The following is a 57671-nucleotide window of genomic DNA, read 5'->3' on the forward strand; positions in this document are numbered from 1 at the left end:
CACGCAATTGCTGACGCTGTTGCTCAGTTAAAGTGATACCATTAAACATATGGTCGCTATCACCGATGTCATTATTACGGTAATGATGGTTTCCCTCGCTTTTATAACCACAAGGTGCACAATTACCGGGTATCGTAGCAGCGTGCACTATACTTGCTGTTTCAGCTAAAGATACTGTTGAGCCAAGAACAAATATTGACGCTAAAACTAACGCTGCTATGTTACGCATTAAACAACTCCTCGTTTCCCCGAACGATGCTATTCGCTTCAAATTGTGGACAACTATACCTACGCGGCTGCAAACTAGCGTCAGAGCTTGTAAAAGAACGTAAAGTCGTGGAATAGCAAAGTTTGTTATCGTATTTTTGCTCTTGGAGGAAGTAATCGATGCATAAAATCCTATTAGTTGATGATGACCGAGAACTGACATCACTATTAAAAGAATTACTTGAAATGGAAGGATTTAACGTTGTTATCGCTCATGATGGAGAGCAGGCATTAAAATTCCTTGACGATTCAATTGATCTGCTATTACTCGACATTATGATGCCGCGTAAAAATGGCATTGTAACACTGAAAGAACTCAGGCTAGGCCATCAAACCCCGGTTATTATGCTGACAGCACGTGGAAGCGATTTAGATCGCGTGCTGGGGCTGGAATTAGGTGCAGATGACTATCTCGCCAAACCATTTAACGATCGTGAGTTGGTAGCACGTATACGCGCTATCCTTCGCCGTTCAAACTGGAGTGAACAGCAACAGGCAGAAAATGGCCCTCCCTCTCTTCAGATTGATAAACTACACTTGAACCCTGGCCGGCAGGAAGCCAGCTTCGCAAACCAAATACTGGATTTAACCGGGACTGAATTCACCTTACTCTATTTATTGACTCAACACTTAGGTCAAGTTGTTTCCCGCGAACTCCTGAGCCAGGAAGTATTAGGTAAACGACTGACCCCGTTTGACCGGGCAATTGATATGCATATTTCCAACCTGCGCCGTAAATTACCTGAACGGGAAGATGGCCTGCAATGGTTTAAGACATTACGTGGTCGCGGATATTTAATGATTTCCGCAACATGATAAACAGTCTAACAGCACGCATCTTCGCCATTTTCTGGTTTACCCTGGCATTAGTCCTGATGTTGGTCTTAATGGTGCCGAAACTGGATTCCAGGCAACTAACCTCCCTGCTGGAAAATGAATACCGGCAGGGCGTCATGCTGGAACAACATATTGAAGCAGAATTAGCTCAAGACCCGGCTAATGATTTACTTTGGTGGCGCCGTTTATTTCGCGCAATTGAAAAATGGGCACCACCAGGACAGCGCCTGATATTGGTGACCAGTGAAGGGCGGGTTATTGGCGCCCAAAGAAGCGAAATGCAAGTTGTCCGCAACTTTATCGGACAATCAGATAATGCGGATCATCCGAAAAAGAAAAAATATGGCCGTTCTGAGATGTTAGGGCCATTTTCTATTCGGGATGGGGAAGATCATTATCAACTTTATTTAGTTCGCCCGGCGAACAGCCCGCAATCAGACTTTATTAACCTGATGTTTGACCGGCCACTATTATTATTAACGGCTACCATGTTAATCAGTGCGCCATTACTATTATGGCTGGCATGGAGTTTAGCCAAACCTGCCCGTAAATTAAAAAATGCCGCCGACGATGTTGCGAAAGGTAATTTACGTCAACATCCCGAACTGGAAGCTGGGCCACAAGAGTTTCTGGCTGCGGGTAACAGCTTCAACCAAATGATCAGCGTATTGAAGAGAATGGTCACAGCACAACAACGGCTCATCTCCGACATCTCCCATGAACTGCGCACGCCTCTTACCCGTCTGCAACTCGCAACGGCATTACTTCGCCGCCGTCATGGTGAAAGCAAAGAATTGGAAAGAATCGAGACAGAAGCCCAACGGCTGGACAGCATGATTAACGATCTGTTAGTGCTCTCCCGCAGCCAGCATAAAAACGAACTCCTGCGGGAAAATATCAAAATAACCGATTTATGGAACGATATTCTTGATAACGCCATCTTCGAAGCTGAACAAATGGATAAAACCCTTGAAGCAACCTTACCACCGGGTTCCTGGACCATTTACTGCAACCCATTAGCACTTGGCAGTGCTTTTGAAAATATCGTGCGTAATGCCTTACGCTACTCCCACCACCATATTGCGGTCACATTCCATGCGGATCATCAAGGGATCACCATTACCGTTGATGATGATGGCCCAGGAGTCAACCCGGAAGACCGCGAACATATATTCCGTCCTTTCTACCGTACAGACGAAGCCCGCGACCGGGAATCAGGCGGCACAGGCCTTGGTCTGGCGATTGTTGAAACCGCCGTTAGCCAGCACCGCGGCTGGGTACGTGCTGAAGACAGCCCATTAGGCGGCTTACGTCTGGTCATCTGGCTGCCGCTTCATGGGCGGTAATACAAATATCAAGATCACCTAACCTTATTCTATCAATTCATCAAACAAGTATTCTGTCAGGCTTGACCCGGAAGGGCTGACAGTTTACTCTTTTCATTAATCATTAAAAAATCTTATATTTTGTTTCTTTTTATTGCGACAGGTAACTAAAAAAAGCATTTTAAAATCAAAATATTAAATGAATTTATAGAACTATATGGATTTCTGGGAACCAATAACCTAGTGCGGTAGCTTTATTATTATTTCACTATTTATTATTTCAACAATAGACCTTACACAAACTATTTAAAAATAGCCTGTTAAAGTTTCATCTGCCAAATAGCACTTATGAAAATAAATAGCACCCTAATTAAAAACTGCGAAATGTTATTTATTTTCACAAGTACATTTTCAGGTCATAATATTAAAGGCAAAATATGTCATCACTAAACATTCTCACCGATAAATTTGATAATAAAACAGCCATTATTGCCATTGTTGGTCTTGGCTATGTTGGCTTACCGCTAATGCTGAGATATAACGATATTGGCTTTAAAGTGATTGGGTTTGATATTGATAAAGAAAAAACAGATAAATTAAATCAAGGCCAAAGTTATATCGAACATATTCCCGCAACCAAAATTAATCAGGCCATCCATTCCGGTTTCGAAGCCACAACAGATTTCGCCAAAATAGCCGAATGTGATGCGATTATTCTTTGTGTTCCCACACCGTTAAATAAATACCGTGAACCTGATATCAGTTTCGTGATTAACACCACGGAGATGATAAAACCCCATTTAAGAGCCGGCCAACTCCTCTCCTTAGAAAGCACCACTTACCCCGGCACCACCGAAGAAGAGTTATTACCCCGGGTGGAAGAAAACGGGTTAAAAGTAGGGGAAGACTTCTTCCTGGTCTATTCACCCGAACGCGAAGATCCCGGCAACCCTGATTTCGAAACCCGAACCATCCCTAAAGTCATTGGCGGCCATACTGAAAACTGTTTAAAAGCCGGGCTTGCCGTTTACCAACCTGCGATTGACCAGGTCGTCCCCGTCAGTTCAACCAAAGCGGCCGAGATGACTAAACTGCTGGAGAATATACACCGGGCGGTCAACATTGGTTTAGTCAACGAAATGAAACTGGTTGCCGACAAAATGGGCATTGATATCCATGAAGTGATTAAAGCCGCTGCAACCAAACCTTTCGGCTTTGTCCCCTATTACCCCGGCCCGGGATTAGGCGGTCACTGCATCCCGATTGACCCCTTCTATTTAACCTGGAAAGCCAGAGAATACGGTATCAATACCCGTTTTATTGAACTCTCCGGTGAAGTCAACTCATCCATGCCCGATTATGTTGTCAACAAAACCGTCTTAGCCCTGAATAAAGCGAATAAATCCATTAATAATAGCCGCATCCTAATCTTAGGTATCGCCTATAAAAAGAATGTTGATGACATGCGAGAAAGTCCCTCGGTACATATCATGGAAAAACTCCAAAATTTAGGCGCCAATATTGAATATTCTGATCCTCACGTCCCGGTATTTCCTAAAATGCGTGAACACCATTTTAACTTAATCAGCCAGCCTATCACTGAAAAGAATCTCAAAGAATTTGACTGCGTTATTTTAGCCACCGATCACGACAAATTTAATTATGAATTCATCATCAATAACGCAAAATTAGTCGTTGATACCCGCGGTAAATATTCTCCAAATCACCAAAACGTTATCAAAGCTTAATCCAGGACAAACCATGCTTAACATAATTAAAGACAGAAAAATAAAATTCGCTTTAGTGGGTTGTGGAAGAATTGCTAAAAATCATTTTAATGCTCTGGAAACACATCAGGAAAACGCTGAATTAGTGGCAATCTGTGATAACGATCAAGCGGTATTAACAGCGACGATAGAAAAAACCGGCGTCCCGGGTTTTAACGACCTCAATACCATGCTGGATAATATCACCGCCGATATCATTATCCTGACCACCCCCTCCGGCCTGCATCCCGAACAAGCCATTGCCTGCTTTAATAAAGGCTTTCATGTCGTCACCGAAAAGCCGATGGCGACGCGACTGGCCGATGGCGAAAACATGGTCAAAGCTGCCGATAAAGCCGGAAAACGCCTGTTTGTCGTCAAACAAAATCGCTTAAACGCCACATTACAATTACTGAAACGCGCGGTCAGTGAAAAACGGTTTGGCAAAATCCATCTGGTTCACCTCAATGTTTTCTGGACCCGTCCGCAAGAATATTACGATCAAGCCGCCTGGCGGGGCACATGGGAATTTGATGGCGGCGCCTTCATGAATCAGGCGAGCCACTATGTTGACTTAATTGAATGGCTGATCGGCCCGGTCAAAGATGTGCAGGCCATGACATCAACACACCTGGATATCGAAACGGAAGATACCGGGGTACTGAACATCCGCTGGCGAGACGGGACCTTAGGCTCGATGGCCGTCACCCTGTGCACTTACCCTCAAAACCTTGAAGGCTCTATCACCATTCTGGGTGAAAAAGGCACCGTCCGGGTGGGGGGGTTGGCCGTCAATGAAATCCAGGAATGGCATTTTTCCGACGAAAAAGAGTATGACCGGCAAATCAAAGAAGCAAATTATGAAACCACTTCCGTTTATGGCTTTGGTCACCCACTTTATTATAAAAATGTCATTGATGTCATGAAAGGCGAAGCTAATCCCATCACGGATGGCCGGGAAGGATTAAAATCATTAGAACTGCTTATCGCTGCCTATCTCTCAGCCCGAGATAATAAAACCATTTCTTTACCTTTAACGTATTAAATAAAGGGAAAAGATATCATGTCAACCGAACACGTAATGATACATCCCAGTGCCATCGTTGATGAAGGGGCCCAAATCGGGAAAAACAGCCGCATTTGGCATTTTACGCATGTCTGTTCCGGCGCCCAAATTGGTGAAGGCTGCTCTTTAGGACAAAATGTCTTTATTGGTAACCAAGTCACCATCGGCAATCACTGCAAAATACAAAATAACGTCTCTGTTTATGACAACGTTCATTTAGAAGAGGGGGTATTTTGTGGCCCGAGCATGGTATTTACCAATGTTTATAATCCACGTTCATTGATTGAAAGAAAAAGTGAATATAAAACGACCCGGGTGAAAACAGGCGCCACGCTAGGCGCCAACTGCACAATTATCTGTGGTACCACCATTGGCGCCTATGCCTTTATTGGCGCCGGCGCGGTCGTGAATAAAGATGTGCCGGATTATGCCCTGATGGTCGGCGTGCCGGCCAAACATATTGGCTGGATGAGTGAATTTGGTGAACAATTAGATTTACCGCTGCACGGACAAGCCATAACAACCTGCCCGCACACTCAACATATTTATCAACTCAACCATCATACCGTGACCCGAATTAAAGTATAAAAGGTAAAGAAAAATGCAATTCACCGACCTCGCGGCACAACAAAGCAGAATTAAAGATAAAATTGACGCGAATATCCAGAAAGTCCTCACCCACGGAAAATATATTTTAGGGCCCGAAGTAGCAGAATTAGAAGAAAAGCTGATGGCCTACACGGGGGCCAAATATTGTATTACCTGTGCGAACGGCACCGATGCCCTGCAAATTGCCTTAATGGCGATTGGCCTCAAACCCGGCGACGAAGTTATCACCCCCGGATTTACCTATATCGCCACCGCTGAAACCGTTGCGCTGCTGGGTGGCATTCCGGTCTATGTTGACGTCAAGCCCACAACCTATAATTTAGATCCGGCCCTGCTGGAAGCCGCTATTACGTCGAAAACCAAAGCGATTATTCCAGTTTCTTTATTCGGCCAATGTGCCGATTTTGACGAAATTAATGCCATCGCCGAAAAACATAACCTGATCGTAATAGAAGACGCGGCCCAAAGTTTTGGCGCAATTTATAAAGAGAAGCGCTCCTGCAATTTAACGACTATCTCGTGCACCAGCTTCTTCCCCAGCAAGCCCTTAGGTTGCTACGGTGATGGCGGGGCTATTTTCACCCACGATGAAGAACTGGCGAAAATTATCCGTCAAATTGCCCGTCATGGCCAAGACAGACGATACCATCATATCAGAATAGGTATTAATAGCCGTTTAGATACCCTGCAAGCGGCCATTCTGCTGCCCAAACTGGACATCTTTGAGGAAGAAATGGCAATGCGTCAGCGTGTTGCTGCAAACTATAATCAGGCGTTGAATGCCATCGGCATCATAACCACGCCATATATAGAGCCACACAATCTTTCTGCTTATGCTCAATATACTATCCGGGTTAAAAACCGCGATGAATTGCAACGCAGACTAAAAGAACAGGGCATTCCAACCGCAGTGCATTACCCCATTCCCTTGAATAAACAACCCGCGGTTGCCAGCAATATTGCTCTACCTGTCGGTGACGAAATAGCCCAGGAAGTGATTAGTTTGCCTATGCATCCTTATTTATCCATAGATTTAATTAACAAAATCTCCAGCTCAATTTAACTCTATGAATAATAAGTTTATAAAGAATTTATCTGGCTTATTACTCTCGTCATTATTAAGCCAGATATTATTACTGCTATCAACACCTGTACTAACAAGATTATTCTCACCTGAAGAATTAGGAATTTATGCTTCACTTTCATCCATTTTAAGTATTTTGGCAGTAGGTGCTTGCCTCCGTTATGAATTTTCAATAAGCGCATCAGAAAAAGAACGTGAAATTAATTCATTAGTCACATTATCTTGCATAATTTCAATCATCATTAGCTTTATAATAATCACTATTTTTGCAATATTTCATATCCCAGAAAAAATAATTATAGGAAACCACATATACTATATACCTCTAGGTATTATTACTTACGGGTTTTATAGAGCAATGAGCTTCAACAGCATAAGAAAAAGACAATACCGTGAATTCTCTATTACTAAAATAGCTCAAACAGTCACTATGATTAGTATTCAAATAATTGGGGGCATAGCTAGTTTGGGAGCAAGCAGTCTTATCTTAGGGCAGATATTAGGCCAATCATTAGGCGTCCTATTTTTACGTAAAAAATCCCAATATCGCCTGGTAATAAGGAAAAACGAGTTTAGAAAAATAAAACTTCTCGCTAAGAAATATTATAAATTTCCAGTTTATGACTTCCCTGCCAGTTTAATTAACACTGTTAGTAATGAACTACCTCAATTGTTTATAATGTCTGCATACGGACTAAAACCCGCAGGATTTTATTTAATCGCATCTAAAATATCAGGTGCACCGATTACACTGCTAAACCAAACAGTTTCGTCTATATTACAAGGCTATTTAAAAGGTACGCCTGCATCATCTTTCTTAAAAATTAAAAAAACATTCTATTACCTCACGCTAATTTCTATCTTATTTGCTACAGTTACATACTTGGTTGGTATACCAATCATAACGTTTATTTTTGGTGAAGAATGGTATGAATCAGGTAAATATCTATTATGCTTAACACCTCATTTATCTGGGCAAATAATATATTCATCTTTATCGATATATTTATCCATTTATGAACACCAGAAGAGCAATTTATTTATTCAATCAACATCTATTATATTAAGATTTACAGCCCTTCTCATCGGATATTTATTAGGGGATATTTACCTCACCCTTTTATTATTTTCACTCACAAGCTTCAGTCTTTATCTAATGAGTACAGCTTATATCTTAAGATTATCTTTTATGCGGAAAAGAGGATTAGAATGAAAAAAACAAAAAATATAATGAAAATAATTCCATATATAATTATCGTAATAATCGTCAGTTATACATTCAATAAATATGCTTATGAGCTAGATGAATTCAACAGTAATGTTAGAAACCTAGTCATGAAAGGGAAATTTACCCAACGTGAATTTAATAGCAATGGTTTTCCATTATCACATTCACCACGTATCCCTAAGCCATTTCTATCCCCGTTTTATGTCGTTCACTATGGAATAATATACTCATCCTTAAGTTTAGAGAAAGACAATACCAATATATTATGGAGAACGGATTCATCCTTATCAGGATGGAATGTACCACCCCCTAAATTCAATAAAGAGGAATTAATTTCTAATTTTAAATTCTCAGCCGATTGGCTATTAAATAATATCAAGTTATTCCACGGTGAGAATCATTACCTATATAATTTTGATTGGCCATATAAAGGATATGAAAATAATAAACTCTCTGCTCCCTGGTGGTCCGGATTAACAGATGCATATGCAATTACTCTCTTATTAAGAGCTTATGACTATTTTGGTGATGATAAATATCTATTAACCGCCCATTTACTATACAAATCATCGCTAACTCCGGCCAATCAAGGAGGTAGCCTGACAATTTTAGATAATATGCCCTGGATCGAAGAATATGTTGATCCTAAAGCAAGTTCAGACAAATTAGCCTTTGTATTAAACGGAATGATTTACTCTACTTATGGTATTGAATCCTTCGAAAATTATCTCAATATAGATAAGAGTAAAAGAATATCCGAAAATTTATATAAATCAATCAGTAGCAATATATTTAAGTTCAACATAAAAAATGAATGGTCCAGCTATGATTTAGTTGGTAATCCGGCGAATATGAAATATCATAGAATACAGACCCTTCTTCTAAAAGATCTTATAGATAGAAATCAAAATTTTAAAAATAAAGAAATAATAAACTTATATAACAATTGGAATAGATCCGTCTCTAATATAGGATATTATTACATAAAGCATGGGCCTATTAGTTGGGCATACTATCAGTTTATCATTATGTACTTACTATCTATATTAGTATTATCAACCATTTATTTTTTTATTAGAAAAAATGCAAAATAAAATCAAAATAATACTAAAAATATTCCTATATCAGGTAATTATATATCTAAATTCCGTGCTTATATTAGATACATTCCAAGAGGTAAGAGGCTATAATATCAACCCACAAGGTCACTTAAGTATCTTATTCTGCTGGATATCATTATTACCATTAGCCTTACTTAATAACCAAAAAAATCCAATTATGGTTTTTTTATGGTTAATATATATAATTTACATTATACCAATATCAATTATATTCCCTCTAATTAATTCAGCTTCTATATACTCAGTGATTTTCATATCCGCAATAAATATATTATTTTTATTGTCTATATTATTCTTTCGAATAATAAATAGAATTACGTTACCAAAACTACAAATCCCCTGGGATTTATATAAAACAATTATCATAGGATGCGGTATTATTGTTTTATTCTTTGTTATTACTAACCCGGCATTCAGTTTAATACCACCTAATATATTTAAAGTTTATTCAGTAAGAGAGAACTTTAAAGAAAATACATCATTATTAACCATGTATGTTATAACAAGTGGGGGATACGTAATTTCACCATTATTATTATTAGCTTCATTTTATGTAAAAGGCTTTGTTAAATATCTGCTTATTGCAATAAGCATTATGATTTCCTATTTAATATATTGCTCTTCAGGATTAAAAAGTATAGCCTTCATGAATATCACTGTTATAACTCTATTCTTCTATATCAAAGGAAAAAGAAACATAAGTAACTCTGTGATAAATATAATCCTATACTCATTCCTTGCTGCCGGATTACTGTATTTTATTTTCGATTTCTATGACCCACTTATACACTGGTTACGCAGAATATTCTTCACACCAACATTAAATACCTTCTATTTTTATGATTATACATTCAATAATAATAGGGAATTCACTAACGATGCTCCAAAGATAATCTCTCAGGTATATTATGGCACCATAGGCTCTGCTAATACAGGCTTTATTGGGGACGGTATAGCCAGATATGGTATCGTTGGCTTAATAATAAATTTCTTTATATTTAACATGCTCATCTTAGCAATGAACCTGAGTTCAAAAAAAGTTCCATTTGAATTTTCAACAACATTATATTTACCGTTCGTATACACGGTATCAAACACGGCAATTACAGCACTACTACTGACATATGGGCTGCTGATATTAAGCGTACTATTATTCTTATTTCCTACGAAAAATAACAAGAACTCCCTATGAAAATCACACATATGACATCGGCACATCCACGTTTCGATATACGTATTTTTCTAAAAGAATGCTCTGCTTTACAAAGAGAACATGAAGTATCTCTTATTGTTGCAGATGGTAAAGGTAATGAAGTAAAGAATAACATAACTATCATTGACGTGGGTATGCTGCCAGGCCGATTAAATAGAATCTTTAAAACAACGCAGAGAGTTTATAAAAAAGCATTAGAATTAGATTCTGACCTATATCATTTCCATGATCCGGAATTAATACCTATAGGATTACGACTTAAAAAGAAAGGTAAAACAGTTATCTTTGACGCCCATGAAGATGTCCCCAAACAAATTCTTAGTAAACCTTATTTAAATAAATTAGCAAAAACGATTATTTCTAAAACATTCTCGCTCTATGAAAAGTATGCTATCCCTAAATTTAATGGAATTATTACTGCTACACCCGCAATAAGAGATAAATACTTAAAGTTAAATAAAAACACAATAGACATTAATAATTACCCGATATTAGGCGAACTAAGTAATAATAGCAATAACTGGGATAAGAAAGAAAAACAAGTATGCTATGTAGGAGGCATATCTGCCATTAGATGCATAGAAGAAATGGTTGAATCAATATCTTACCTGAAGACTGACACAAAAATTAAATTAGCGGGTAGTTTCTCTGAAAAAGATTTAGAAAATAAAATAAAAAACATGGAGAATTGGCATAAAATAGATGAGCTTGGCTTTTTAAATCGAATAGAAACAAAAGAACTTTTATCTAAATCTATTGCTGGGATTGTTCTATTTCACCCATTACCCAATCATATCGATGCCCAACCAAATAAAATGTTCGAATATATGAGTGCAGGAATTCCTGTCATCGCTTCAAATTTCAAATTATGGAAAGATATTATTGTAGAAAACAACTGTGGAATTTGTATCGATCCATTAAATCCTAAAGAATTAGCTGATGCGATAGATTATTTATCGAATAACTATGATATAGCCGAAAGAATGGGCAATAACGGTTTTTTGGCAGTAAATAAAAAATACAATTGGGATATTGAACAGAATAAACTTATTAAATTCTATCAACAATTCGGAAGTTAATAAATATGAAGAAAATAATAACAGTATTAGGAGCAAGACCACAATTCATAAAAGCAAGCCCGGTGTCTCGCGCCTTACAAAATCATAATAAACTCGAAGAAATTATCATTCATACCGGTCAGCATTTTGATACTAATATGTCTGATATATTTTTCAATCAATTAAAAATTCCTAAACCTGATTACACGCTTAATATTCATGGTGGCTCGCACGGTGAAATGACAGGGAAAATGTTAATTGAAATTGAAAAGGTACTTATCACAGAAAAACCCGATGCGGTCATGGTATATGGTGATACGAACTCTACTTTAGCTGGCGCATTATCTGCATCCAAATTACATATTCCAGTTATCCATATTGAAGCCGGTTTACGTAGCTTTAATATGAATATGCCAGAAGAGATCAATAGAATATTAACAGATAATGTTAGCTCGATTCTTTTCTGTCCCACAGAGACAGCAATTAATAACCTACAACGAGAAGGCTTCTGTTCAAAACCGGTTAATATAAAAAAAGTGGGTGATGTTATGGAAGATGCTGCTTTATATTTTAGCCGAATGGCAAAAAAACCTGATGAACTCATTCCCACACAACACTTTATATTAACAACACTACATCGTGCTGAAAATACAGATAATCAAAAACGATTAACCGAAATAGTAGACGCATTAAATTATATACATAAAACAATTTACCCTGTTGTCCTTCCTCTTCACCCAAGAACTAAAAAAATGTTGGAAAAATATCATTTACATTTAGATGTTCACTTAATCGAACCGGTTGGATATTTAGAAATGTTATGGCTACTTAAAAATACAGATCTGGTTATTACAGATAGTGGAGGACTACAAAAGGAAGCTTTTTTCTTTAGAAAACCGTGTGTAACAGTTAGAGATCAAACTGAATGGGTAGAATTAATTGAAACAGGTGTAAACAAATTATCAGATGCTGAGAATAAAAAAATAATCCAATCAGTTCATAATATGATTAATACTAATATACACTCTGTCCAATCTATATATGGTGGCGGCGTTGCTGCTATAAAAATTGCTGACGAATTAGAAAAGTCATTATGAATATAGTCTACATAAACCATTATGCCGGTTCGCCAGATCTTGGTATGGAATTTCGACCATATTATCTAGGCCAAGAGTGGCTTAAATCTGGACATAATATTACCATACTTGCAGCTTCTTACTCTCATGTTCGTACAAAACAACCCAAACTAACAGATAATAAAAAAACCACCGAAAATCTTTGTGGATTGAAGTTTATCTGGTATCCGACCCCTAATTACCACAATAATGGATTAGACCGGGTAAAAAATATATTCTCTTTCTTAAAGCAGATATGGTTCGATACAAATAATATAATAAAAGAGAATAAACCCGATATCGTTATTGCATCAAGTACTTACCCCTTGGACATTTGGGTCGCAAAACGCCTGGCAAAAAAGGCTAAAGCTAAATTAGTTTATGAAGTTCACGATTTATGGCCTCTATCTCCTATCGAAATAGGCGGCATGTCCCCAAAACATCCTTTCATAAGATTATGTCAATTTGCTGAAAATTATGCTTATCGCCACTCAGATACGGTAATTTCAATACTCCCTAATGTACATGCTCATATGAAAGAGCATGGTTTAGACCTGAAAAAATTGCATATTATACCTAATGGCATAGTCGAAAATGATTGGCAAACTGAAAATATCGATCCCATTTCACCTCATATCAGAGAGGTAGTAGACTACTGTAGAACAGAAAATAAAATCATTGTAGGTTATGCCGGATCGCTTGGAAAACCCAATGCCATGCACTACCTTATTGATGCTGCAAAATTATTAGAAAAACAAAACTTTCATTTTCTGCTGGTAGGTTCTGGGCTGGAAAAAGAAAATCTAGTAAAACAAGCTAATTTACTTAATTTGAGAAACATTACCTTTAGCGATCCAATACCGAAAACACAGATCCCTGCTCTGCTCCCATTATTCGATATTGCTTATATAGGCTGGCATAGAAAACCTATATATCGATTTGGGATTTCACCGAATAAACTAATAGATTATATGATGGCAGGATGCATAGTATTACATTCTGTTGAAACGGGTAATGACATTGTTACTGATGCAAATTGCGGATTATCTATCCCACCTGAATCTCCCCAAGCTATTGCAAATGGATTACTTAAATTAAATAAACTCTCAAAGGAAAAGAAAATTGAATTAAGAAATAACGGTAAAAAATACATATCAAAAAACCACACATATAATGCTTTATCAAATAAATTCCTAAAAGCAATGATAAATCATAAATAACAGATGCCTTCCTTTAGCGTTACCTGAAATTGGACAATCTAAAATAGAAAAAATTACTGATTGACTTAAAACTGGTTGGATAATTACCGGCCCAAAGCCAGAAGATTTGAACAAGATATAGAAATTATACTTAAATAACTATCATTACTGTCCAAATAGAGGTTATTATTCAATCATGATAAATATATCAGTAATTTGCCCTATATTAAATGAAGAGAAATATATAAAAGGATGTATCGAATCACTTCTAAAACAAGATTATCCTACCGAGCAATTAGAGATTATCTTTATAGATGGCTGTAGCTCAGACAACACTTTAAAAGTCATTCAAAGTTATATTGAGAAATATGAATTCATAAAACTACTATACAACCCTGAAAAACATGTCCCTGCTGCACTGAATATTGGTATAAAAAATTCATCAGGAGAATATATAGCCAGAATCGATGCGCATTCTAACTATCCTAGCAACTACTTATCCAAACTATATAGTTTATCAAAACAATTTGATATTGATAATATAGGTGGAGTTCTTAGTACAAAACCATGTAATCCTACAATTATTGCCCATACTATTGCATATGCCTTAAGTAGTCACTTTGGCATGGGTAATTCCCATTTTCGAATTGGTGTCAATAACATAAAAAAAGTTGATACAGTACCTTTTGGTTTTTTCAAAAGAAATATATTCGATAAAATAGGTCTATTTGATGAGGATTTAATTAGAAACCAAGATGATGAATTCAACAACAGAATTATAAAACATGGAGGTAATATATATCTTGCCCCAGATATTATTGTTGATTATTACCCCAGAGATTCAATTAAAAAAACTTGCTCTATGTTCTATCAATACGGTTTGTTTAAACCATTAGTCAATTTGAAATTAAAAACAACAACATCATTTCGACAATTAATACCACCGACTTTTGTCTTAGGGTTAATCCTGGGACTAATCCTCTCATTCATTAACCCAATATTTTCATATCTATATATAAGTTGTATTTTTATCTATTTATCCCTGGCTTTATTGGTGTCAATAAAAGCCCATATTAAAAATAAAAAAAATTATATTTTCTTACCATTAATATTTCTGTGCATACATTTATCTTATGGATCAGGGTATCTCATTGGAATAATGAAAATTATATTCAATAAGAAATTCCACGTAAAAAATAAAAGATAAGGATTATATCATGAGCTCTTTTTTTCTCCCTTTTGCACTCCCAGAACTCGGCCAAGAAGAAATTGATGAAGTCATTGATTCACTTAGAACAGGTTGGATAACTACCGGACCTAAAGCCAGAAGATTTGAACAAGATTTTGCTCTGTATTTAAATTCTGATGTTGAAGCAATCGCGGTAAGTTCAGCAACGGCTGGATTACATTTAGCGTTAGAAGCCATTGGTATCCAACCTGGTGATGAAATCATCGTCCCTACCTACACCTTTACTGCAACAGCAGAAGTTGTCCGTTATCTGGGCGCTCACCCTATTTTTGTTGATTCTTTACCTAACAGCCTGAATATTGATCCAGTAGCAATAAGAAAAGCAATCACATCCAAAACTAAAGCGATTATACCAGTACACTTTGCAGGTTTATCCTGTGATATGGATGAAATCATTGCTATAGCTAAAGAATTCAATCTACGAATAGTTGAAGATGCAGCTCATTCACTCCCAACCTTATACAAAGGAAAAAAAATTGGCACTCTGGACACCGATGTAACCGTATTTAGTTTCTACGCCAATAAAACCATGACAACGGCTGAAGGCGGGATGCTAGTAACCCGAAATCCAGACATTATAAAAAGAGCAAAAGTCATGCGTTTGCACGGCATTAGCAAAGATGCTTTTGACAGATATCAATCTAAAACACCAGCCTGGTACTACGAAGTGATTGAACCAGGCTATAAATATAATATGCCAGATATTTGTGCGGCCATTGGTATTCATCAATTACAGAAAATAGACTCTTTTCAGAAGAAAAGAGAAGAGATGGCTAAATTTTACGATAGTGAATTAAAAGACTTACCCATTATTTTACCGACTAAACCTAAAGAGCCTAATAGCCAGCACGCCTGGCATTTATATACTATCAGACTAAATGATGAAGTTAAGATATCAAGAGACGACTTTATAATAAAAATGGCAGAAAAAAATATAGGTTGTTCTGTCCATTTTATCCCACTACATAAACAACCCATATGGAAAAACACCTATTCTCTTGATAAAAATAACTTCCCAGTAGCAGAAGAAAATTTTAAAAGAATTGTATCCATTCCTTTATACACAAAAATGACCCAAGAAGACCAGATCTACGTTATCAAGACAATTAAAGGGATTCTTGAATAAATGAAAATAACTTATTCAACTATAAAAATAGTTTTTGACTTCACTGCATCTTCAATTGGGCTAATCATCCTTTCTCCTATCTTAATCGCGATTGCCATTTGGATAAAAATAGACTCGGAAGGGCCTATTTTTTTCCGGCAAAAGCGCGTAGGTCAATATAATAAAGATTTTTATATTCACAAATTTAGAAGTATGACTACCGGTTCAGAACAAAAAGGTCAACTCACTGTAGGTCATGATCTACGTATTACGAACTCTGGAAAATTTATACGCAAATACAAACTTGATGAACTAGCTCAACTCATTGATGTTATTCAAGGAAAAATGAGTTTAGTCGGGCCAAGGCCAGAAGTACCACAATTTATGGATAAATACCCAGATGACGTAAGAAACAAAATATTATCTGTCAAACCTGGAATAACAGATTTGGCTTCTATAGAAATGATTGATGAAAATCAAATATTAGATAAATATGCAAATCCTCATCAAGCCTATATTGATATTGTGATGCCTATAAAAGCCAAATACTACTTAGAATATGTTGATGACAAGTCATTTTTCCATGACCTGAAGATTATTTTTAAAACAATTTACAAATTAGTTTTTAGGTAATTTAAAATTATGAATAAAAGAATAGTTTTTGGCCCAGATAGACTAATAAAGACTCTCGTTCTTCTGATAGTAGATATATTTATAATCAGTATTTCATACTGGCTAAGTATGTGGCTACGTCTTGACAGAGAAGTACCGCTCTACAGCTTACAACATTGGATAACGATTATATTCACAGTACCTTGCACGCTATTTATTTTCTTAAGAATTGGCTTTTATAGATCGATATTGAAATACGTTAATATGAGTATATTGAAATGGGCTATTATTGGCTCATTATCATCGACTCTATTCTTAACAGCATTCTCCTTATATCAACAGGCATTCTTACCCAGAACTGTACCTATTATTTATTTTTCTTTTTTGGTTATATCACTCTGTGGCACAAGGTTCTTATATAGAACACTGCGTAATCTATTAAAATATAAAGGAACCCCAGTAATTATCTATGGCGCAGGAGAATCTGGTCGGCAACTTTTACCCATATTGACAATGCATAGAGAATTCAACCCAATTGCCTTTGTTGATGACAATACTAAATTACATAATTTATCTATTCATGGGGTTTACGTCTTCTCTCCAGAAAAAATAAATTTTCTGGTAGAGAAATATAATATCAAGAAGATATTACTCGCTATACCCAGTGCTTCAATATCCAATAGAAAAAAAATAATTGAGAGACTACAAAAAGAGCATTGTGAAATACTCACAATCCCAAGCTTCAACGATCTGGTTGAAGGAAAAGCCCAAATAAACTCACTAAAGCGGGTTTCCATTAATGATCTGCTAGGAAGAGAACAAGTTAACCCATTACAAGACTTACTCAGTAAAAACATCAGAAATAAAAACGTCCTTATTACAGGCGCTGGCGGTTCAATAGGATCTGAACTGTGCAGACAAATCATCAATCAGTCACCATCTCAGATAATATTATTTGAGCTAACAGAGTACTGCCTTTACTCAATAGAAATGGAGCTGCAAAAAATAAATCTGGAAAGAGATCTCAATATAAATATCATTCCGATTTTAGGTGATATAAAAGACTCAGATAAAATAAATAAAATAATAAACAAATTCAACATTAACACAATATACCATGCTGCTGCATATAAACACGTCCCACTGGTAGAAATGAACACACTGGAGGGTATAAATAATAATATTTTTGGCACACTCTCACTTGCACAAGCAGCAATTAAACAAAAAGTTGAAAAATTTGTATTAATCTCTACCGACAAAGCCGTTCGCCCGACAAACACAATGGGGGCAACAAAAAGATTCGCAGAACTTATACTGCAAGCCTTTGCTAAAGAAAACAGCCATACAAAATTTTCGATGGTTCGTTTCGGCAACGTTCTTGGCTCATCTGGCTCAGTAGTACCCCTTTTCGAGCAACAAATGGCAAATGGTGGACCAATAACACTAACTCACAAAGATATCACACGTTACTTCATGACCATCCCGGAAGCCGCCCAATTAGTTATCCAGGCAGGCGCGATGGGCAACAATGGCGACGTCTTTGTTCTGGACATGGGCGAGTCAGTAAAAATTTATGACCTTGCCCGAAAAATGATTAACCTCTCCGGCTTGACAGTTAAAGATAAAACCAATCCTCATGGTGATATAGAAATCAAAATTACCGGATTAAGGCCAGGCGAAAAGCTTTATGAAGAGCTACTCATTGGTGATAACGTTTCTGGCACCAACCATCCTAGAATAATGACAGCAAATGAAGTATTTTTACCTTGGGATAAATTAAACTCATTATTAAATGACTTAAAAATATCTTGTGAAAATTATGATTTCGAAAACATTAGAAAGATTCTTATCAACTCCCCTATTGAGTTTCATCCCAAAGAAGATTGTATTTACGATCTTTTAAAATAATATCTACGCTTTCTAACCGGCTAAAGAGATATGATATAACCATATTAATCACTGAAGGAAATGGCTATACCAGCTCACACACTGCATCTGTGAGGAGACTCAATGAATTCAGCTGAAAGTTATATTGGTTATCTGGATAAACAACAACCCTATGAAATTTTTAATATACGAGTCATTAAAAATCATATAATTCAAAAAATTAAAATAACAATCCAATAGAATCTCATTATTAGATATATCATATGCATTATACTTCCTTCAGTTTTTCTCTCAAAAAAGGAAAATAAAAATTATGGAATTGACCTCTTAGTACGAGCCTATAACTTTATGAAAAAGTATCAAAATAGCTATGGTTACCAACCGTAAAATAACAGCAAATGCCTATGGACTGTTCTCTGGTGTTTTTTGGGGACTCACCGGTGTTCTTTTAGCTATTTTATTAAAAAACAACACTCTTTCCTCTTACTTTATTATTCCTATCATTATTGCCTTCCTGAATGACCTAATTTCATGTGTATACATGTTTATATATCTGCTATATCAGAATAAATATCGGGTAATAATCGCCATCACTAAGAATAAAAAATATTGGATAATCGTACTGGCAGCTATGTTGGGTGGCCCAATAGGCATGTCTTGTTATATCCTGGCCATTCAACATATTGGTGTTGGCTATACAGCAATTATCGCTGCAACTTATCCTGCCATTGGTTCTCTAATATCATTCTGTCTATTTAAAGACAGAATTCACCTTATAGGAACATTAGGTTTAATATTAACCGTTGTATGCACCATAATACTAGGCTATTCAACAACAACGCAAACAATATCTAATTGGACAGGATTCCTGTTTGCCTTTATCTGTGCACTGGGCTGGGGATCTGAAGTTGTTATCAGCTCCTACGGAATGAACAACAATATACCTGCTGACATCGCCTATTTTATAAGACAACTCTCCTCTTCGGTAGGTTATATTATCCTTATCATAGCCTTCATATTCTCTCTGCCTAATGTAATAGATATCTTCTCAAGTTTCACACTATCCAGCCTGCTACTAATAACTTCACTGACAACGACCGTATCATACCTCTTCTACTATCGAGCAATCAGCATACTCCAACCTATTCGAGCGATGGCTTTAAACATCACCTACACCGTTTGGGCAATATTCTTTGCCTACTTCCTTCTAAATGAATCCATCTCCATAAAATTATTAATCCTGTGTATAGGTGTTTCTTTAGGATCATTCTTAACCGCCATCAATCCCCGTAATATCAAAAAATTAATATTGGACCTCAAGTGAGTGCAATTATAAAGAATTTCTTCACAATGTAATGGGGTTAAAGTTAACCAATATTCTAGAAAATAGGAAGTATAAATAGCGGACTATCATTGTGGACAACATTGAATGGAGGAAATGCCTTCTTAATGTACCGATCTGAATGGCTATACTCTAAAAACACAGGAGAAACATAGGTTTTATAATATATGAGAAAGAACTCAATAAAAATATTGTATTATCTAAGACCCTTCAAAATAACCCCACTGATCAGAAAAAATAACATTTTCACACCTTTATTTAATTAAACAGCTAACTGAATCCTTCTTAAGTCTACCGAACTTGACTCTCACCCAGTAAATAACCTCAAATCCAATCACAGGAACGATTCCAACAAAAAACCATCAAAACCCCTGATTAGCAGCCTTATTTTATCAATTAATTAAACAAGCAGCGTATTAAGCTTGACCCGGGGAAGCTTACAGTTTACTCTCCCCCAAAATAGTTACAAAATCTTATCCCCCATTACTTTTTGTTACGACAGACAAAAGTACTGGAAAATCAACACAATAGATAAGATTATAGAATCCTATAGGCGTTCTGGGAGCCAACAACCTAGTGCGGTAGCTTTATTTAATGGTTATTAACATACTGACTCAGGTTTTTCATCTGTATATATAAGAAAATTCCTACATGCTTAAGCAAAAATCATTAAATAACCTCATTTAATGGCTAACCATACAATTAACCTAAATCAGTAATAATATAAATAGATTGGCCAAATTAATATGAAAGGCATCATTCTAGCCGGTGGTTCCGGCACCAGATTATACCCTATAACAATAGGTGTATTTCGCCTCGACGACCTTGTTCAAGCAGGCAATACATCGCTTTTTTACGGAAATATTACCGGAACTGGCCGGGAACCTGTCGTGCCGTATTAATGACAACTTCCAGGTTATGAATACTGCATCTTCAAGTTAAGCGGGTATATATTGTTAGGCACGATTTTATTGAATTATGAAAAAACATCTTGTAGCCAATGACCAATACCTGACGAACTTTGAGCAAAAAAGTTATGAAGAAAAGCAGGGTAACGAATTTAAAGCACATCGTTGGATGTAGGAAAAGACGCATAGCTGATTAGCTGGATGAATCGCTTTCGGCGAATACTGATGCGCTGAGAGAAGAAACTAGGTGTTTAGTCCCAACATTTGATGGATAGGGTTCATAGTGAATCTTTCTGGTTCAAGAGTCTATTGTTTGCAAATATATTCATAGGGTGTTAACCCCCAAGGGTCTTTAACCGTCTTGCAAAATTGTATACCAATACAAAGTCACCCAAATGAATTTCTAATTGTTGATGTGTATCATAGTGGTAACGTTTGACAGTTGCTTCTTTGAGGGTCCGGTTCATACGTTCCCCCCACCCATTAGTCCAAGGGGATTTGATTTTTGTCAAACGGTGCTCTATCGCGTTGGGTTTACATGCCCTGTCAAAGATATTCATTTAGGCATAGATATCTTTTTCCGGGTTGGTAAATTGGCATCCGTTATCTGTCAGAATAGTATGAATGTGATAAGGGATTATTTTGAGTAAGTTCTCTAGAAATTGGGCAGCATTTAATTTTCCGGCCTTGGCTTTCAATTCAACATAAACAAACTTACTGGTTCTATCCATTGCGACAAAGAGATTCAATTTTCCCTCAACAGTTCGAACTTCAGCGATATCGATATAAAAATACCCGATAGGACAACGTTTGAATTTTTTTGTGCCACGGGTTTAGTTTATTTCCCTTCATTTCCAGCAATCTGGAAATGCCATAGCGCTGAAGGCAGCGGTGCAATGAGGAACGAGTTAAATGTTTAATTGATAGCGGCAAAGCATATAAACAATCATCTAAAGGCAGCAATGCTCACTTTCAGAATTCAACAATACTGGCTTCTTCTGCTTCAGACAGTACCGTCGATTTTGGCACAAGGGGCCTGTAGGTAAGTCATTTACTGACGCCCATTTTTCCCATTCAGCCACAGTCTTCGGACTAATATGATAGCGTTCAACAAGGACTTTTAGACTTTCTAGACTACTTTGTATTGCTCGACGCATTGCCTCAGTCGTTGTGGCACACCGGTGTAAAATCTGTCCCGTAACTGCTCCTTCGACTGAATGGAAATTATCGTACCATCAAATGTTGGAGCTAAACACCTAGAAAATTATAAAGCAATGCTACACTTGGCATGTGGATTAATTGTCTAGAATAAAATCCATTGGGATAGGAACAATATACTATCAATCTAGCTAGAATTAACATTAATAGATTATATGGAATTTAAATTATGGCTGTTGTTATCGGAAGTGCCAGTGAATTAAATATTACAATAAAAATGATTTGCGATTTCTACAAAAAGCATTGGTCAAGGCCAATTATATTGACTAATGAAGATTTTTACATTTGGCAATTCATTAATAATCCATGTAATAAGAGCATCGATAACTGTTGTGTTGCGATAGATTATGATAAAGTCGTTGGCATAATGGGATTAAATGAACGGGATTTTGTCCTTGATGGAGCTATAGAAAAAGGGGCTGAATTAACGACTTGGGTTATTGCTGAATCTCATCGTAATAAAGGGTGTGGGCCTAAAATGATTGAATATTTAAAAAATAAATATTCAGTTATGATTGGAATGGGAATATCTCAAACTGCATTGCCTGTATATATTAGAAACGGATTTAAATATATAAAATCAATTCCAAGATATGTTCATGTTATAAGCTGGGATAATATTTCCTCACTGACTACAATTGATCCTCTCGCGAAAAAATATGCAAAAGGACAATTAAAAAAAGTAAACTATAACATACTTGATTTCTCTAAAGATGATATAAATAATTTATATAAAGAATTCTCCAAAAACTATAATTCGTTTTCCAGAACTCACGATGACATATATTGGCGATATAATGAACACCCATATTTCAAATATGAATATGTTATCATAGAAGCCGAAAATAAAACAAAATGCTTTGTTGCCTATCGGATAGATCGTAATATAGATGGCCTTATTATGGCTCATTGCTTAGATATTTTTGGCGATAAACAAGCTTATTCTGCTGGCATTTCATTTATAGCTGACATAGCTAAAATCAATGCAGCAGATGCTATTGACATATATGCAACAAATTCATCTCTAGTTTCAGAATTAAAATGTAATGGGTGGTTCTCAACATTAGACGATGATTTTTTTAAATTTCCTCATTTATTCCATCCTATAGAAGTTAGAGAACCAGCAACTACGTCTTTAATTTTATGGTCTAGTAAAAACATTAATATCCTTCTTGATACTGGAAAATTACACATTACTAAACAAGATGCTGATCTTGATAGACCAACTCTTTATAAAAAGGATGTATGATGAGTGACCTAACTGTCGTTATGTACCACTATGTAAGAAGAATTCATGATTCCCGTTACCCTGGAATAAAAGGATTAGAATTTGACTTGTTTTTAGAGCAAGTTGCATATATAAAAAAGAACTATACTCCTATTACTATAGAACAAGCTATTCATTCTTTTGAAAGCGGAGAAAAACTACCAAATCACGCAATTTTACTAACCTTTGATGATGCCTATAGTGACCACTTTATTAATGTTTATCCAGTCCTTAAAAAGAATAATATTCAAGGATGCTTCTATGCTCCTGCTAAAGCTATAACTGAAAATATAATCCTTGATGTTAATAAGCTTCATTTCATTCTTTCCTCTTGTAAAGATCTTTCCAAGATTATAAATCATATAAAAATTCTATTAGAGAAAGAGAGGAAAAATCATAATATAAAAAATTTTGACGAATACTACTCCGAACTAGCTATTGCCAATAGATTCGACTCTGCAAATACTATTTTTATAAAAAGGTTATTACAAGTCGCACTACCAGAGCCTATCAGAAATAGAATTTGCGATCATCTCTTCAAATATTATGTTGAAATTGATGAAAAATCGTTCAGCAAAGAACTATACATGAATAAATTTCAATTAGAACATATGATTAATGACGGGATGCATGTAGGAGCTCACGGATATGATCACTACTGGTGGAATAAATTAACTGACAGTGAACTTAACCAAGAAATAGAATTATCTCTACATTTCCTTAACACAATAGGCGCAGATAATCAAAATTGGACTGCATGCTATCCATATGGGTCTTCTAGTGATAATGTAGTTAATAAGTTAGGAAAAATGGGATGCAAAATAGCATTTACTACACAAGTAGATATCGCCAATATTAATTCCAATCATAGATTATTAATCCCAAGGCTTGATACCAACGATCTACCTAAACATAGAGATGCAAAAAATAATAAATGGTTTAAATAAATCACGTATCTATTTAATTAAAAAATCATTTTTTAGGCATACCCTTAAATATTAATCAAATCAAAATATAGTATAATTATTTTATGATAAAGGCACAGTGGTTCAAGCACTTCATGTCGTCAACACCTATGATGCCGGTTCTGGTATCGCGTTATACCAACAGACGATAGAAAACTAAGGTAAAAGCCAAACTCATTGAATCACTTGCCCTTGATGGGGCTATCGTCACTCTGGATGTTCTGCATTGTCAGACAGAAACTCACAATAAAAGGCAATCAAAAACAGTTTCATAAGTTTGTTAAATCTCATTTTGCAAGCCATCACAATAACGATTAATCAATTGAATTTACTGCGAAAATAAGGGAATGGTCGCACAGAGCAACTTGGTATGTCAGCTCATTACCGCTGGATGCTGAAGCAGCAACAAAAACGATCAAACAGCACTGGGGGATTGAAAATAAACTTCATTGGTTGCTGGATGTCACTTTTAGGGAAGATAAATTATCCCTAAAGATCCTGATAAGGCTGCACATATGACATTATTTAATCGGATTGCATTAACGAGACTTAAAGACAGTCAGGCATCAAAACGCCGGAGAACTACGTACATGGTCAAGAGAATTTCGCAACGAACTTATCTTTGATTAAATTATGAATAAAGTGGAATCTGATAGATACAATAGATTGTCAGAGAAATATTGCTCAAGAGATTATCGATAAAGAGGCTGACTATTTGCTGCCAGTGAAATTCCCGCTTTTTTTTCATTTGAATGACCAGAGTTAAAAACCATAAGAGCTGTTGTCTCTCTCAGAGAGGGAAATTCAACATCAAGGAAGAGAGTATACTATAGCTCAGTAAAACTCAGTACAGAACAGTTTACCAGAGCTGTCAGAGAGCATTGGTATATTGAGAATAAATTGCATTGGAGACTAAATAAGATTTCATAATTATGCTCCACTTCCAACCAACCTTTGTGTACCAAGACATACAGTCTTTTCATCTAAGCGATCCGTAAAATTAGTGAGATAGGCTACAGAACCAACATTGTTCAAAAAAGAAAACAAAAGGCACAAATGTATCGGTATTATGGAAAGCTATTTAGGTGTGGAAATGTTAAAGAGGATGATTGTCGTATTCAGCGAAGAAATGCCGCAGAATTGCCATCTGGTAGTATATGCAGTTAACTTGCTAAATAACACTCAAACATTTCAAACGGGGTTGAAAAGCAGCAATGAGTGCACGTCATCTTACTAAAGTCCTTGCAGGATACGCTTCATAATATTTCCCGACCCGCTACCGGGATCTGGAAAAAGAACCATAACAGACTGGCAGTGCTATTCATTCTAGTGAGCTTAGTGTATGTCGGCCAACTGGTAGGAATAGCGTGAAAAACCGGTAAGAAAGAATGTTATCTGACCAAATATGCATGGCTTGGGGACCAAGCTAATTACTAAAAATAGTCACCAGATAAGCAAAACTCTTTTACTTGAATCCCTCACAGGACTAAATGGGCTAAAGTTGGTCATACGGTTCCACCCATCCTTCCTGCCGTTCCTTTCAGGCATTTAAAAAAAGCAGCAATGCTATAAGAATATCATCTATGATTAAAAAGAAACTAATAATAATCGGAGCTGGTGGATTTTCTAAATCAATAATAGACAGCTTAGATAGGAAAAAATACGAACTCATTGGTTTTATAGATACTTTCAAAGTTGGAAGTCATCAAGGGTACCCCATTTTAGGTAATGATATAAATAAAGTAGATGAGTCCATGAATTATAATTATTTTATAGGGATAGGAGATCCTAAAATTAGGCTCCATTTTTTTAATTTGATTATGAGTAAAGGACTAAGTCTCATAAATATCATAGATCCAACAGCGATTGTTTCTAGTAGCACAAAATTGGGGATAGGGGTATACATAGGTAAGATGTGTATTATCAATCCCGATACTTGTATTGGTGATGGTGTGGTTATTAATACTAGATCACTAATTGAGCATGGAAATAGTATTGGTTGCTGCTGTAATATTTCAACTAATGTAGTACTTAATGGTGATGTAACTGTTGGTACTAAAACATTCATAGGAAGTTGTACAGTTGTTAATGGACAAATAACTATTGGCAATAACTCAGTAATAGGATCTGGTTCTGTGGTTATAAGGCATATACCGAATAATGTCGTTGTAGCAGGTTCACCAACAAGATTAATTAGAGAAATAAATGATGAATAATATTTATATTGTTGCAGAAATTGGATGTAATCATAATGGTGACTTTTCACTTGCAAAAAAAATGGTAGATGAAGCAAAAAAAGCAGGGGTTAATGCAGTAAAGTTTCAAACATTTAAAGCAGACCAGTTAATTTCAAAATTTGCGCCGAAAGCCGAGTATCAAATAAAAGTCACCGGTAGTGATGAATCGCAATTAGAAATGACGCGAAAATTAGAACTACCATATGATGAGTTCATTAAATTAGAAGAGTACGCAAAAGAAGTAGGACTAGATGTCTTTTCTACGCCTTTCGACTTTGACTCAATTGATTTTCTACATAGCAGAAATCAGAAAATGTGGAAGATACCCTCTGGTGAACTATTAAACCTACCGTACTTGGAGAAAATAGCTAGGCTACCGATTCGTCAAAAACAAATAGTTATTTCAACCGGAATGGCAGTCATTGACGAAATCAAAATGGCATTGGCAGTTCTAACTAATAATGGAATTCATAAAGAGGATATAACTATACTTCATTGTAATACTGAATATCCAACTCCTTTTGAAGATGTAAATCTAAACGCTATCTCTGGTTTAAAGGAAACTTTTAGAGGTTATAAAATAGGGTTTTCTGATCATTCTCCTGGTTATTTTGCGGGTATAGCTGCCGTTCCATATGGAATAACATTTATAGAAAAACATTTCACATTAAATAAAAATTTTTCAGGGCCGGATCATAAAGCGTCGGTAACACCTGATGAATTGAAATTACTCTGTGACGGAATTAGAGCAGTAGAAAAAGCATTGGGTACATTTGATAAAATAGTAACAAATTCAGAAAGAAAAAATAAAATTGTCGCTAGAAAATCTATTGTTGCTAAATCAGCAATAAAGAAAGGTGAAGTATTTACAGTGGATAATATAACAACTAAGAGGCCAGGGAATGGGATTAGCCCAATGTTTTGGTACGATATCTTAGGAGAAGTTGCAGAAAAAGATTTTAGCGAAGATGAGTTAATTGAACATACAGGGTTTAGTGCACAAGAGGTATAGAAATATGCAAAAGAAAATTGCAATTATCCCTGCTCGTTCTGGTTCTAAAGGTTTACGTAACAAAAATATTTTAATGCTATTAGATAAGCCTTTGATAGCTTATACCATTGAAGCTGCAATAAATTCAGCAATATTTGATAGAGTTATCGTTTCAACTGATTCTTATGAGTATAAAGATATAGCAGAAAAATATGGTGCAGAGGTTATTATTCGCAGTGAAGAATTATCTTCTGATACAGCAACAACCTATATGGTGATAGAAGACGTTCTAAGTAAAATAAATGATTTTGATTATTTTGTACTTCTGCAACCAACGTCACCTTTTAGAAATGATACACATATAAAAGAAGCAATAAATTTTTTTGAGAATAATCAAAAAGCAAATTTCCTTGTTTCAGTTAAAGAAAGTGAAAAAAGCTCAGACTTGATTAAACCCATCGATAATGACTTAAGTTTAAAGTTTTTTGAGTCTGATTATAGTAATTATCGGCGTCAGAATAGAAAAGAATACACGCCTAACGGCGCTATCTTTATAGCAAATAAAAGTAACTATTTAGAGAAAAAACAATTTTTTGGAAAAGATAGTTTTGCTTATATTATGAGTAAGAAAGATTCAGTTGACATTGATGATAAATTAGATTTTGAATTTGCTATCGCAATAGCGACTCAATCTAAAAAAAACGAAACTCTTCAAAAAAAAATTCGTGATCGAATTGAAGAAAAGAAACACTTGATGCAGCAGCATCATTGTCCAATAACTTTTATAGGACATTCTATCTTCGATTATTGGCCTATAGAAAAACTAAGTTATCTTAAGATAAATAACCTAGGAATCGCCGGTATAAATACAAAGGAATACCTCGACTATATCATTAATAAAAAATTAATTAAAAATTTTGGTGATTATGTGTTTATATTTTCAGGAACAAATGACATTGTGCTTGATAACTGGAAATGTAGAGATACTCTTAATTGGATTCATGAAATATCAGACTATATAAAGACAAATAGTCCTATGATAAAAATATACTTAATTTCAGTACCTCCAGTCAGAGGAAGAATAGATAGAAGTAACCAGGTCATAAGAGAATTAAATGAATATCTGAAGAATAATCTTAAGGATGCTGTTTTTATTGAATTAAGTGAAGAATTTTATGATAAATATAAAAATTTAAACCAATATTATACTTATGATGGCTTGCATTTGACTCAAACAGGTTACGAACAGTTAGAAAAAGAGTTAGAGAAATATATTGTATGAAAAAAGTATTATATGTCACTGGTTCCAGAGCAGAATATGGAATAATGAAACGTCTCCTCATAAAAATGAGGGAGGACGCTGATATTGAGTTGAGTATTATCGCTACAGGAATGCATTGTGACGAAAATTATGGTTTAACTTATAAGGTTATAAAAAATGACGGCTTCGAAATAGAAAAGTTGATTGACATAAACATCAATACTGAAAATAACGCTGCTATTTTAAAAGCAATGTCAATATGTCAGGAAGAGTTTGGTAAGTATTTTCATACTCATCATTATGATGCCGTAATGTTATTAGGTGATCGATATGAAATATTTTCTGTGGCCATTGCTGCTGCAATGCATAATTTACCAATTATCCATCTACATGGTGGTGAACAAACATTAGGGAATTATGATGAATTCATTCGCCATGCTATAACAAAAATGAGCAGACTGCACCTTGCCTCAACTGAAGAGTATAGAAACAGAATCATTCAAATGGGAGAGCACCCTAGTACAGTGTTTAATATTGGAGCATTAGGAGCAGAAAATAGCTTATCAATGTCCTTACCATCGAAAGATGAATTGGAAGATAAATTTGGCAGTCTTAACAAGCCTTATTTTATGGTGGTATTTCATCCAGAGACGCTTACAACTATACCGTTAATAGACCAAGTGATGGAGTTGTTATCAGCTCTAATTGAGTTTACTGAAAGATATGGTTTCATTTTTATTGGCTCTAATTCTGATACTGGCTCAAATGAGATCTCTACTGAGATTGTTAAATTTTGTAAAATAACAAACTCTCGATATTTAAAATCCGTAGCTCCAGAAGAATATTTAGCATTGAATATTCATTCAAAAGGACTTATTGGTAATTCTTCGTCTGGATTGATAGAAGTACCGACATTAAAAATCCCTACAATAAATATTGGAGATAGACAAAAGGGGAGAGTGCGAGGGTGCTCTGTAATCGATGTTAAATGCAACAAAGATGACATTATAAATGCAATATATCAAAGTCAATCGCCCGAACTCCTAAATATTATTACGTCATCAATTAATCCATATTTGAAGAAAGATTCCTTAAGGATGGCAATTAAGATAATCAAAGAATTCCTATGGAATGATCCGAAGCATTATAAGAAATTTTATGATCTGTAATATTGCTATAAGAAAAGAATGAACATAAAAAGGTTCCAGTATATATACTCCTGTTTTTTTAATGGTTTTGAGAGCAATAGCAGCATTTATATTAGTAATTGTTTTGGTATTTATTACTGTAATAAGGAGGTTTTTAATAACAAAGGTATTTTTAATTTTGATTCTTACTCCTTTTATTTAGTAATTCATTTTATTATTCTTAATAATCTATCCCAATAGGAATTGTATATAATAGGCTATCATCAATTTTTACTTTTATTTGACCATGAAAGAAACACCTCATAATCCCTGGCTCATCTCCGACGAACTTTGGGCAAAAATAGAACCTATGCTTCCTAATTCATCAACCCTATCATTCTCTCGGACGTCACCGGTGCCGAGTCAATAACCGCGCAGCGGTGAATGTCATCTTCTTTGTATTAAGAACCAGCTGCCAGTGGAATTTGCGCAATGCCACCGTAATTCGTTCCTCAAGTTCTGCCCATCAGCGTTTTCAGAAACGAGTCGCTGCAAGGATATACGAATATTTTTGGCAAATATGGATTACTCGGCTAGTGAGAGGATCATCAATTGGTCATGCTGGTGTTAAATGGTTGCCAAATGAAAGCCCCACTAGCTGGGACAAAAAAACGGGTGAAAACCCGACAGACTGGGGTAAACATGGAGTAAAATACAGTTTACTCACGGACGGAAAAGGTTTACTGCTTGCTTTGGCGGTTGATGTGCCAATACTCATGATATCAGATTGGTAGAGGGTGTTCTGTCGCCTTACAGACTACCAGACTGGGAACCCCGGCCCTAGGGATGGCTGAAATTGTTGTTAAAGAAACATGATATATTCAATCCAGAAAGGAGGAGTGTGATTCGGCCAGGGGGAACAGTGAATTTAAAGCACATAGCTGGATAGTGGAAGGAACCCGTAGCTGGAATGAGCTCCTATTGAAAGTAGGTTGGCTTTTATCTAAGTATATTTTCACAGTAGATATAGATTAAATTATAGGTGAAAACTGAATTGTATTATATACTAAGTATATCTCTAAGAACACTAACACTTTTTAGTAAATTTTTACTGATTATATTGCTGGCAAAGTTACTATCTATTTCAGAGCTTGGTCTTTATGGATTAATTAGTGCAGTAATCGGGTATACAATATTTATTGTTGGTTCTGAATTCTATACTTATAGTACTAGAGAGATGATCACTCAGCCAAAAAGTGAATGGCTAGGAATGATACGCGATCAATTTGTGTATTACTTAATAGTATATGGTGTATCTATTCCTTTTATATTAATAATATTTTATTTTAACGTGTTGCCATATCGATACATCTGGTGGTTTTGTTCAATTCTCTTATTTGAGCACATAGCCCAGGAAATAAATCGAATCTTGATATCTGCTCAGAGTCAACTATTGGCAAGTTTTATTCTGTTTATACGGCAAGGACTATGGTGTTGGATTGTTATTGTGACTATGTGGTTTTTCCCTGATTATCGTTGTCTTGAGACAATCTTATCGATGTGGCTAGTAGGAACACTTTTGGCATGTTTGATTGGGGGAGTGTACATATATCGCTACGATAAGATTTCAGTTTTTAGAAATATCGATTGGTATTGGATTAGAAAAGGAGTATTGCTTGCATTTCCTATGTTAATTGCTTCTGTCGCAATACGGGGAATCTTCACTTTTGACCGATTCTTTATTGAATCAATAGCAGGACTGGAGTGGTTAGGGGTCTACGTATTATTTGCGAATATGGCATCTGCAGTACAATCTTTTCTTGATACTATCGTTATTACTTTCTCATTTCCTAAGCTTACATCTTTGGCTGGAGCAGGTAGAATAGATGAATTTAAAAAAGAGATGTGGGCATTTTCACTGAAAGTTATAGTGACCACCCTTATATTATCATTGTCTTGTTGGTTACTTGGTAATATTCTACTAGGATGGCTTTCTGATACAGCTTATTTAGAGCATGTGAACATGTTAGGTGCTTTGCTTCTTGCTACAATCGTGTTTTGTTTTAGTCTAATACCTCATATGGGGCTATATGCATTGAGAGAAGATAAGCATATCATATATAGTCAGGTTGTAGCATTAATTGTATTTATTTTGCTATCTTGGGCATCAATTCAAATAGGAAACGTAATGCTTATTCCTTTATCCATGACAATCAGTTTTATTTTTCTGCTTGCTTGGAAAGGTTTTTTTTATTATCATGCAATTAAGTCGATTAATTTTTAGGTTATTGAAATTTTACTCCCTAGTTTATTATATCAAGTGGTGCTTTATGAATATAAATAAAGAGAATAAGGCTATAGAATGAGAATAAACGTTAAAAATTTTCTTTATTTCATAGTATGCTCCTGGATCATTATATCTTCAGTTTATTATGTGGATGCCTTACTTACAGGAATAACAAGAACATTCGTAGAAGAAAATTTATTGCATAAGTTGGTCAAGTACATAGTATGTTTCTTAATATCTTTATTTCTTTGTTTTATATCTCGCAGTTATAAATTAATTCTTTTATCTTTACTCTTTTACTCTTTTTCTCTTTTTTCATTCATCATTTCTAATGAGCATATAACATTATTTTCGACAACAATGCTAATAATAGGGAGTATGTGCTCATTCTGTCTTTTACTTCCTCTTTTTTATGAGAGAATTGATAGCATTAATCGTATTTTCATATTTAGTGGTATTCTTATTGGTTTTTTCTCTATACTTGAAATAACAGTATTTTATGATCAGATGTCTTCTTACTGGCGTGCCACAGGAGGTATTCGTTCTATTTCTTCATTATTTAACCCAAACAATAGTGGATTGTATGCAGGTGCTATCATCTTATTAATATTCTCAATAGGAATAAATAAAAGTATAATTACACTATTATCACTTGGTCTTTCTACCTTTACCCTAGTTGCTAGTGGTTCAAGAACTGCGTGGGTATCATTATTTATTATATTTTTTCTTTCGTTATTTATGAAGGATAAGGCTAGTCAAAATATAAGAGGATATATACCATTCCTTTTCGTTTTAGGAATATTTTTCTTGTTTTTTCAGTTATTGGGATATGGGATTGTTATTAATGGTGATATTGAAAACCAACATAGAGGATTAGATATTTATACTGCAGACATTAGAGTGCAAAATTTTATCTATTACATTTCTAGTTTAGATATTGATTTACTTCTCCCGGATTTTACAGATAAAAGAATAAAATTCATACAAGATAATGTCTATCTCGTTATTTTAAACATGTTTGGTTTAGTTGGTTTTGTATTTTTATTTTTCTGTTTTATATTCTTACATGTAAAATCATACATGCACTGGAGGAAACCTTCCAAAGATATTAGTGCCTGGAAAATTGTTTTTTATTATTTAATTATTTCTGGGCTCTCTGGATCTTTTATTAATTCATTTCCTATGAATCAGATATTTTTTATTTCAATAGGTTATTTTCTTTTTAAGAAAAAAGGGAACGAGGTTAATCATATAAAATTTGGAAAGGTAGCAATAAATGTCTAGATTTAGAACCTTTATTCACGAATATATAGCAGCCACTAAAAACGAAATAGCAATAGATAATAGACTAAGACGAGCATATTATAATCGATTACCATACATTCCCAGAATTAGTAAATGGATTACAATGTGGTTAAGAAATAGAGTTTTAATGCACTTTTTTTTCTGGGTTGGATTTTTACTATGGGTATTTGGTGGTGCTTTAATATTTTATCTTTTTGATATATTACGCTGTCTACTTCTAAAGGAAAAATGTATAGTACCACAGGAATTACCAGAACAGGGAGGGATAAATGACGTTTCTAAAAAGTATTATATTGTTTTTTGTTCTAAGAGTGTTGAATCTATACAAAGTATGTATGAACCTTTTTCAAATATTACATTAGTAACATTACCTTGGATACAATTCAGGAAACTTGATAATATAAATTATGTCTCTATAAAAAAAATACTAACATTTTCTGATTACTTTAAAGCTTATATTCTGTCTGCTGCAACTTTACCGGTTTTTATTAGCAATCCATTAAACATAAAATGGATTTTACAAACTTATACTGCATCCAAATGGTTCTGTACTAGGTTAGCACTCGATAAACTTAATGGAGAATTTATTACAACGGAGCATTTTGATCGTTGGGCGGTTTTGATGGATAGATTGTGTCTTAGCAAAAAAACAAACTTGACACTGATACAGCATGGCTCTCTCAAAGGACTCTTATTACCTGAAAACGCTCATTTTAAGCTTTACACTCGCTTGCACTCAGTTTCTGAGTTGGTAACTTATGATGAGATTGAGTCAAAAATTTTTCTTAATAAAATTATTAGAAATAGAAAGGACAGAGAAATTATAAAACGCTGTATGGGAATGAAATTAAATACAACGAAAATCTATAATGATAAATTCAGCATTTTGTTTATCGGGCACTCCCATTGCGAAGATATACAAGTAAAAATTTACTATTCTTTATCAGAACTAAATATTATTGCTTATTATAAAGAGCATCCTAAGGCACCAGCTTCAAGAAACGCAAAGGGTATGGATTGGATCTTTATTAATGACTCTCAATTTTTTCCCGATGTGGATTTAGTTGTTTCTTATGCATCTACTCTAGCGTATGAATACGAAAATATAGGAACTAAGGTTTTATTTCATGATCTTTCTACGATCTCTGAAAGCGCATGTTTAAATATTGTAAATTTAATTGAGAAAGAAGTGAAAAATAATGAGCGAAAATGAATACAAAATCTGCTCCCATTGCATAATGGACACCTCTGATCCGAATATTACCTTCGATGATCACGGGTGTTGTGACTATTGCAATAACTATGAATTGACCATTCTGCCAAACTGGCATACTGATGAAAAAGGCTACTCTGAGCTAATGTCCATGGCTGAGCGTATCAAGGCTGATAGTAAAGGACATGACTTCGACTGTATTATTGGCCTTTCTGGGGGGCTTGATAGCTCTTATGCTGCCTACGTAGCCAAGGAAAAAATGGGGCTAAAACCTCTTTTATTTCATGTGGATGCAGGCTGGAATACCGATCAGGCAGTTGGTAACATTGAGAAATTGATCGATGGGCTTGGTTTGGAACTCTACACTGAAGTGGTGAACTGGGAAGAGATGAAAGATCTTCAGGTGGCATTCCTACACTCTGGCATTCCCGATCAGGATCTGGTACAGGATGCAGCCTTCTTCTCTGGATTATACAAATTTGCCCGCCAGTATGGCATTAAACACATTATTACCGGTTCTAATTTCTCTACCGAATGCTGCCGTGAGCCGGAAGAGTGGGGAGGGTACCTAGGTATTGATACCTGGTTGTTTAACGATATTCATCGTCAGTTTGGAAAAATACCACTTGAATCTTTTCCTTTAACCGACATTCTGGTTTACAAAGTGTTCTACCAGAAGATATTAGGTATGAAGGTGCATCATCCACTTAATCTTGTTCCCTTCACCAAAAAACAAGCTGAGGATGAGCTTGAACAACGTTTTGGTTGGCAGCGTTTTCAGCATAAACATCATGAATCACGTTTTACTCGTTTCTATGAGGATTATTGGTTGCCACGCCGTTTTGGTTACCATAAACGACGTGCCCACTTCTCCAGTTTGATTTTGACTGGGCAGATGACTCGGGATGAAGCTCTGGAGCGGATATCTCGTCCTGAGATGGATGAACATTTCTTGCGACAAGAGTTTGAGTTCGTTGCGCATAAACTGGATCTGACTGTTGATGAATTGCAACAGATTTTTGAATTACCTAAGAAAACCTACCGAGACTATCGCAATAAGCGTTGGCTGATTGGTTTGGGGGCTAACCTAATGCGTTGGTTAGGCTTGGAGAGAAGGTATTTTAGATGATCCGTATCGTTGACTATGGCGTGGGTAATATTCAAGCGTTTATGAATATGTTCAAACGTCTTGGTATATTAGCTGAACGAGCTCATTCTGCGGTTAATTTGCAGGATGCGACTCATTTGATTCTCCCAGGGGTGGGTGCTTTTGATCATGCCATGGAGATGTTTAATAAGTCTGGCATGCGTCCTGCTCTAGAGGAGCTTGTGTTAGGCAAAAAGCTCCCTGTTCTCGGAATATGTGTCGGTATGCAAATGCTTGCTGGACGCAGTGATGAGGGAAAACTGCAAGGCCTTAATTGGATTCCAGGACAGGTCCGTTCTTTTGCTTCTAATCCACAAGCTGCGTCTCTTCCAATGCCTCATATGGGATGGAACGATCTAATAGTCAAATCAGAAGGGCATTTGTTTAAAAACTTCGAATCGTCTCCACGGTTTTATTTTTTGCATTCTTATTATTTTGAGTGCGATAACCCCTCACATGTTGCTGCTTCAGCACGATATGGTTTTGATTTTGATTGTATAATCTCTTCTGGCAACATTCATGGTGTACAGTGCCACCCAGAAAAAAGCCATCGTTTCGGTGCTCAGTTGCTTAAGAATTTTTCGGAATTGTAGAAATGCTGCGACCAAGAATCATCCCCTGTTTGTTAGTACATAAAGGTGGTCTAGTTAAGACACTGGGTTTTAAGTCTCCCAAGTATGTCGGTGATCCGATTAATGCTGTTAAAATCTTCAACGAGAAAGAAGCCGACGAACTCATTGTGCTTGACATTGATGCAAGTGTGAACGGAGTCGAGCCTAATTATGAGCTGATTGCCAAGTTGGCTGCGGAATGTCGTATGCCTCTATGTTATGGTGGAGGAATTACGACTGCAGAGCAAGCATCAAGAATTATAGATTTAGGGGTAGAGAAAGTTTCAATTAGTTCAGCGGCTGTTTCCGATCCTTCCTTGCTTAAGAAGATTTCTGATGCGATTGGACGACAAAGTGTAGTCGCAGTACTGGATGTAAGAAAAAAATCAGGTTTCTTTCAAAAAGGCTATGAAATCTGTACTTGTAATGCCAAGAAAACTCACAAAATTGAACCCATCTCATTTGCAAAAATTTTACAGGAAGCTGGTGCTGGCGAGATTGTTATTAACTCCGTTGAGCGTGACGGTGAGATGAAGGGTTATGATTTGGAGTTTGCACAACAAATGCGTTCGTCCCTCAATGTTCCCTTGACTTTTTTGGGAGGAGCTGGGTCTCATCAGGATATCATTGAACTAGTGAAAACATGCGGAGTTGTAGGTGCTGCAGCGGGTAGCCTTTTTGTATTTAAGGGGAAGTATCGTGCTGTACTCATTAATTATCCTACAAACTTACAGAAAGATGAGATCTGTTATTCAGGATTATCTGTTTCAAAAATTTAATATCTAAGGATGTATAATGTTTTCTGGTAAGACTTTATTAATTACTGGCGGTACAGGTTCTTTTGGCAATGCTGTATTAAGGCGATTCCTGAATTCAGATCTGCGTGAAATTCGAATCTTTAGTCGAGATGAGAAGAAACAGGATGACATGCGCAAGCTCTATAATAGTCCTAAAATTAAGTTCTACATAGGCGATGTTAGGGATTATCTCAGTATTCTGAATGCGACCAGAGGTGTGGATTATATCTATCATGCTGCTGCCTTAAAACAAGTTCCGTCTTGTGAATTTTATCCAATGGAGGCGGTTAAAACTAATGTTATTGGTACAGAAAATGTTCTTGAAGCTGCCATCGCCAATAATGTTTCTAAGGTCGTATGTCTCAGTACAGATAAAGCTGTTTATCCTATCAATGCAATGGGGATTTCTAAGGCCATGATGGAAAAAGTCATGGTTGCCAAATCAAGAAATCTGGATTCGAGCAAAACAGTAATATGTGGTACGCGTTATGGCAATGTTATGGCTTCTCGAGGTTCTGTAATCCCGCTGTTTATCGATCTTATACAGTCGGAAAAACCTATCACAGTTACAGACCTTAACATGACTCGGTTTATGATGACATTAGAAGATGCTGTGGACTTAGTATTGTATGCATTTAAGCATGGTGATAATGGGGATATATTTGTTCAGAAAGCACCTGCTGCTACTATTGACGTATTAACCAAGGCTATTCTCGAATTATTACAAAAGTCAGATTATCCGGTTGATGTCATTGGTACTCGTCATGGTGAAAAATTATATGAAGTTCTATTAAGCCGTGAAGAGATGGCTGGTGCGATTGATATGGATAATTATTACAGGATTCTGCCAGATAATCGGGATTTGAATTATGGAAAATATTTTGACCAAGGAGATAAGACCATTAGCGAGCTGGAAGACTATAACTCACATAACACTCAGAGACTCGATGTTGAGGGTATGAAAAAGTTGCTACTCAAACTCGATTTTATTAAGAAAATTGTCCGTGGCGAAACTGCGATAGCTGAGGCCTGATCTATGAAGGTATTGGTTACTGGTTCTGATGGATTCATTGGAAAAAATCTATGTATCAGTTTATCAGAACTATCGGATATTGAGACCCTAAAATTTAATCGTAGTCACAATCTCGACTGTCTTGATGAATTAATTAGGCAAGCTGATTTTATTTTTCACTTGGCTGGCGAAAATCGCCCAAAAAATGAAAGTGATTTTTTTGCTGGAAACGCAGATTTAACGGAACAACTTTGCTCTTTAATAAAGAAATATAATAGAAATATACCGATAGTTTTGACTTCGTCTATTCAGGCTGAGCAACCTAACCCTTACGGTAGAAGTAAGTTACGCGCGGAAATGCATTTACTTAACCTCTATATGGATACAAGTAATACTATTTACATTTATCGGTTACCTAATGTATTTGGCAAATGGTGTAAACCTAACTACAACTCAGTTGTTGCTACATTTTGCCATAATATTTGTCGTGGTTTGCCAATTACAATAAATGACCCAGATACTGAATTGAACTTGGCTCACATAGATACAGTTGTAGCATCATTTGTAGATGTTTTGTTGAATAGACCGGTAGACCATATTCATATTGAATTGGATCCTATCTATAAGGTTACTCTTGGGGTCATTGCTGAGTATTTGTATCAGTTTCGTGATAGTCGTGAATCGTTAATAACTGAGCGGGTCGGTGGTGGATTTATTCGGGCGCTTTATGCAACCTATATCAGTTATATGTCTCCTGATAATTTCAGTTATTCTCTGGCAAAACACGAAGATGCCAGAGGATGTTTTGTTGAAATGCTAAAGACCCAAGATTCTGGTCAATTCTCTTTTTTTACTGCTTATCCAGGTGTTATTCGTGGTGGTCATTATCATCATGTGAAGAGTGAAAAATTTTTGGTGATTAGAGGTAAAGCTAGATTTGGCTTTCGTCATATCGTAACAAATGAAACTTTTGAAATATATACATCAGGTGAAAGCCCTGAGGTTGTAGAGACAGTTCCGGGTTGGTCACATGATGTTACTAATGTCGGAAATGATGAGCTTATAGTGATGCTATGGGCCAATGAGAATTTTGATAAAGAGCGTCCTGACACAGTAGCACATATGGTGTAAGTATGAAAAAGTTGAAAATAATGACAATCGTGGGAACCCGGCCAGAAATTATACGTCTTTCCCGCGTAATAGCCCGCCTGGATGAATATTGTGAACATATTTTTGTACACACAGGCCAAAATTATGATTACGAGCTTAACCAAATTTTTTTTGATGACTTGGGTATTCGCAAACCTGATTATTTCCTGAATGCTGCGGGGGTAAGTGGTGCCGAAACTATTGGTAAAGTGATCATCGCAGTGGATGGTGTGCTGGAACAAGAAAAACCCGATGCCATGTTGGTACTGGGAGACACCAACAGTTGTATGTCTGTTTTACCTGCTAAACGCCGTAAGATCCCTACATTTCATATGGAAGCTGGTAATCGTTGTTTCGACATGCGTGTGCCAGAAGAGATCAACAGACGAATAGTTGATCATACTGCTGATATTAATCTGACTTATAGCTCAATCGCACGGGAATATTTACTGCGTGAAGGATTGCCATCCGATATGGTGATCAAGACAGGAAGCCCGATGAATGAAGTTCTGATGTACTATCGAGCCGGCATTGAGTCATCAGATATATTGGAGCGTCTGAACTTACAGGTGGGACAGTTTTTTGTTGTCAGTGCGCATAGAGAAGAAAACATTGATTCTGATAAAAACTTTAGCAAGTTAGTTCGGGTGCTTAATACTATTGCCGAGACTTACGATATGCCTGTTATCGTTTCAACTCATCCTAGAACTAAAAAAAGGGTAGACGCTGCAGGGGCCAAATTTAACGAACATGTGCACTTACTCAAGCCGCTAGGGTTTACCGATTATAATAAACTTCAACTCACAGCAAAAGCAGTCCTCTCTGACAGCGGGACAATCAACGAAGAATCCTCCATTCTCAATTTTCCGGCTCTTAACTTGCGTGAAGCACATGAGCGACCAGAAGGTATGGAGGAAGCTGCGGTGATGATGGTTGGTCTTGAGGTTGAGAGAATCATGCAGGCATTGGTTATCCTCGACAGCCAGCCTAGGATAAATGAACGTTTGTTGCGTCAAGTAAGTGACTACAACATGCCAAATGTGTCTGATAAAGTGGTTAGGATAATTCACAGTTATACGGATTATGTGAAACGAGTAGTTTGGAGAGAGTATTGATGCGGCTTGCACTCATCGTTGATGATTATTTGCCACATAGCACACGAGTTGCAGCCAAGATGATGCATGAACTTGCTCTTGAGCTTGCGTGCCAGGGGCATGAACCTATCGTTATTACTTTAAAGGGGGATAACAAATCCTCTCATTTAGTGGCTGACATTATTGATGGAATTCAAGTTTTCCGGTTTCCTGGTGGAAGAATCAAAGATGTATCCAAAGTTGTTAGAGCGTTCAATGAATCGCTTTTGTCTGTTCGTGCATGGTGGTATTTGAAGGATATGCTAGCATCTAAAAGGATTGATGGGGTAATTTATTATTCTCCTTCTATTTTTTTTGGGCCACTAGTAAATAAGATAAAATCATTGTGGAATTGTCCATCGTATCTTATTTTACGTGATATATTTCCGCAGTGGGTTATAGACGAAGGCATGCTCAGAGAAAAATCTATAATAGCAAAGTACTTTAGATTTTTTGAAAATATTAATTATAAAGCTGCAGATTTTATTGGCTTAATGTCTCAAAAGAATCTGGAGTTTTTCTGTCAACATAAATGGCATAATCATGTAGACGTTCTTTATAATTGGGCAAAACCAGTTCCGGCCCAGCTTCCGTTATCTTATCAAGGTATTCGCCATCAATTAGGATTAACGGGTAAAGTGATCTTTTTTTATGGTGGTAATATTGGACGAGCTCAAGATATGGATAATCTTTTGCGTCTAGCTAAAGCACTGAAAAATAGAAAGGAAGCCCACTTTTTATTTATTGGACAGGGAGATGAGGTTGATTTAGTTAAGAATACGATTGCAAAATTTAATCTTAATAACACCACTTACTTACCATCAGTCGCACAGGAAGAATTTAAAAATATATTATGTGAAGTTGATGTGGGCCTCTTTAGTTTAGCTCGTTCTCACAAAACACATAACTTTCCAGGTAAAATTCTGGGTTATATGGTTAATAAAGTCCCTATCCTAGGGAGTATTAATCCTGATAATGATTTAGCTGATGTAATAAATGGTGCTAATGCTGGAATGGTACTAATTAATGGTGAAGACGATAAGTTAGTAAGTGCTGCTGAGTTATTGTTGTCAAATAAAGATTATCGCAGAGGATTGGGTAATAATGCATGGATGTTATTACATGACCGGTTCTCAGTTACATCGGCTACCAGTAACATATGTAAACAACTTGCAGAAGTGAAAAACTCATAGTGTTATAAATTAATCTAATGGAGTTTTTTGTCTTTTCAGACGATTATTTAGATCTCTTTGTCTCTGAAGCAATACAAAACAAGCGGTTGCATTAGTACAAGAACATTTACATGAGCCATAACGAATTGTGTCAAAGGTTATTTAATGTTGTTGATGTTGAGAGTTATATCAAAACTCATAGAACATGCTATAGGGAACCTCTAAAAACTCTCAATACAAAAAATAAGATCAATTTTGCACTCACCAATAAATGACCTTATTGTGTATGACTTTTTCTTGCTTTTTCAGGGGAAAAAATAAACTCATCGCTTTTTCATCACATACCGGAATTAAAAGGCATGAATGCCGGATTTTCCAAAATAAACCAAACGTTGTAAATTATAGCAGGTTGCCTTCAGAGTCATCGCAAAAGTGGCTCGCAGCTGGCCTATCGTTCGGATAAATTTTTCACCCATCTGAGAGAATGAGCCAAAGATATGTTCTACTCGTGCCCGGGTTTTCGCTATTTTCTTATTTCGGCCTTTCTGACAGTCTGATAAGGGCTTATTGCGTGACGCTTTCCTCTGAATATGAACACGATAGCCCTGTTCCTTCAGCTCACGTTCACGCATCTGGCTGGCATACCCTTTATCAGCATAAATGTCCCGACTTGTATTTGACCGATCCAAAACGGCTTCAAAAAACTGGCTGTCATGGACAGCTGCGGTTCCTGTCGCGATGTGGCGGATCACTTTATATTTTGTATCGACATTAATGGTCAGTTTATAGCCAAAATAACTTTTACCGTTCTTTTTCGTCCAGGTTGCCTCGGTGTCTTTCTGGCATCGTTTGTTTGCTGTCCAGTTATCCGGGGTTTTACCCTGACGGATTTGTTCATTCTCTTCCTTCTTATTGTGCTGCTTAGGAACTGGAATCAACGTGGCATCAATGATTTGACCCCCTCTAGGAATGAATCCCTGTGTCGAAAGCTGATGCTTCGCCTCTTCAAACAACGCTCTGGCACCTGCCTGGCCAATCCGTTTTTCGAAACACCAAATCGTGTTACGGTCTGGAATATTAATGACATCGGTCAAGCGACAAAAACGTTGCCAGCTCATTCGGTCAAGCAATTGATATTCCATCTTTTCATCGGAAAGATTATGGAAATGTTTCAGGATAATGATGCGAACCATCACCTCAGTCGGGAATGGCGGGCGTCCACCTTTGGGAGAAATAATACGTGGCGCGACAAGGTCTATGGTGTCAGCCAGTGCCGAGAAATCAACATACTTATCAAGAACAAGTAGCGGATCACCTAATTCATCGATTTTTCGACGGTGATATTCGGATGCCAGCTTGTCTTTTTTTAAAGCAGAACGAGGCGGTATCATGACAGCGCTACCTTGCAGAGATGTACTGTGCCTACATTTTACTCAATTTTGTGGCTGTGAAAAGTTTTTAGAGGTTCCCTATAGATAATACATCAGAAAGATGGGCTATCTTTTGATTTGAATCATAAAACAAACACATACTTATAAACACTGCTTATTTGAATAATCAAGATAATATTTTTAATAAGGATTAGCCATGCATCTCAATAAACGAATCGATTGGGTTGATTCATTAAAATTTTTAGGCATGTTTTATATATATATTGGGCACTTAGGTCAATCAGCAGGAAATATTTATCCTTTTGTTTTTTCTTTCCATGTTCCTCTATTCTTTTTTATATCAGGACTGTTTTTTTCAAGTACGGAAAATAATAGAAAATTAATGAATTCAGTTTATAAGTCTTTCAAAGGAATTTTAATTCCTTATTTTATTTTTTCTTTTATTTCTGTAATTATTATATCAATCCAAAATAGTGCCAGCCCTCATGAAGTTTTTGAGATGGTTAAATTATGTTTGCTTGGTGTCAGAAATAATATTCCTGCAGGTTCTCTTTGGTTTTTACCTTGTTTATTTTTGGTTGTTCTATATCAATCCTTTCTCTTTAGAGTATTAAAAAGTAATGTTTTAATTTTTATTATTTCTTTTTATATATATATAAATATTGGAATGTGGTGGAATGAAATACCTTCTTTATTTTTTAATATTGATAGTGCATTTTATTATTTGCCATATTACGCATTTGGTGCATTAATAGCTAAAAAATTAATAAATAACTGGCTTGATGACTCAACAGTCTTAATAAGGCTACGTAATTATATCTTGATTACCATTTCTTTTTTATTTTTTATTTACTCTTATTTTTATGGTGGATATAGTTTATTTAATTCATTTTCATCATCACAGGGAAGATATGCATGTTATTTTATTATGACAATTGTTTTATTTATTCCAAGCATAGCATTGGCTTCTAAGTTAAATATTAGGCCAATATTAATTCTTGGAAAAAATTCCATTTTACTATGTGGTACGGAACAAATATTGAAGATAACAATAGCATCTTTTTTTTCGTTGATTGGACTCACCTTCTCTGTAAAAAACCCTCTGGAGGCAATAATTTATACATGCCTTTGTTTTTTTGTTACATATTTCACCTTCTTGAAAATATATCTTTCTTTTAAAAAAGAATAGGGAAAAACGATGATGGATATTATAAAGATTAACACTAATTCAACAGCTCTATGGATAGAAAATATTTCGTTTGTCCAAACTATACTTCTTATGGAATTATTTTTTTCGAGATATATATAAGGTATTTCTATCGTGTAGTGGGTACAAGTTTATCCTTGTCATCAATACATTCACAACCTAATACAGCTTTTAGCACTACAGTATTTCTTTTTTCAATAGAAAAACCACTACTAATAGAAGAGCTTAATTCATGCGATTTCTCAGCGTCATGAGGCATTACGAAAAATGCAAATTCCTAGTTTCTACGCCTGTAGTATTATGGATATTCTCAGGGCGAAGTGTGTCTGATGAACTGAGTTTTCAGGTTGCAACTGTAAACCAAAAGAAAAAATATTCACTCCTTATTACTGTTTGCAACAAAGTATTGCAAACATTGTTAGATCAGAACTTAAAAACCAACAATAATACAATTAAGGAAGAACCAGTGCCAATCCTAATCACCGGTGGAACTGGCTATATAGGCTCCCATACAGTATTAGCCCTTTTAGAAAAAGGCTCTGATGTTGTTGTTATCGATAATCTCTGTAACTCATCATCAGAATCTCTCAGTAGAGTTGAAAAACTTACTGGTAAATCCGTGAAATTCTATCAAGGTGATGTACTTAACTTAGATTTACTGAATCAAATCTTCCAAGAAAATAAAATTGAAACCGTTATCCACTTTGCCGGATTAAAAGCCGTTGGTGAATCCACCAGAAAGCCACTTGAATATTATCAAAACAATGTTACTGGCACCCTAGTTCTGTTACAAGCGATGCGTGCCAACGGTGTACATCAACTGATTTTCAGCTCATCGGCGACAGTCTACGGTGATCCTGAATTTGTCCCGCTAATTGAAAATGCCAAAGTAGGTGGTACAACCAACCCTTATGGCACCTCCAAACTAATGGTTGAGCAGATTCTGGAAGACTTTGCCGCAGCCGAGCCAAGTTTCAAAATCACTAGCCTGAGATATTTCAACCCTGTTGGTGCTCATCAATCAGGTATGATTGGCGAAGATCCTAATGGTATTCCTAATAACCTGTTGCCTTATATCACTCAGGTCGCGATTGGTCGTCTGGAATGTTTATCCATTTATGGCAACTATTATCCAACCAAAGATGGTACCGGTGTTCGTGACTATATTCATGTGATGGATTTAGCTGAAGGCCATATTGCTGCAATTGATTTTTTGGCTAAACAACAATCTTATGAGGTATTCAACTTAGGGACTGGGACTGGTTATTCTGTACTTGAGCTACTTCATGCTTTCGAAAAAGCAGCAGGTAAAGCAATTCCATACAAGATCACAGACAGACGCCCTGGAGATATTGCTGAATGTTGGTCTGATCCATCCAGAGCTCGCAATACTCTTGGCTGGCAAGCAACACGTAATATTGACGATATGATGCGTGATAGCTGGAACTGGCAGAAGAATAATCCCAATGGTTTTTGCTCTCATTGAGGTGTATGTTTATTCTGTTTGGAACCTCAAAGGAAGTAAGATTCAGAATAAATCTGAATGACTACCTACTCGATATAGTTTCAATTCAGTATTTTTACGCTGATAAATAAGCAAAATATCAGGCGCTCCGTGGCATTCAAGGTAGCCAATATATTGGCCTGCTAATGAATGTTCACGGTAACGCTCTGGTAAAGGTTCACCAGTCTGTAAAAGCTCAATGGTTTTCAATTGAGCTTTATTTACCATCCAAGATCACGCTTTAGTTCATCTATCGTATCAACTCGGTGAACACCTACGCCATTTTCCAGATCTCGAATAGCCTGTAATGTCTCCTGATTAAGTTGCAACAACTCATCAGGTAATTCTGGCTCAACAGCCAAACGATTAACCACCATACGAATTATAGTGGAAAGATTCAGCCCCATCGCTTTCGCATTAGCCATCGCCGCCGCTTTGGATTTAGGATTAATACGGGCACGTACAACGGTATCAGCCATAAGAAACCTCCCTCAATGTTTGTCTATATAATAGCCATATTGTAGCCACAAGCAAATGAATGTGGCCAAGTGATGAGTAATTTCTGAAAGATGTTCCAACAGATAAACCAGAGATGAAATCCCCCTGCATCCCTACTCAATTTCTGCTAATCTGTGCCCCTCGTTTCTGGGGGGCATATGCTAAACATCGTCTTATTTGAACCTGAAATCCCGCCTAATACCGGTAATATTATTCGTCTTTGTGCCAATACTGGCTTTCAATTACATCTGATTCAGCCTCTGGGTTTTACTTGGGATGATAAACGGCTGCGTCGGGCCGGGCTGGATTATCATGAGTTTGCCAATATCAAACAGCATCATGATTATTACGCCTTTTTGGGGAATGAAGGGTTAACAGGAGAATCTTCTGCCCAGCTATTCGCACTCACCACGAAAGGAACTCCGGCACACAGTGCGGTAAGTTATCAGGATGGTGATTATTTGATGTTCGGGCCGGAAACCCGAGGGTTACCACCTTATGTTCTGGATAATATGCCACCCCAACAAAAAATCCGCATTCCGATGCTGGCAGACAGCCGGAGTATGAATCTTTCTAACTCAGTTGCTGTTGTGGTTTTTGAAGCCTGGCGGCAATTGGGTTATTCAGGTGCTTTATTGAAAGAGTAATTGTCATTGATTAAAGTTAATGCCGTGCATCTAATCAATTAAAAGACCACGGCATTTTTGACTATCCAGTTTTGTGAACGATATTTCTCAAACGCGGTTATTCACAAAATCAAATCCCATCACCATATTCAAAGCCATTGTTGATACCATTAAAATGCTGGTTCATATCCAATGATGGTTTTTCGCTTTCAGGTTTACCGACAATACGGGCTGGCACCCCAGCAGCGGTTGTGTGTGGTGGAACCGAACGAAGGACTACCGAACCGGCACCAATTTTTGCCCCACGACCAATTTCGATATTGCCAAGTATTGTTGAACCCGCGCCAATCATCACCCCTTCTCTGACTTTCGGATGACGATCGCCACCTGTTTTGCCTGTACCACCAAGGGTGACGGATTGCAGGATAGAAACGTCATTCTCCACCACCGCCGTTTCACCAATCACAATGCCGGTAGCGTGGTCAAGCATGATGCCACAACCAATCTTGGCCGCCGGGTGAATATCAACACTGAAAGACATTGAGATTTGGTTTTGCAGGTAAATAGCCAATGCCTTACGCCCTTCTCCCCATATCCAATGGGCAATACGATAGGCTTGCAAGGCATGGAATCCTTTGAGGTAAAGCAGAGGCGTTGAGTATTTATCTACCGCAGGATCACGTAAACGCACCGCTATGATGTCGCGGGCAGCAGAGACTATCATTTTCTGATCTGAGCTATAAGCCTCTTCTACGATCTCTCTGACGGCAATAGCCGGCATAATCGGTGTAGCCAGTTTATTCGCCAGCATATAACTTAGAGCACTACCAAGATTTTCATGCTTGAGTAATGTCGCATGAAAAAAACTGGCTAACATCGGTTCACATTCAGCCAGTGCTCTCGCTTCTGTTCTTATGTTTTTCCAAACTTCGTCCAATTCTTCTAGCGACATATTTTTTACTCTCACAGTTAGAACCTATCTTTATTATTAGATTTTTTCTGATTCAAGAGCGTATATTATCGCTCTCGTCCTTTCTGGCTCTTCCTAATAATGCTTGAGCAGCTTCTATCACATTTTTATTGCAATACAGTATTTGATAGATTTGTTCTGCAATCGGCATTTCTACACCGGCACGTTCGGCCAATGCGCGCACTTCTTTGGTATTGCGGTAACCTTCAACAACCTGCCCAATCTGGCACTGAGCTTCTTCAACGCTAATTCCCTGCCCCAGCATCATGCCAAAGCGACGGTTACGTGATTGGTTATCTGTACAAGTTAAGACCAAATCTCCCAATCCCGCCATGCCCATAAAGGTTGAAGGATCAGCGCCAAGAGCAGTACCAAGACGACTCATTTCTGTTAATCCACGGGTAATCAGCGCAGTACGGGCATTAGCGCCAAACCCCATGCCATCAGATATCCCCGCACCTATAGCAATTACGTTTTTTACGGCACCACCAAGTTGAACGCCAATAAAATCAGGATTTTTATAAACACGGAAACTTTTGCCACAGTGGAATAGTTGCTGAAGTTCATCACTAAAAGCAGATTCAGTGGCTGAAATCGCTATTGCTGTAGGTAAACCAGCCGCTAATTCTTTCGCAAAGGTTGGGCCAGAAAGCACCGCCAACGGTATTTCGTCGCCTAATATCTCACGGGCCACATCCTGCAATAATCGACCAGTATCAGCTTCCAGACCTTTAGTTGCCCAAACGATTCGCGAATCAGGCAGCAGATGGGGTTTTACCTGCTTTAACACCTCACCAAACACATGGCTGGGAACCACAACAAGAATGTTGCGGCTTGCTGTCAGTGCTTTTGTCAGGTCTGTTTCAAGCAATAAACTGTCAGGGAAGGAGACATCCGGCAGAAATTTCTGATTACAACGTGTCTGTTGCAATGCCCGGATATGCTTTGAGTCATGTCCCCAAAGCACAACATCATGACCATTACGTGCCAACGTAATGGCTAATGCGGTGCCGTATGAACCGGCACCGATAACTGTCATAGAAACAGTACTATTCATTAAGCTTCCTGTTGAGCTTGTTCATCATTTTGAGGTTGCTCTGCCTGCTGTTGCAGGTAGTTCATGAACAGAGCATCAAAGTTTACCGGAGCCAGGTTGAGTTGTGGGAAGGTACCACGGCTCACCAAGCTGGTGATGCATTCACGGGCATATGGGAACAGGATATTCGGGCAATATGCACCCAAGCAATGAGCCAGCTGAGTTCCTTCGATACCTTCAATAGAGAAAATACCGCCTTGCTGTATTTCACACAGGAATGCTGTCTCTTCGCCCAGCGCTGCCGTCACAGTTACACGCAGAACAACTTCATAAACCCCCTGTGCCAATTCACTGGAAGCCGTATCCAGATCGAGCTTTACTTCCGGCTGCCATTCCTGTTGGAACACCTGCGGTGCATTTGGTGCTTCAAAAGAGATATCTTTGGTGTAGATACGTTGGATCTGGAAAGCCATTTCTGTATTGTTTTGTTCTGACATAATAATTGTTACCTTTAGATGTCCTTATTAAGTTTTTTACGTGAATGTCGCCACTCACACCCAAAATGATTACTTTTTACCACGCGCCAATGGTAAGTTTTCGCCTGTCCAACCCGCCAGACCTTCTTTCAGGGAACATACGCGTTCAAAACCAGCACGGAGAAGGTTCTCAGCCGGAGTACGCGATTCAGTGCCATTCGCTGAAACAACAATCACTGGCTGCTTTTTATGTTTTTCCAACTCAGCCAAGTTGTTGTCTTTAATTTCAGATGGAGTCAGGTTTATTGAACCAATGATATGCCCTTTGCGGAAATCTTCACGGGAACGTAAGTCCACGACGATGGCTTCTTCTTTATTGATCAGATTAATCGCTTGTGCACGGGTTATCTCTTTGGTTTTAGAGAAGAGACTTTTCATCGTAGTCACAATAACGGCAACCAGCAGCGCAATCCAGATGAGGCTTAAGGTCATGTGCTGATTAATAAATTGCATGATTTCTTGCAGCATGGGGGGCAAAAACTCCCGTTGGTTATTAACAAATATCTAAGTCTTCAGAGTATACCTTTGTGTTGCGTCAATTACAGCCAAATAGCATAAGCTCAATGCAAATTTTGCGGAGAGTTTCGAGAAAAAATAAAAATACGCTGGAAATGGAACACGTTAAGTACACGATCAGAAGATTCTCTGCCACACTGAATGAATACAGGAATTTAAGCAATAAATAGGCTAAAGTGGCTAATGTGCCCAGTTATTATCTGATTTCAATGTTGAAACAATATTATCCGGAAGTGTAAAAAATCAGCGCAGTATCTGGTAACCAATTGTTCAACATGAAATAATCTGATGCTATACAGTCGTAAGGTATATTTATAGAAATGGCAAATAACAAGGAAATACCTGGCCGTAATTATCGGTTCAATCAGAACTCATGGCAGAATAGAATTCGTGCCTTATTGTTCTGTGCTTTCCTGTCCGCTGTTTTCAGCTTTCATACCTTTGCCAATCAGATTATCGAGAATAAAAATCAGCTTAAAAATCTTCAGCAAGACATTGCAGAGAAAGAGAAGAGCGTGCAACAACAGCAGCAAAAACGCAGTACGTTGTTAAGTCAACTGAAAGATCAGGAAAATATAATTTCTAAAGTTGGTCTCTCTCTGCACAGTACCCAAGCTCAGCTCAGTAAGCTGAATAAAGAGATTACCGCGCTTAATGCCAATATCAAGAAACTGGCAAAACAACAGACAGCACAACAGGATATGCTGGCACGTCAATTGGATGCCGCTTTTCGTCAAGGACAGCATCAAGGGCTTGAGCTCATGTTCAGAGGTGAGGAAGGCAAGAGGGGGGAGCGCATCCTCGCTTACTATAGTTACCTTAATCAAGCCCGCCAGGATACTATTGTTAAGCTTGAGCAAACTACCGTTGATTTAACTGAACAAAAAAAACTTGAGCAGCAAAAACAGGAAGAGCAGAAACAAGTTCTGACGGAACAACAACAACAAAAGCAGCAGATGGAAGTGGCCCGCAGCGCCCGGCAGAAAACCTTGACTGAACTGGAATCTTCCCTGAAGAAAGACCAGAAAAGTCTCGCTGAACTAAAACAAAATGAAACCCGCCTGCGGGATAAAATTGCTAAGGCAGAACGGGAAGCGAAAGCACGTGCTGAACGGGAAGCCAGAGAAGCTGCGCGTGTCCGTGCTCAAATTGCGGCGAAACAGAAACAAGCGCAGAAAAAAGGTTCCAGCTATAAACCCACTGAAGATGAACGCGCATTAATGGCACGGACGGGTGGCCTTGGCCGTCCGGCTGGTCAGGCGATCTGGCCTGTCCGTGGCAAGGTAATACATGAGTTTGGCGAAGCACTGCAAGGCGAATTGCGCTGGAAAGGCATGGTGATTTCTGCCACAGAAGGCACTGAGGTCAAAGCGATATCCGATGGCCGGGTACTGTTGGCTGACTGGTTGCAAGGCTATGGGCTGGTTGTCGTTATAGAGCACGGTAAAGGTGATATGAGCCTTTATGGCTATAATCAGAGCGCTCTGGTCAGTGTCGGCCAGCAAGTTCGTGCCGGGCAACCCATCGCCCTGGTCGGTAACAGTGGCGGTCAGGAACAACCCGCCCTGTATTTTGAAATCCGCCGTCAGGGTAGAGCGGTAAACCCACAACCTTGGCTTGGGAGATGATCAGGTGAGACAACACAAGTTTACAAAACTCATTGGCACTATCGTCCTGTTACTCTTGAGCCTGCAAGCCAGTGCTGCCCGTCTGGCAATTGTTATCGATGACTTTGGCTATCGTCCTCATAATGAAAACAAAATATTGCAGATGCCTGTTGCGGTTTCTATCGCCATTCTGCCGGATTCTCCCCACGGCAGGGAAATGGCTGAAAAAGCACATAAACAAGGACGGGAGATTTTAATCCACCTGCCAATGGCACCTTTAAGTAAGCAACGGTTAGAACCGGATACTCTCCAGCCAACAATGAGCAGTGAAGAGATTGATCGCATTATTCAGCGCGCAATACAGAAGGTCCCTTATGCGGTAGGAATAAATAACCATATGGGCAGCGCTATGACTTCAAGCTTGCCAGGAATGCAGAAGGTTATGCGTTCGCTGTCCCGCTATGAGCTTTATTTTCTCGATAGTGTGACGATTGGAAATACTCAAGCAACAAAGGCAGCACAAGGCACTCATGTTCGCGTTATCCGCCGCAATATTTTTCTTGATAATGTGCAATCAGAAGCGGAAACCCGCTATCAGTTAAACCGTGCGATTTCCATTGCCCGTAAGAATGGTTCAGCTATTGCTATCGGCCATCCTCATCCGACAACTATTCGCGCATTACAACAGATGCTGCCAACGCTTCCCGCTGATATTGAATTGGTCAGCCCGAGTAGGTTGTTAAGTGGCACACCTGTTGGTGACAATCACCGTAAATGGGGCAAGCAGTGTGAAATAAAAGAGGTGCCAACTACGGTTACCAGCCAAGACTATCTGGCGGTCATTAGCAATACTCTGGTTGATAATCCTGTTGTGAATACAATGAGCCAACATATCCGGAAACTGGCTGGCGATAAATCACAGGGTAGAACAGAATAAAAAGTTATCCGAAAAAATGACTAATAAAACAGGCGCCCAAAAAACTGCAAGCGCCTGTTAATCTTAGTGGTAATTTAATGATTAATCCCAGCTCAGAATAACTTTACCAGACTGCCCTGAACGCATGGTGTCAAAGCCTTGCTGGAAGTCATCAATAGAGAACCGGTGAGTGATAATCGGGGTCAGATCCAAACCAGATTGAATCAATGTCGCCATTTTGTACCAGGTTTCAAACATTTCACGGCCATAAATACCTTTAATAAACAAGCCCTTGAAAATCACCTGATTCCAGTCGATTGCCATATCTGATGGTGGAATACCCAACAGTGCAACACGGCCACCGTGATTCATGGTATTTAATAAGGTACGAAACGCCGCCGGTGCGCCGGACATTTCCAAACCAACATCAAAACCTTCAGTCATGCCTAACTCTGCCATGACATCGGTCAGATTTTCCTTGCTGACATTGACCGCACGGGTAACCCCCATTTTACGTGCCAGTTCAAGGCGATATTCGTTAACGTCGGTAATAACAACATGGCGCGCACCAACATGTTTACACACTGCCGCAGCCATAATACCAATTGGGCCTGCACCGGAAACCAGCACATCTTCACCAACCAGATCAAAGGAAAGTGCGGTATGAACAGCATTGCCAAATGGGTCAAAAATAGAAGCCAGTTCATCAGAGATGTTATCTGGGATTTTAAACGCATTAAACGCAGGGATAACCAGATATTGAGCAAAACAACCCGGGCGGTTTACCCCGACACCGATGGTATTACGGCATAAGTGAGTACGGCCACCACGACAGTTACGGCAGTGACCACAAGTGATATGCCCTTCGCCAGACACCCGGTCACCAATTTTAAAACCTTTCACTTCCTGACCAATAGCAACAACTTCACCCACATATTCATGACCAACAACCATGGGTACAGGAATTGTTTTTTGCGACCAGTCATCCCAGTTATAGATGTGCACATCCGTACCACAAATCGCCGTTTTACGGATTTTGATCATCACATCATTGTGCCCCAATTCCGGCTCGGGCACATCGGTCATCCAGATGCCTTCTTCTGCTTTTAACTTTGACAATGCTTTCATAGAGATGCCTTATGCAATTACTTTTAATTGCTTACCAATTCGCGTGAACGCCTCAACCACGCGTTCAATTTGCTCTTCCGTATGTGCCGCTGACATTTGCGTGCGGATACGGGCCTGATTTTTAGGGACTACCGGATAGAAGAAACCGGTGACGTAAATGCCTTCTTTCAGTAATTCTGCGGCAAATTCCTGTGCCAATTTTGCATCGCCTAACATGACCGGAATGATCGCGTGATCAGCACCTGCCAGAGTGAAACCTGCCGCGGTCATTTTTTCACGGAACAGGTTGGCGTTCTTCCACAAGCGATCACGTAACGCATCACCCTCTTTCAGCATATCCAGCACTTTAATGGATGCCGCGACAATCGCCGGAGCCAGTGAGTTGGAGAACAGATATGGACGTGAGCGCTGGCGCAGCCACTCAACAACTTCTTTACGCGCCGCAGTATAGCCACCGGAAGCACCACCCAGCGCTTTACCTAATGTGCCGGTAATGATGTCAATACGATCCATGACGTCACAATATTCGTGAGTACCCCGACCATGTGCACCAACAAAACCTACGGCATGGGAGTCATCCACCATCACCATTGCACCAAATTCATCCGCCAGATCACAGATAGATTTCAGGTCAGCAATGACACCATCCATTGAGAACACACCATCTGTTGCAATCACAATATGACGCGCGTTATCTGCTTTTGCTTGCTCCAATTGTGCTCTCAGTTCCTGCATATCATTATTAGCATAGCGATAACGCTTCGCTTTACATAAGCGGACACCATCAATAATAGAAGCGTGGTTAAGAGCATCCGAGATAATGGCATCTTCCGGCCCAAACAGCGTTTCAAATAAACCGCCATTGGCATCAAAACAAGAAGAATAAAGAATGACATCTTCCATGCCCAAAAATTCCGCCAGTTTTTTCTCCAGCGCTTTATGAGTATCCTGAGTCCCACAAATAAAGCGAACAGATGCCATACCAAAACCGTGGCTATCCATTCCCGTTTTAGCGGCAACAATAAGATCAGGGTGATTAGCCAAACCTAAGTAGTTATTTGCGCAGAAGTTAATAACATGGCTGCCATCGGCTACAGCAATGTCAGCATTTTGGGCAGAAGTGATGATGCGCTCATTTTTGAATAACCCTTCCGAATGGGCTTGCTCTAATTGTTCATTAATTTGCTGATAAAATGATGCTGACATTTATTTTCTCCTGATTTAAGTGAAGGGTCGTTACATATTTTACTCATTGATCAGGCAACTGACGACTCTATCAGGCAGTTAATATTAACTTTGCTGTATCCGTCACGTCATGCAATCTGAATGACCATAATATTTCAGTATATTCCCCTGCTTAAGCTGCTGTCGTCATAGATGTTAGATGTTATTATAGAAGCAATTTGCTTCATTAACCCGATTGATAGAGGTAAGTCTGATGATCATTGTCACTGGCGGTGCTGGATTTATTGGCAGCAATATTGTCAAAGCACTAAATGACGAAGGATATAAAGATATTCTGGTCGTAGATAATCTGAAAGATGGTACTAAGTTCGCCAATCTGGCTGACCTGGATATTGCTGATTACATGGACAAGGAAGAGTTTATTGTTAGTATCCTGGCCGGTGATGATTTAGGTGATATTGACGCTGTTTTCCATGAAGGCGCCTGCTCATCCACAACCGAGTGGGATGGTAAGTATATGATGGATAATAACTATCAATATTCAAAAGAATTGCTGCACTATTGCCTTGAACGTGGAATTCCTTTCTTGTACGCCTCTTCCGCAGCAACCTATGGTGGCCGCAGTGATAATTTTATTGAGGAGCGTCAATATGAAAAACCTCTCAATGTTTACGGCTACTCTAAGTTCCTGTTCGACCAGTATGTCCGGGAGCTCTTGCCTCACGCTGATTCACAGATTTGTGGTTTCCGTTATTTCAATGTGTACGGACCACGCGAAGGGCACAAAGGCAGTATGGCCAGTGTTGCATTCCATCTGAACAATCAAATCAATCAGGGGCAAAACCCCAAACTATTTGCTGGCAGTGAAGGCTTTCAACGTGATTTTATCTATGTTGGTGATGCCGCTGCGGTTAATCTGTGGTTCTGGAAAAACGGCGTTTCCGGTATTTATAACTGTGGAACAGGCCGCGCTGAATCTTTCCAGGCGGTTGCCGATGCGGTTGTTGAATTTCATAAAGATAAATCACCCACTGTTGAATACATTGATTTCCCTGAAAATTTAAAAGGTCGTTATCAGAGCTTTACTCAAGCGGATATGACTAAACTTCGTGCGGCTGGTTATGATAAACCATTCAAAACAGTCGCCGAAGGAGTAGCGGAATATATGCATTGGCTTAATCAGGATAAATAATCTACTCGCTATGAAAATATTGGTGATCGGCCCTTCGTGGGTGGGTGACATGATGATGTCGCAGAGCCTTTACCGAACATTAAAGGCCCTGCATCCTAATGCAGAAATTGATGTAATGGCTCCAGCCTGGTGCCGTCCGCTACTGGCAAAAATGCCGGAAGTCAATCAGACGCTGGCAATGCCATTAGGCCATGGAGCACTGGCATTGGGAGAGCGCCGTCGTCTTGGCGTCGTACTGCGTGAACATAAATATGACCGCGCTTATGTGCTGCCAAACTCTTTTAAATCTGCATTGGTGCCTTTCTTCGCCAATATTCCTCTGCGCACCGGCTGGCGCGGTGAAATGAGATATGGATTGCTCAATGATATTCGTATACTGAATAAAGAAGCTTTCCCATTAATGGTTCAACGTTATGTCGCATTGGCTTACGATGCAAAACTCAGTAGCGCTACGGAGCTTCCTCAACCATTACTGTGGCCTCAGTTGGCTGTCAGTGATGAAGATGTTGCTGAATCTACCGCAGCATTCAATATTTCTGATCACCGGCCGATTATCGGTTTCTGTCCCGGAGCAGAGTTCGGTCCGGCAAAACGTTGGCCGCACTATCATTATGCCGCGTTGGCTCAACAGCTTATCACTAAAAAGGGATATCAAATTCTGCTGTTTGGTTCCGCCAAAGATCATGAAGGTGGAGAAGATATCCGCAAGTCACTGACAGAAGAAACCCGTGAATACTGTATCAATCTTGCCGGACAAACATCTCTTGAGCAGGCGGTCAATATTATCGCAGCCTGTGATGCTATTGTGACCAACGATTCCGGTTTGATGCATGTCGCCGCGGCACTCAATCGCCCTCTCGTTGCACTCTACGGCCCAAGCAGCCCAGATTTTACTCCACCATTGTCTGATAAAGCAGAAGTTATCCGCCTTATCACTGGCTATCATAAGGTCAGAAAAGGTGACAGTGCACACGGCTATCATCAGAGTCTGATTGATATTAAACCAGAGCAGGTTATGGCTTCTCTGGATAAATTATTACAAGCGGAGAACCAGGATTAATGCGGGTTTTACTGGTTAAGACTTCTTCCATGGGAGATGTACTCCACTCTCTCCCCGCACTGACTGATGCAGAAAAAAACCTGCCTGGTGTCCGTTTTGACTGGGTGGTAGAAGAAGGATTCGCACAAATTCCCGGCTGGCACAGTGTAGTTGATCAAGTTATTCCTGTTGCTATTCGCCGCTGGCGTAAGAACTGGTTTGGTAAAGAGATCCGCGCAGAACGCCGTTTATTTAAAGAAAAACTAAAATTACATCATTATGATGTCATTATTGATGCTCAGGGGTTATTAAAGAGTGCATTTCTGGTCACTCGATTAGCTCATGGCCCTAAACATGGTTACGACCGTAAAAGTATCCGTGAGCCATTAGCAAGTTTTTTTTATGATTGCCGCCATGCAGTCAGTAAGCAGCAACAT

51 protein-coding genes and 5 pseudogenes (2 of these 56 only partly in view) are annotated in these 57671 nt (G+C 37.9%); 45 read left to right on the forward strand and 11 right to left on the reverse strand.

Going from position 1 to position 57671, the window contains the following annotated elements:
• Positions 1-229, reverse strand: the start of a protein-coding gene (gene cpxP / locus VY86_RS07500; RefSeq protein WP_046974491.1) for a cell-envelope stress modulator CpxP. It extends 263 nt beyond the left edge of the window; only the first 229 of its 492 coding nucleotides appear in the window; it begins with the start codon at positions 227-229; its stop codon lies off the left edge, out of view.
• Positions 230-387: 158 nt separating this feature from the next.
• On the opposite strand from cpxP, the gene cpxR reads away from it, so the two are divergent.
• From cpxR to VY86_RS24575, 19 genes and pseudogenes are all read left to right on the forward strand, one after another.
• Positions 388-1083 (forward strand): envelope stress response regulator transcription factor CpxR, encoded by a 696-nt coding sequence (cpxR, locus tag VY86_RS07505; RefSeq protein ID WP_046974492.1) that lies wholly within the window; start codon positions 388-390, stop codon positions 1081-1083.
• Positions 1080-2450, forward strand: coding sequence for an envelope stress sensor histidine kinase CpxA (gene cpxA, locus VY86_RS07510; protein ID WP_046974493.1), 1371 nt, complete (start codon positions 1080-1082; stop codon positions 2448-2450). The genes cpxR and cpxA overlap by 4 nt, the downstream gene beginning before the upstream one ends.
• Before the next feature lie 416 nt (positions 2451-2866).
• A complete protein-coding gene (locus tag VY86_RS07515) occupies positions 2867-4177 on the forward strand; it encodes a nucleotide sugar dehydrogenase (RefSeq protein WP_046974494.1) in 1311 nt (436 codons plus the stop codon).
• Between the two features lie 13 nt (positions 4178-4190).
• Complete coding sequence (locus tag VY86_RS07520) at positions 4191-5240, forward strand: Gfo/Idh/MocA family protein (RefSeq protein WP_046974495.1); 1050 nt, start codon at positions 4191-4193, stop codon at positions 5238-5240.
• An 18-nt stretch (positions 5241-5258) separates the two neighbouring features.
• Positions 5259-5849, forward strand: a complete 591-nt coding sequence (locus VY86_RS07525; protein ID WP_046974496.1) for an acyltransferase — start codon at positions 5259-5261, stop codon at positions 5847-5849.
• Positions 5850-5862: 13 nt separating this feature from the next.
• The gene (locus VY86_RS07530) at positions 5863-6933 is read left to right on the forward strand and encodes a DegT/DnrJ/EryC1/StrS family aminotransferase (RefSeq protein ID WP_046974497.1); all 1071 of its coding nucleotides are present in this window, start codon (positions 5863-5865) and stop codon (positions 6931-6933) included.
• 4 nt (positions 6934-6937) lie between these two features.
• Positions 6938-8167, forward strand: a complete 1230-nt coding sequence (locus VY86_RS07535) for a lipopolysaccharide biosynthesis protein (RefSeq protein ID WP_046974498.1) — start codon at positions 6938-6940, stop codon at positions 8165-8167.
• Positions 8164-9276, forward strand: a complete 1113-nt coding sequence (locus VY86_RS07540; protein ID WP_046974499.1) for a D-glucuronyl C5-epimerase family protein — start codon at positions 8164-8166, stop codon at positions 9274-9276. The genes VY86_RS07535 and VY86_RS07540 overlap by 4 nt, the downstream gene beginning before the upstream one ends.
• Positions 9266-10495, forward strand: a complete 1230-nt coding sequence (locus VY86_RS07545; protein WP_046974500.1) for a hypothetical protein — start codon at positions 9266-9268, stop codon at positions 10493-10495. Before VY86_RS07540 ends, VY86_RS07545 begins: the two co-directional genes overlap by 11 nt.
• Positions 10492-11595, forward strand: a complete 1104-nt coding sequence (locus tag VY86_RS07550) for a glycosyltransferase family 4 protein (protein ID WP_046974501.1) — start codon at positions 10492-10494, stop codon at positions 11593-11595. The genes VY86_RS07545 and VY86_RS07550 overlap by 4 nt, the downstream gene beginning before the upstream one ends.
• 5 nt (positions 11596-11600) lie before the next feature.
• Positions 11601-12671: a non-hydrolyzing UDP-N-acetylglucosamine 2-epimerase gene (wecB, locus tag VY86_RS07555; protein ID WP_046974502.1), complete on the forward strand. Its 1071-nt coding sequence runs from the start codon at positions 11601-11603 to the stop codon at positions 12669-12671.
• The gene (locus VY86_RS07560; protein ID WP_046974503.1) at positions 12668-13909 is read left to right on the forward strand and encodes a glycosyltransferase family 4 protein; all 1242 of its coding nucleotides are present in this window, start codon (positions 12668-12670) and stop codon (positions 13907-13909) included. The genes wecB (VY86_RS07555) and VY86_RS07560 overlap by 4 nt, the downstream gene beginning before the upstream one ends.
• A 175-nt stretch (positions 13910-14084) precedes the next feature.
• Entirely contained in the window at positions 14085-15095 is a 1011-nt protein-coding gene (locus VY86_RS07565; protein WP_052760790.1) for a glycosyltransferase family 2 protein, read from the forward strand.
• Positions 15096-15105: 10 nt separating this feature from the next.
• Positions 15106-16263, forward strand: a complete 1158-nt coding sequence (locus VY86_RS07570; protein ID WP_046974505.1) for a DegT/DnrJ/EryC1/StrS family aminotransferase — start codon at positions 15106-15108, stop codon at positions 16261-16263.
• A complete protein-coding gene (locus tag VY86_RS07575) occupies positions 16264-16875 on the forward strand; it encodes a sugar transferase (protein WP_046974506.1) in 612 nt (203 codons plus the stop codon).
• 9 nt (positions 16876-16884) lie between these two features.
• Positions 16885-18762: a polysaccharide biosynthesis protein gene (locus VY86_RS07580; RefSeq protein ID WP_046974507.1), complete on the forward strand. Its 1878-nt coding sequence runs from the start codon at positions 16885-16887 to the stop codon at positions 18760-18762.
• Positions 18763-19111: 349 nt separating this feature from the next.
• Positions 19112-20065: a DMT family transporter gene (locus tag VY86_RS07585; protein WP_228940119.1), complete on the forward strand. Its 954-nt coding sequence runs from the start codon at positions 19112-19114 to the stop codon at positions 20063-20065.
• A 764-nt stretch (positions 20066-20829) separates the two neighbouring features.
• Positions 20830-20892: pseudogene (locus VY86_RS24570) on the forward strand (sugar phosphate nucleotidyltransferase); the annotation flags it as partial.
• A pseudogene (locus VY86_RS24575) lies at positions 20891-21025 on the forward strand (IS630 family transposase); the annotation flags it as partial. The pseudogenes VY86_RS24570 and VY86_RS24575, both read left to right, overlap by 2 nt.
• A 209-nt stretch (positions 21026-21234) precedes the next feature.
• Here VY86_RS24575 and VY86_RS07590 read toward each other — a convergent pair.
• Positions 21235-22148, reverse strand: a pseudogene (locus VY86_RS07590) (IS481 family transposase).
• A 230-nt stretch (positions 22149-22378) separates the two neighbouring features.
• Here VY86_RS07590 and VY86_RS07595 point away from each other — a divergent pair.
• From VY86_RS07595 to VY86_RS07675, 18 genes and pseudogenes are all read left to right on the forward strand, one after another.
• On the forward strand, positions 22379-23458 hold the full coding sequence (locus tag VY86_RS07595; protein ID WP_046974509.1) for a GNAT family N-acetyltransferase: 1080 nt from the start codon (positions 22379-22381) through the stop codon (positions 23456-23458).
• Complete coding sequence (locus VY86_RS07600; protein WP_228940120.1) at positions 23458-24423, forward strand: polysaccharide deacetylase family protein; 966 nt, start codon at positions 23458-23460, stop codon at positions 24421-24423. Before VY86_RS07595 ends, VY86_RS07600 begins: the two co-directional genes overlap by 1 nt.
• A 139-nt stretch (positions 24424-24562) precedes the next feature.
• Positions 24563-25071 (forward strand): annotated as a pseudogene (locus tag VY86_RS25730) (ISAs1 family transposase); the annotation flags it as partial.
• Between the two features lie 956 nt (positions 25072-26027).
• The gene (locus tag VY86_RS07605; protein ID WP_193386983.1) at positions 26028-26657 is read left to right on the forward strand and encodes an acetyltransferase; all 630 of its coding nucleotides are present in this window, start codon (positions 26028-26030) and stop codon (positions 26655-26657) included.
• Positions 26650-27690, forward strand: coding sequence for an N-acetylneuraminate synthase (neuB, locus tag VY86_RS07610; RefSeq protein ID WP_046976756.1), 1041 nt, complete (start codon positions 26650-26652; stop codon positions 27688-27690). The genes VY86_RS07605 and neuB overlap by 8 nt, the downstream gene beginning before the upstream one ends.
• 4 nt (positions 27691-27694) lie before the next feature.
• The gene (locus VY86_RS07615) at positions 27695-28951 is read left to right on the forward strand and encodes a cytidylyltransferase domain-containing protein (protein ID WP_046974512.1); all 1257 of its coding nucleotides are present in this window, start codon (positions 27695-27697) and stop codon (positions 28949-28951) included.
• Positions 28948-30099, forward strand: a complete 1152-nt coding sequence (gene neuC, locus VY86_RS07620) for a UDP-N-acetylglucosamine 2-epimerase (protein ID WP_046974513.1) — start codon at positions 28948-28950, stop codon at positions 30097-30099. The genes VY86_RS07615 and neuC overlap by 4 nt, the downstream gene beginning before the upstream one ends.
• A gap of 265 nt (positions 30100-30364) precedes the next feature.
• Positions 30365-31026 (forward strand): annotated as a pseudogene (locus VY86_RS25735) (transposase); the annotation flags it as partial.
• Positions 31027-31099: 73 nt separating this feature from the next.
• Positions 31100-32341, forward strand: a complete 1242-nt coding sequence (locus VY86_RS07630; RefSeq protein WP_046974515.1) for an oligosaccharide flippase family protein — start codon at positions 31100-31102, stop codon at positions 32339-32341.
• A gap of 381 nt (positions 32342-32722) precedes the next feature.
• The gene (locus tag VY86_RS07635; protein ID WP_158019924.1) at positions 32723-33628 is read left to right on the forward strand and encodes an O-antigen polymerase; all 906 of its coding nucleotides are present in this window, start codon (positions 32723-32725) and stop codon (positions 33626-33628) included.
• Positions 33621-34862, forward strand: coding sequence for a hypothetical protein (locus VY86_RS07640; RefSeq protein ID WP_046974517.1), 1242 nt, complete (start codon positions 33621-33623; stop codon positions 34860-34862). The genes VY86_RS07635 and VY86_RS07640 overlap by 8 nt, the downstream gene beginning before the upstream one ends.
• Entirely contained in the window at positions 34849-35991 is a 1143-nt protein-coding gene (locus VY86_RS07645) for an N-acetyl sugar amidotransferase (RefSeq protein ID WP_046974518.1), read from the forward strand. The genes VY86_RS07640 and VY86_RS07645 overlap by 14 nt, the downstream gene beginning before the upstream one ends.
• The gene (gene hisH / locus VY86_RS07650; protein ID WP_046974519.1) at positions 35988-36602 is read left to right on the forward strand and encodes an imidazole glycerol phosphate synthase subunit HisH; all 615 of its coding nucleotides are present in this window, start codon (positions 35988-35990) and stop codon (positions 36600-36602) included. The genes VY86_RS07645 and hisH overlap by 4 nt, the downstream gene beginning before the upstream one ends.
• A 2-nt stretch (positions 36603-36604) precedes the next feature.
• Positions 36605-37399 (forward strand): AglZ/HisF2 family acetamidino modification protein, encoded by a 795-nt coding sequence (locus VY86_RS07655; RefSeq protein ID WP_046974520.1) that lies wholly within the window; start codon positions 36605-36607, stop codon positions 37397-37399.
• Between the two features lie 16 nt (positions 37400-37415).
• Positions 37416-38450: a polysaccharide biosynthesis protein gene (locus VY86_RS07660; RefSeq protein ID WP_046974521.1), complete on the forward strand. Its 1035-nt coding sequence runs from the start codon at positions 37416-37418 to the stop codon at positions 38448-38450.
• Between the two features lie 3 nt (positions 38451-38453).
• Positions 38454-39560 carry a UDP-2-acetamido-2,6-beta-L-arabino-hexul-4-ose reductase gene (gene wbjC, locus VY86_RS07665; protein ID WP_046974522.1) on the forward strand — a complete coding sequence of 369 codons (1107 nt, stop codon included), beginning with the start codon at positions 38454-38456 and terminating at the stop codon, positions 39558-39560.
• 2 nt (positions 39561-39562) lie between these two features.
• Positions 39563-40693 (forward strand): non-hydrolyzing UDP-N-acetylglucosamine 2-epimerase, encoded by a 1131-nt coding sequence (gene wecB / locus VY86_RS07670; RefSeq protein ID WP_046974523.1) that lies wholly within the window; start codon positions 39563-39565, stop codon positions 40691-40693.
• The gene (locus VY86_RS07675; protein ID WP_046974524.1) at positions 40693-41904 is read left to right on the forward strand and encodes a glycosyltransferase family 4 protein; all 1212 of its coding nucleotides are present in this window, start codon (positions 40693-40695) and stop codon (positions 41902-41904) included. Before wecB (VY86_RS07670) ends, VY86_RS07675 begins: the two co-directional genes overlap by 1 nt.
• 329 nt (positions 41905-42233) lie before the next feature.
• On the opposite strand, the gene VY86_RS07680 is transcribed toward VY86_RS07675, so the two are convergent.
• Positions 42234-43271 (reverse strand): IS5 family transposase, encoded by a 1038-nt coding sequence (locus VY86_RS07680; RefSeq protein WP_046976644.1) that lies wholly within the window; start codon positions 43269-43271, stop codon positions 42234-42236.
• 199 nt (positions 43272-43470) lie between these two features.
• On the opposite strand from VY86_RS07680, the gene VY86_RS07685 reads away from it, so the two are divergent.
• Together VY86_RS07685 and galE are read left to right on the forward strand one after the other, a co-directional pair.
• Positions 43471-44463, forward strand: coding sequence for an acyltransferase family protein (locus VY86_RS07685; protein WP_046974525.1), 993 nt, complete (start codon positions 43471-43473; stop codon positions 44461-44463).
• 484 nt (positions 44464-44947) lie between these two features.
• Complete coding sequence (gene galE / locus VY86_RS07690; protein WP_046976757.1) at positions 44948-45967, forward strand: UDP-glucose 4-epimerase GalE; 1020 nt, start codon at positions 44948-44950, stop codon at positions 45965-45967.
• A 42-nt stretch (positions 45968-46009) separates the two neighbouring features.
• Here the strand turns inward: galE and VY86_RS07695 are convergent, their stop codons facing one another.
• Together VY86_RS07695 and VY86_RS07700 are read right to left on the reverse strand one after the other, a co-directional pair.
• Complete coding sequence (locus VY86_RS07695; protein WP_082111195.1) at positions 46010-46213, reverse strand: type II toxin-antitoxin system YafQ family toxin; 204 nt, start codon at positions 46211-46213, stop codon at positions 46010-46012.
• Positions 46207-46410, reverse strand: coding sequence for a type II toxin-antitoxin system RelB/DinJ family antitoxin (locus tag VY86_RS07700; RefSeq protein WP_228939772.1), 204 nt, complete (start codon positions 46408-46410; stop codon positions 46207-46209). The genes VY86_RS07695 and VY86_RS07700 overlap by 7 nt, the downstream gene beginning before the upstream one ends.
• Before the next feature lie 231 nt (positions 46411-46641).
• On the opposite strand from VY86_RS07700, the gene trmL reads away from it, so the two are divergent.
• The gene (trmL, locus tag VY86_RS07705) at positions 46642-47130 is read left to right on the forward strand and encodes a tRNA (uridine(34)/cytosine(34)/5-carboxymethylaminomethyluridine(34)-2'-O)-methyltransferase TrmL (RefSeq protein ID WP_046974527.1); all 489 of its coding nucleotides are present in this window, start codon (positions 46642-46644) and stop codon (positions 47128-47130) included.
• Positions 47131-47239: 109 nt separating this feature from the next.
• On the opposite strand, the gene cysE is transcribed toward trmL, so the two are convergent.
• The 4 genes from cysE to VY86_RS07725 all read right to left on the reverse strand — a co-directional run bounded on the left by cysE (position 47240) and on the right by VY86_RS07725 (position 50119).
• Positions 47240-48061: a serine O-acetyltransferase gene (gene cysE, locus VY86_RS07710; RefSeq protein WP_046974528.1), complete on the reverse strand. Its 822-nt coding sequence runs from the start codon at positions 48059-48061 to the stop codon at positions 47240-47242.
• 52 nt (positions 48062-48113) lie between these two features.
• Positions 48114-49136: an NAD(P)H-dependent glycerol-3-phosphate dehydrogenase gene (gene gpsA, locus VY86_RS07715; protein ID WP_046974529.1), complete on the reverse strand. Its 1023-nt coding sequence runs from the start codon at positions 49134-49136 to the stop codon at positions 48114-48116.
• Positions 49136-49612, reverse strand: coding sequence for a protein-export chaperone SecB (gene secB / locus VY86_RS07720; RefSeq protein ID WP_021324088.1), 477 nt, complete (start codon positions 49610-49612; stop codon positions 49136-49138). The genes gpsA and secB overlap by 1 nt, the downstream gene beginning before the upstream one ends.
• A gap of 69 nt (positions 49613-49681) precedes the next feature.
• Positions 49682-50119 carry a rhodanese-like domain-containing protein gene (locus tag VY86_RS07725; protein WP_036845497.1) on the reverse strand — a complete coding sequence of 146 codons (438 nt, stop codon included), beginning with the start codon at positions 50117-50119 and terminating at the stop codon, positions 49682-49684.
• 368 nt (positions 50120-50487) lie between these two features.
• Between VY86_RS07725 and envC the strand changes: the two genes are divergently transcribed.
• Positions 50488-51795, forward strand: coding sequence for a murein hydrolase activator EnvC (gene envC, locus VY86_RS07730; protein WP_046974530.1), 1308 nt, complete (start codon positions 50488-50490; stop codon positions 51793-51795).
• 4 nt (positions 51796-51799) lie between these two features.
• Positions 51800-52711: a divergent polysaccharide deacetylase family protein gene (locus VY86_RS07735; RefSeq protein ID WP_021324092.1), complete on the forward strand. Its 912-nt coding sequence runs from the start codon at positions 51800-51802 to the stop codon at positions 52709-52711.
• Between the two features lie 81 nt (positions 52712-52792).
• Here the strand turns inward: VY86_RS07735 and tdh are convergent, their stop codons facing one another.
• Both tdh and kbl read right to left on the reverse strand, forming a co-directional pair.
• Positions 52793-53818 (reverse strand): L-threonine 3-dehydrogenase, encoded by a 1026-nt coding sequence (gene tdh, locus VY86_RS07740; protein WP_046974531.1) that lies wholly within the window; start codon positions 53816-53818, stop codon positions 52793-52795.
• A 9-nt stretch (positions 53819-53827) separates the two neighbouring features.
• Positions 53828-55024, reverse strand: coding sequence for a glycine C-acetyltransferase (kbl, locus tag VY86_RS07745; protein WP_046974532.1), 1197 nt, complete (start codon positions 55022-55024; stop codon positions 53828-53830).
• Positions 55025-55256: 232 nt separating this feature from the next.
• Between kbl and rfaD the strand changes: the two genes are divergently transcribed.
• The 3 genes in view from rfaD to rfaC are tightly spaced (at most 10 nt apart) and all read left to right on the forward strand, a layout consistent with a single transcriptional unit that may run on beyond the window.
• On the forward strand, positions 55257-56195 hold the full coding sequence (gene rfaD / locus VY86_RS07750; RefSeq protein WP_046974533.1) for an ADP-glyceromanno-heptose 6-epimerase: 939 nt from the start codon (positions 55257-55259) through the stop codon (positions 56193-56195).
• 10 nt (positions 56196-56205) lie between these two features.
• Positions 56206-57255: an ADP-heptose--LPS heptosyltransferase RfaF gene (gene rfaF, locus VY86_RS07755; protein ID WP_046974534.1), complete on the forward strand. Its 1050-nt coding sequence runs from the start codon at positions 56206-56208 to the stop codon at positions 57253-57255.
• On the forward strand, positions 57255-57671 hold the start of the coding sequence (gene rfaC / locus VY86_RS07760; protein ID WP_046974535.1) for a lipopolysaccharide heptosyltransferase RfaC. Its footprint extends 546 nt past the window's final position; the window shows 417 of its 963 coding nt (coding positions 1-417); its start codon is at positions 57255-57257; its stop codon lies beyond the right edge, outside the window. Before rfaF ends, rfaC begins: the two co-directional genes overlap by 1 nt.

The organism is Photorhabdus thracensis (genome assembly GCF_001010285.1).
Classification (GTDB): Bacteria; Pseudomonadota; Gammaproteobacteria; order Enterobacterales; family Enterobacteriaceae; genus Photorhabdus; species Photorhabdus temperata.

Excerpts from the sequence above, each read along its gene's own strand:
- cpxR (WP_046974492.1), top strand. The coding sequence starts at position 388 with ATGCATAAAATCCTATTAGTTGATGATGACCGAGAACTGACATCACTA.
- cpxA (WP_046974493.1), top strand. The coding sequence starts at position 1,080 with ATGATAAACAGTCTAACAGCACGCATCTTCGCCATTTTCTGGTTTACC.
- VY86_RS07515 (WP_046974494.1), top strand. The coding sequence starts at position 2,867 with ATGTCATCACTAAACATTCTCACCGATAAATTTGATAATAAAACAGCC.
- VY86_RS07520 (WP_046974495.1), top strand. The coding sequence starts at position 4,191 with ATGCTTAACATAATTAAAGACAGAAAAATAAAATTCGCTTTAGTGGGT.
- VY86_RS07525 (WP_046974496.1), top strand. The coding sequence starts at position 5,259 with ATGTCAACCGAACACGTAATGATACATCCCAGTGCCATCGTTGATGAA.
- VY86_RS07530 (WP_046974497.1), top strand. The coding sequence starts at position 5,863 with ATGCAATTCACCGACCTCGCGGCACAACAAAGCAGAATTAAAGATAAA.
- VY86_RS07535 (WP_046974498.1), top strand. The coding sequence starts at position 6,938 with ATGAATAATAAGTTTATAAAGAATTTATCTGGCTTATTACTCTCGTCA.
- VY86_RS07540 (WP_046974499.1), top strand. The coding sequence starts at position 8,164 with ATGAAAAAAACAAAAAATATAATGAAAATAATTCCATATATAATTATC.
- VY86_RS07545 (WP_046974500.1), top strand. The coding sequence starts at position 9,266 with ATGCAAAATAAAATCAAAATAATACTAAAAATATTCCTATATCAGGTA.
- VY86_RS07550 (WP_046974501.1), top strand. The coding sequence starts at position 10,492 with ATGAAAATCACACATATGACATCGGCACATCCACGTTTCGATATACGT.
- wecB (WP_046974502.1), top strand. The coding sequence starts at position 11,601 with ATGAAGAAAATAATAACAGTATTAGGAGCAAGACCACAATTCATAAAA.
- VY86_RS07560 (WP_046974503.1), top strand. The coding sequence starts at position 12,668 with ATGAATATAGTCTACATAAACCATTATGCCGGTTCGCCAGATCTTGGT.
- VY86_RS07565 (WP_052760790.1), top strand. The coding sequence starts at position 14,085 with ATGATAAATATATCAGTAATTTGCCCTATATTAAATGAAGAGAAATAT.
- VY86_RS07570 (WP_046974505.1), top strand. The coding sequence starts at position 15,106 with ATGAGCTCTTTTTTTCTCCCTTTTGCACTCCCAGAACTCGGCCAAGAA.
- VY86_RS07575 (WP_046974506.1), top strand. The coding sequence starts at position 16,264 with ATGAAAATAACTTATTCAACTATAAAAATAGTTTTTGACTTCACTGCA.
- VY86_RS07580 (WP_046974507.1), top strand. The coding sequence starts at position 16,885 with ATGAATAAAAGAATAGTTTTTGGCCCAGATAGACTAATAAAGACTCTC.
- VY86_RS07585 (WP_228940119.1), top strand. The coding sequence starts at position 19,112 with ATGGTTACCAACCGTAAAATAACAGCAAATGCCTATGGACTGTTCTCT.
- VY86_RS07595 (WP_046974509.1), top strand. The coding sequence starts at position 22,379 with ATGGCTGTTGTTATCGGAAGTGCCAGTGAATTAAATATTACAATAAAA.
- VY86_RS07600 (WP_228940120.1), top strand. The coding sequence starts at position 23,458 with ATGAGTGACCTAACTGTCGTTATGTACCACTATGTAAGAAGAATTCAT.
- neuB (WP_046976756.1), top strand. The coding sequence starts at position 26,650 with ATGAATAATATTTATATTGTTGCAGAAATTGGATGTAATCATAATGGT.
- VY86_RS07615 (WP_046974512.1), top strand. The coding sequence starts at position 27,695 with ATGCAAAAGAAAATTGCAATTATCCCTGCTCGTTCTGGTTCTAAAGGT.
- neuC (WP_046974513.1), top strand. The coding sequence starts at position 28,948 with ATGAAAAAAGTATTATATGTCACTGGTTCCAGAGCAGAATATGGAATA.
- VY86_RS07635 (WP_158019924.1), top strand. The coding sequence starts at position 32,723 with ATGTGCTCATTCTGTCTTTTACTTCCTCTTTTTTATGAGAGAATTGAT.
- VY86_RS07640 (WP_046974517.1), top strand. The coding sequence starts at position 33,621 with ATGTCTAGATTTAGAACCTTTATTCACGAATATATAGCAGCCACTAAA.
- VY86_RS07645 (WP_046974518.1), top strand. The coding sequence starts at position 34,849 with ATGAGCGAAAATGAATACAAAATCTGCTCCCATTGCATAATGGACACC.
- hisH (WP_046974519.1), top strand. The coding sequence starts at position 35,988 with ATGATCCGTATCGTTGACTATGGCGTGGGTAATATTCAAGCGTTTATG.
- VY86_RS07655 (WP_046974520.1), top strand. The coding sequence starts at position 36,605 with ATGCTGCGACCAAGAATCATCCCCTGTTTGTTAGTACATAAAGGTGGT.
- VY86_RS07660 (WP_046974521.1), top strand. The coding sequence starts at position 37,416 with ATGTTTTCTGGTAAGACTTTATTAATTACTGGCGGTACAGGTTCTTTT.
- wbjC (WP_046974522.1), top strand. The coding sequence starts at position 38,454 with ATGAAGGTATTGGTTACTGGTTCTGATGGATTCATTGGAAAAAATCTA.
- wecB (WP_046974523.1), top strand. The coding sequence starts at position 39,563 with ATGAAAAAGTTGAAAATAATGACAATCGTGGGAACCCGGCCAGAAATT.
- VY86_RS07675 (WP_046974524.1), top strand. The coding sequence starts at position 40,693 with ATGCGGCTTGCACTCATCGTTGATGATTATTTGCCACATAGCACACGA.
- VY86_RS07685 (WP_046974525.1), top strand. The coding sequence starts at position 43,471 with ATGCATCTCAATAAACGAATCGATTGGGTTGATTCATTAAAATTTTTA.
- VY86_RS07695 (WP_082111195.1), bottom strand. The coding sequence starts at position 46,213 with ATGGTAAATAAAGCTCAATTGAAAACCATTGAGCTTTTACAGACTGGT.
- VY86_RS07700 (WP_228939772.1), bottom strand. The coding sequence starts at position 46,410 with ATGGCTAATGCGAAAGCGATGGGGCTGAATCTTTCCACTATAATTCGT.
- trmL (WP_046974527.1), top strand. The coding sequence starts at position 46,642 with ATGCTAAACATCGTCTTATTTGAACCTGAAATCCCGCCTAATACCGGT.
- cysE (WP_046974528.1), bottom strand. The coding sequence starts at position 48,061 with ATGTCGCTAGAAGAATTGGACGAAGTTTGGAAAAACATAAGAACAGAA.
- gpsA (WP_046974529.1), bottom strand. The coding sequence starts at position 49,136 with ATGAATAGTACTGTTTCTATGACAGTTATCGGTGCCGGTTCATACGGC.
- secB (WP_021324088.1), bottom strand. The coding sequence starts at position 49,612 with ATGTCAGAACAAAACAATACAGAAATGGCTTTCCAGATCCAACGTATC.
- VY86_RS07725 (WP_036845497.1), bottom strand. The coding sequence starts at position 50,119 with ATGCTGCAAGAAATCATGCAATTTATTAATCAGCACATGACCTTAAGC.
- envC (WP_046974530.1), top strand. The coding sequence starts at position 50,488 with ATGGCAAATAACAAGGAAATACCTGGCCGTAATTATCGGTTCAATCAG.
- tdh (WP_046974531.1), bottom strand. The coding sequence starts at position 53,818 with ATGAAAGCATTGTCAAAGTTAAAAGCAGAAGAAGGCATCTGGATGACC.
- kbl (WP_046974532.1), bottom strand. The coding sequence starts at position 55,024 with ATGTCAGCATCATTTTATCAGCAAATTAATGAACAATTAGAGCAAGCC.
- rfaD (WP_046974533.1), top strand. The coding sequence starts at position 55,257 with ATGATCATTGTCACTGGCGGTGCTGGATTTATTGGCAGCAATATTGTC.
- rfaF (WP_046974534.1), top strand. The coding sequence starts at position 56,206 with ATGAAAATATTGGTGATCGGCCCTTCGTGGGTGGGTGACATGATGATG.